The following is a 57,671-nucleotide window of genomic DNA, read 5'->3' as shown; positions in this document are numbered from 1 at the left end:
ACTATCGATGATTGATTTTCTTAGTGAAGAAGTCTCCAACAAACTGAACAAAGAAAATCATTATCAGGATTAATAACGTTGCAACAAATGTCACGTCATGGTCAGAACGATTGTATCCATAAGAAATAGCAACATTCCCAAGACCACCCGAACCAATTGCTCCCGCCATTGCTGTATAACCAATCAAGGAAATCAAAGTTAAGGTTGTCACACGAATTAAATCTGGTAGACCTTCACGCAAATAGACGCAAATAATGTCCCAAATCGTTGCTCCTGAAGCTTGTGCCGCCTCAATAACCCCACGATCCATCTCAGATAAAACAACCTGTACCTGACGGGCATAGAATGGAAATACTGATAAAGAGAGAGGAACCAGAGCGGCTGTCATACCAATTGATTTCCCAACAATAAGTTTAGTAACAGGTGAAATAACCGCTAACAAAATGATAAAAGGAATGGCACGAAAGAGAGAGGCTACCTTGTCCAAAATCCAGAAAACATATTTATTTTCTAATACACCTCTTGGACCTGTTAATACCAGTAATAAACCAGCCAGCAAGCCCAAGAGTCCTCCAAATACAAAGGACCAGAAGGTCATGTAAATGGTAGATTCGATAGCAATTTTCCAACCATAAGAGGTATCCCACCCCATTTTTATAACATTTGCAAATGTTGATTCAATCCACGCGTTCATGCAAGGTCTCCTTTCAAAATGTTTACTTCAACATTGGCTTCCCGTACGGCTGTCAACGCGCGTTGAATATTTGCCTGTTCACCAGATAGAATAACCACCAATTCACCTACTGGAATATGATCCAAAATTTCAATATTCCCATAAAGAATATTTGATGAAACTTGGTAGAATTTATATAGATCATTAACAATCGCTGTGTCAGTACTTGAACCTGAGTATTTCAAATGCACCAGCACACTATTGTCTGGCAATTTTTTCACGATGCCTTGTTGATAAATCTTCACCAAAGCTTCATCAATTCCTGTTGCTGTTTTGATAAAGTCTTTGGTCAATTCTTGTTTTGGATGCGAGAAAATTTCCAATACAGAACCTTCTTCAATCAAACGCCCATCCTGCATCACAGCTACTCGGTTAGCAATATCTTTGACAATCTGCATTTCATGTGTGATGAGAACAATTGTTAAACCTAATTTTTCATTGAGTTCCTGCAAAAGTGCCAAAATTTGCTTGGTCGTTTTTGGATCCAGTGCGGATGTGGACTCGTCAGAAATCAGAATCTTAGGATCATTGGCCAAGGCTCGTGCAATCGCTACCCGTTGTTTTTGCCCACCAGATAGTTGAGCTGGATAGTTTTCAGCACGGTCAGCCAAACCAACAAGATCAAGTAATTTCTTTACTTTTTCAGCCTTTTCTTCTTTGGACAACCCTGAGTGTTTAAGGGCAAAGGCCACATTTTCTGCTGCAGTTGATTGGGCCATTAGGTTAAAGTGCTGAAAAATCATACCGATATCACGGCGTTTCCTGCGTAACTGAGCTGGAGTCAATGTTACCTTACCATTTTCAAATAGGACATCCTTATCAACGGTAATAGTTCCACCAGTCGGCACTTGCAAGAGGTTAATCACACGAACAAGAGTCGACTTTCCTGCTCCTGAGTATCCAACGATACCATAAATATCCCCTTGGTTAATATGAATACTCACATCTTTTACTGCTGTAATCTCCCGCTTTTTCTGACGGAAGGTAACATCAATCTTATCTAGTTTAATGATTTCCTTACTCATAGGTTTCTATCAACTCCTCAATAAATTCTACATGTGCAATATAGTCAGCAATCTTAACATTTTCATCACCTGCGTGATCTCTACTACCTTCATGTCCCAAACCAAAACCAGCAATTGGAACTTCTAGTGCATGAAAAACGGTGTGCATAGGACCAGTGCCAGGGGAGGTTGGTAAAATTGAAACACCATTAGGATAGAATGACTTAGCTAAATCAATGACTTTCAAAATAGCTGGGGCAGACATATCAGAGCGATAAGACTCTTCACCTAGGGTAAAGTTTACCTCAATCTTATCAAACCCTTGATCCGCTAAATATTCCCGAATGCTGTCCAAAACACCTTCTGGACTTAAGCCGGGAACCAGTCGTACTTCCATTTTTGCACTAGCTTGGGCAGGAATTATTGTTTTAACACCCTGACCATGATAGCCTGCATGAATTCCTTCAATCGTAATTGACGGTTCAAAATACAGACGTTTCAGGAGTGCTTTTCTCTCCTCAATCAAGAGTGGCAAGGTCAGGCCATAGATTTCATGTAACCCTTCCGCATGAATCAATGCATATTCCTCAACTAAAGCCAATTCACGCTCATTCGGCTCCTGAACCTTCTCATAAATACCAGGAACCTTTATGGTTCCATCTGGTTCCCGTAAACTATTTAATGCTTGTAGCAGGTACCACGGAGCTGAATCAACAACCCCACCAAATGAGGAATGAATATCCAGTGCTGCACTTGTAACGCTCACATCAAAAGTCACAATCCCCTTATTACCGCCGGAAATTTCTAATTGGTTTTTCTTGTTGCGAATTCCTTGTTCCCAAATGAGTAGCTCTGCATGACTCAATTGTTCCTTGTATTTGGCAAGGTATTTATCCAAATCAACAGACGCTGATTCCTCAGCACCCTCCATGATAAAAATAATATTTACAGGCAATTCTCCATGCTTGGCTAAATACTTCTTTACAGCTGTCAGGCGTGCAATAATATGACCTTTATCATCATCAACCCCACGACCATACATTGTATCTTCTGTGATTGTTAACTCAAACGGCTTGCCATTCAACCAAATCTGATCACTATCTGCTGGAACAGTATCATAGTGATTATAGAAGATGATTGTTCGAGCTTCTGGATGATTTGCCACGAATTTGGCAAGGACAAACGGAGCAGCGTAAGATTTATCCACTAGAACTGATGCTCCTGCCTCTTCAAACAGTACTTGAAGATAGTCAGCTACCTCTTCCAATCCAATTTGTTGAGCGAAAATCGATTTTTTACCAATTAAAGTCTGCAAAAGGTTGATATTTTCTTGTACTATTTCATCTTGCCAAAATTTTGCGATCTGTTCTTGTTCTGTTAAATAGCTCATGAACGTCCCTCCCTAAAAATAGGAATAGAAGCTGAAACATTCGTATCAGCTTCCTCTATTCCTTATCAAAAAATCTTCAATTATTGCGCTGCAACTTCGTCCCAGATTGGGAAGTCAGTTCCACCAGAAGCTCGTGTGATAATTTCTGCTACTTCATCTGTGTTGTATGCTTCAATTAACACTTTAATCGCATCAGCCTTGTCTGAATCTTCCCAGCCTTTTTGTGCTGCAATTACATTATACCATAATTCTGTATTAGGACCTTTTTGCTCGATATAAAGAGCTTTATCTGTGTCTAAACCAGCTTCTTTTGCATAGTTATTGTTGATAACTGCACCATCTACAGATTCAAGTGAACGAGCTGTTTGGCTAGCATCCAATTCTGTAATAGTGATGTTTTTAGGATTACTTTTAACATCTGCAAGTGTTGCCAACTCACCATCCGCAACATCCAAATCAATCAACCCAATTGACTCAAGTAAGAAAAGTGCACGACTTTCATTTGTTGCATCATTTGGAACTGCAATTTCCGCACCTTCTGGAATCTCATCTGTTGAAGTATATTTCTCTTTACCACCTTCAACACCAGAATAGAAACGGATTGGACTATAAATTGTATAACCAGCAACTTGCAAGTCTTCACCATTTTCTTGGTTCCAGTTATTCAAGAAATAAATGTGTTGGAATGCATTGACATCAATATCGCCTTCAGCCAAAGCTTTGTTTGGTTGTGAATAGTCAGTAAACTCAGTCAAGTTAAGTGTTACACCCTTATCTGCAGCCAATTCAGTGATTTTGTCCCACAATTCAGTGGTATAATCATCACGAGTCATGATACCTACATTCAAAGTTTTTGTTTCTGCTGAATCGGATGATGAAGTTGAAGATGAACTACCGCATGCAGTAAGAACACCGATTGATAAAGTTGCTGCTGCTAAACTAAATAATTTTTTTAATTTCATAAAATATATCTCCTTAAAATTAGAACTGTATCTATCTTAACACAGAAATTCAGTTCTGACCAATTGACTTTTTTTATAGATGGCTATAGGTTTTCACTATAGCAAATACAAATGCAATTATAACAATTGATAATAATAAAAGAGGGAACCGCTTCCCTCTTTAAAACACATCTACCAAATAGTGAAATAGCTCTCTGTGCTGTTTACAGTCATTGTACAAAAATTCTGGATGCCACTGTAGACCAAACAGAGCCTGTTTGCCTTTACTTTCATAAGCCTCAATCGTACCATCTCTTGGATCTAGACCAGTCGCGACTAATCCGGGTGCCAAGTCTTTAATACGCTGATGATGAAAGGAATTGATTTGACTTCCTTGAGCAAATAACTTACCGACACGACTTTGTGGTTTGACTTGCAAACGATGGGAGGTGCCCACCAAGTCATTTTGCCAGTGATTAGCAACTTCTTGCTCCAAGCTACCACCAAGTGCAACATTCAGTAACTGCATCCCACGGCAGACTGCAAAAATCGGTTTTCCTTGACGTAAGGCTTCAGCAATCAAAGCCAACTCAAATTCGTCACGTTCTAATAGATAATCATCACTGTCAATTAAACGTTTTTGCCCATATAGACTCGGGTCAACATGCTGACCTCCTGAAAGTATCAACTTATCAATCACGTCAATGTAATCTTTGGCTAAATCAGGAGTTCCCATAGGAATAACTATTGGTACACCACCAGCCTGACGAACACCGTCTGCCAATTCACGCGCAACTGTTACGTAAACTCGACCAGATTTTGTTGGAAATTCTTGTTCATTTCCTGAAATTCCAATAATCACTTTTCCCATAAAAAGCTCCTTTCATTTATTTCGTTCATTGTAGCACGGCTCACTCGCCTTGTCTAATATAGAAGATTTATAGACTGATAAAAATTATTTATCAACAGCCTGTAATACGAAATGGTCCCCGCTGATTTCTTTCCATTCGCCTTCCGTAATGAAATCCTTTAGGAGACCTGTCTGTGACAACTCCTGCAATTGAGCTCTTGCCTGATGGGGATCTAAACTTAAATTGGATTGCAAAAGATAGCGGGTGTAGGGATGTTGGGGATCTTGAAAAATATCCTGCGCAGGTCCAATTTCAACCAAACTACCCTTGTACATGACCGCAATCCTATCAGCAAAATGCTGCACCAAATTTAGGTCATGAGAAATGAAAAGATAGGTTAAACCTAAATCCTCTTGAAGCTGGTTAAGCAAATCCAATATGGTTGCCTGAATCGAAACATCCAGAGCAGAAGTCGGTTCATCACACACGATAAATTGCGGATTGGATACAACTGCCCGAGCGATTCCAATACGCTGGCGTTGGCCCCCACTAAAAGATTTTGGGCGTTTATGTACAGCATCCCCCTGTATACCTACCCTTTCCAACATTGCTAAAGCCCTCTCTTCTGCCTCCTTTTTTGGTAACAAATAAAGCGGTTCTTTGACAAGTTCTAAAGCTGATAGATAGGGATTGAGGGAGGAGTAGGGATCCTGATAGATCACCTGAAGCGCTTGATTATTTAGTTCCTCAGCTGTCAAACCAGGAAAGTCTACCTGTCCCTGACTTGCTTTTTCCAGTCCCAAAACAATTTTAGACAATGTCGATTTACCACTGCCAGATTCACCAACCAGACCGAGTGTCTCACCTTTATAAATGGACAAATCAACACCATTTAAAGCATCGACGCGTTGTTCTTGACCTAACCAATTCTTCTTGGAATAGGTCTTTCTCACATCTGAAACTTGTACCAATACTTCTTTAGCCATTTTTCTCCTCCTTTCTCACCCAATGTTCTGGACCAACTTGAACCAACTGACTATCATCGCGATCAGCCGGTACGGGACCATGACTTGCTTCTAAGCGGGCCGCTTTCAACAAAGATTGCGTATAGGGATGCAAAGACTGTGCAAAAATCGTATCAACAGGTGCATGTTCCACCACCAGGCCATTTCTCATCACATAGACCTGATCACAAATACCAGCAATGACACTAAAATCGTGACTCACAATGACAACTGTCAATCCTAATTGCTCTTGCAATTCTTTCAGCAATGCCAATATTTGAGCTTGAATTGTCACATCTAATGCCGTTGTTGGTTCATCAGCAATTAACATGTCTGGCTTGGTCAATAAAGCCATAGCAATCATGATCCTTTGACGCATGCCACCTGAAAACTCAAAAGGAAATTGTTTGAGACGAAGTTCTGAATTAGAAATTCCTACCTTATCCAACATCTCTAAAATGGCCACTTCCTGCTCTTCCTTGGTCAATTTTGGCTGAAAACGACGAAGAACTTCCCGTAAATGAAAACCAACGGTCCGTAATGGATTCAAAGAGGTCATTGGATCTTGAAAAATCATAGACAAAGGCAAAACCTTTGGATTACGTACTTGCTTTCCATCCATTTCAAATCGATCATAGCTTGCTTCCAAACCTTTTGGTAAAATCCCCATCAAGGATTTCATTGTCAAACTCTTACCCGAACCAGATTCTCCAACAATTCCAACAATTTTTCCTTTGGGAATGGAGAGATTAATCCCTTTGACGAGAATGATTTGTTCTTTACTTTTTTGATTGATAATGGTGAGGTTACTGATTTCTACCAAGTGCTTTGACATTAGTACACCTCTCTTTCAAGGCAATCACGTATGAGATCACCGATATTATTAAATGAATAAATGGTCAATAGGATAAAAAGTCCCGGTAAGATCGCCATATGCGGAGCACTCTGTAAGGTAGACTGGGCATTTTGTAAAAGACTACCCCAGGATGCTAAGGGCTGTTGAATCCCCGTTCCTAAGAAACTAAGAGCTGATTCTGTCATAATGGCTGACGAAATACTAGTTGTTGCCGTTACAATTAAGGTCGGTAAGATGGCTGGCAGGATGTGTCGCCAAACAATCAATGGTTTCTTTAAACCTATAAAGGATGCATAGCCAACATATTCTGCCACCTTTGCTTTTAAGGTTTCAGCCCGTAACATCCTAGCAATACTCATCCATGAAAAACCACCAATCACAATAATGATTGTGGATAAACCAGGCTTTAAAAAGATACTGAGAACAATCACTAAGACTAGCCAAGGAATGGATGACAGCACATCTACTACCCGCATAATGGCATTATCCCATTTTCCTCCCAGATAGCCTGCTGTGATGCCAACCAAGCTTCCAATGGTCACTGATGCAGCCATCGCCAACAAACCAACTAAAAGAGAGATCCGTCCCCCATAAATAACACGAATAAAATAATCACGCCCTACTTGATCGGTTCCAAACCAATGCTCAGCACTAGGCCCTTGGTTCATTTGACTGACATCTGTTACATTTGGATCAATAGGAATCAACGGCGCAATGAGAGATAAAATAATCAAGAAAAGAATAAAAAGAAGAGAGAAAAGATAGAGTGGCGAACTCTTCAAAGTCTCCTTGAATTGTTTAAGAATCATTGTCCCTCTCCTCCTTTCCAAATACGTGGATCGACGACAGCATAGAGAATATCTGATAAGAGATTCCCTAGAATAACTAAGGTCGCAGACAAAAGCATGACAGCCATAATCACTGAATAGTCCAAACTCTTAGTAGCCGCTGTCAAATAAGGACCTACACCAGGCCAAGCAAAAATAGTCTCTGTGATAATAGCACCCGTTACCAACATTGGTAAGGCCATCCCAACTTGAGTCACGACAGGAATTAAAACATTGCGGGCCACATGTTTCCCAAAAATTTCAAACCGTTTAGCTTTGAAAGCTTCTTGAACGGTTACATAGTCTTTTTCAACCTCTACAATCGCTGACGCTCGAATAAACCGAGTCAACTCAGGTAAAAATGCCATGGTCAATGTAAGATAAGGTAAGGCAAAATGTGCTAGAAAATCAAGAACATCTCCTTCCTTTCCCAAAGTGTACATTCCGATAAACGGAAATACTCGCCACTTATAACCAAAGAAATAGATTAAAATCATAGCAAACCAGAAAGTTGGTACCGCAATGCCCACAGATGCAAAGGCATCAATGACTTTATCAGCCCATTTGCCACGTTGGGAAGCAGAAACAAGGCCAAGTGTAATGGCTAAGACAAGAGCCGTCAAATATGCTGGTAACACCAAGGAAATCGTGTTGGGAATTTTCTCGGCCAAATCTGCCCCAATCGAGTGTTGAGTCATGAGGGAAAAACCCAAATTTCCCGATAAAATCCCCTTCAACCATACAAAATATTGAACTAAAAATGGCTGATCCAAACCATATTTCACCTTCAACAAATCAATTTGTTCTTGACTCATATTTGGTGTTGTCATTGAATCAATGACATCAAAGGGGGCTAACTGAATCAATGAAAACACAATGAAAGAAATCAACAGCAAGAGGGGAATTGCCTGTAAAATTCTTTTTAAAATATATCGAAACATACATCCTCCAAAAACGAGAAAAAGAGGGGAGGAATTTTCGGCAATTTGCCACTCCTTCTCCTCTTTGGGAGCAAGGAAAATCCCTCTTCCATCCCATATTATACTTATTCAATTGTTAATTTAGACGGATCTTCAAATGTATAAATTGGAATTAATCCAGCTTCTTCAACATTTTTTACACGATTGTTAACTGCCAAAACTTTTTTGTTATCTACGATAGGGTAGATGACAGCTAGATCAGCCAATGTTGCTTGCAAATTATCATAAATTTGCTCACGTTTTGTTTGATCCAATTCAACAGCACCTTGTTCAAAGAGACTGTCAACCTCGCTTGACGCCAATTTAAAGTAATTTGAAGCACCACCAGTTTTAAACAAACGAGCATACTGATCAGGGTCATTTCCCATGATGTAGCCACCCAAGAAGAGGTCATATGCTGTAGAACCTTCTTTTTTCAACTCTGTAAAGAGCGCTGTAGAGTCTCCACCTGCCAATTCAACAGTAACACCAATTGCTGCTAATTGTTGTTGAATCAAAGTAGCTTGCAAGGTTTGGGCTGCATCTGATGATGAGTATCCAAGATTCACAGTCAGATTGCTGACACCTGCTTCTGCTAAGAGTTGTTTTGCCTTCTCAATATTTTGTTCATATTTCTCAACATCTTCTGTTACATATGGATTGGCAACTGGTAAGAATGAATATGGCGTTTCATAGTATTTCTTATCAAGATAGGCCGCTTGGTTAAGCTCCTCTTTATTCAACGCATAAAGTAAGGCTTTACGAACTATCACATCTTTCAATTCTTCAGTTGAGGTATTGAGACCAAGATAGCCAATACGGTTTTCACTATAAGCATATGTTGTAATGGTATCGGTGCTCAAATCTTTAATATCTGATGGAAGCACAAAGGCCGCATCTACTTCACCAGTTTGGAGTGCTACTTTAGTGGTGTCTGCACTTTCAATGATACGAAGAACGAGATTATCAATTTTAGCTTTACCCTTGTAATAGTACTCATTCGCTGCTAATTTGATGTATTCACCATGTTTGTACTCCACAAACTTGTATGGACCAGTCCCGACAGGTGTCGCTGTCAACTGACTAGCAGAAAAGTCGGCTTCATCCTTGAACACATGTTGAGGAATGATGTAGGTTTCCGTCACAATATTGTCCAAAGCTGGCGCTGAAACAGCTGGAAGAACAAACTTCACAGTGTAATCATCCACCTTCTCGACTGTTACAGGTTGACCATTGATATATAAACCATCTGATCCACCATTTTCTTCTTTAATCTTTTGTTCATAAGTAAAGACAACATCATCAGCTGTAAATTCTTCACCATCAGACCATTTTACATCTTGACGAAGTTTCACTGTGATACTAAGTCCATCTTCGGCTACTTCATAAGAATCTGCCAATTCATTGACATAACTACCATCAGCCTCTACACGAATAAGTGGAGAATAGATAAAATTTGTCAAGGTCAATCCCCAACGATCGCTTGTATTAATTGGGTTGGTTGAACTTGGATCTCCATTAATAGCATATGTAAATGTTTCTGTGTCAGCTGATGAGCTAGAACTTGATGTAGTCGTTGATGAACCACCGCTTGCGCAAGCTGCCAAGGTTACCACCGCAACCGTTGAAAGCAAACCTGCAAGCCATTTCTTTTTCATTACATTTTCCTCCAATTTTCAAAAGTAGTACTAGTCTATCAAGGAATACCCTATTTGACCAATATATAAAATTTATCACGACTTAAAGAAAAACTATGACCTCTGTTTAGTTACTCCATCATTCTACTAGCAAAAACAAGCTATCATTTTTAAGTTATTAATAATATAGAAAAAAATTAAGCTTGGTCTCTTAAAAAAACGGTATAGCTAAAAACTATACCTTCCTCTAATTTTTTACAATTATACAAGTGTTCTTTTTTTTGTTAGGATAGGTTCATAAAAATATTTTGGAGGAACTACCATGACGACTACCATTATCGGCTTCCCACGAATCGGAGAACACCGGGAATTAAAATTTATTACTGAAAAATACTTTAGAAATGAAATTCCACAGGAAGAACTTTTGCTTGCTGCCAAAGAATTGCGCGCTAAACATTGGAATATTGTAAAAGGGGCAGGCATTACTGAAATCCCAAGCAACGACTTCTCACACTATGACAATATTTTGGATGCAGCAGTACTATTCAACATCGTACCTAAAGCAGCACAAAACCTTGATTTGACTGACCTTGAAAAATACTTCGCTTTAGCGCGTGGCTATCAAGGAGAAAAAGGGGACGTTCGTGCTAGACCGATGAAAAAATGGTTCAACACCAACTACCACTATATCGTTCCAGCTATTGAAAAAGACACAGAAATCAAACTAGTTGGTCAAAAGATTTTCGATGAATTCCAAGAAGCAAAAGACTTAGGTATCTCAACTCGACCAGTCTTAATCGGACCATTTACTCTCTTACAATTAACTGATTTTGAAGAAGGTTTAACTGCTACTGATTTCGCTGATAGCTTAGTTGCAGCCTATGGACAAGTTTTTGAAAAATTAGCAGAACTTGGCGCTGAAAAAATCCAGCTGGACGAACCGAGCTTGGTCAAGGATTTGACTGCAGATGAAAAAGCCCTGTTCCTAAATATCTATCAACCTCTCTTGGCAGACAAAAAAGGCTTGCAAGTCCTCATCCAAACCTACTTCGGTGATGTTCGTGATATTTACACAGAATTGACTAACCTACCAGTCGATGCCATCGGTCTTGACTTTGTAGAAGGTAAGGAAACTGCTGCACTTGTTGCAACAGGCTTCCCAGCTGACAAGACCCTTTACGCTGGTATCGTCAACGGTAAAAATATCTGGCGTAACCATTATGAAAAGAGCTTGGCTATTCTGGATGCTATTCCAGCTGAAAATGTCGTCCTAACAACTTCTTGCTCTCTTCTTCACGTGCCTTTCACAACAGCAAATGAAGAGTTTGAACCCGCAATTCTCAACCACTTTGCCTTTGCAGTTGAAAAATTGAACGAATTGCGTGATTTGGATGCCATTCGCAATGGACAAGGTGATACAGCCCTAGCGGCAAACAAGGAACTTTTCTCCCTTGAACGAGTTGGTCGTGACAAAGTGCTCGCAGACCGTCTTGCAGGACTGACAGACGCTGACTATACACGCCTACCAGTCTTTGCAGAACGTGAAGCCATTCAACGTGAGAAATTGAACTTACCACTTCTTCCAACAACAACGATTGGATCTTTCCCTCAAACAAAAGAAATTCGCAGCACACGCTTGGCTTTCCGCAAAGGAAATATCTCAGAAGAAGAATACGATACATTTGTTAAAGCTCAAATAGACAAATGGATTGCATGGCAGGAAGAAGTTGACTTCGATGTCTTGGTTCATGGTGAGTTTGAACGAAACGACATGGTAGAATACTTCGGTGAAAACCTTTCTGGTTATCTCTTCAGTAAGAACGGATGGGTCCAATCATATGGTATGCGTGGGGTAAAACCACCAATCATCTGGGGGGATGTGACGCGCTTGAACCCAATCACTGTTAAATGGTCAAGCTATGCACAAAGCCGTACAAACAAACCAGTTAAAGGTATGTTGACAGGGCCAGTAACCATCCTCAACTGGTCATTCCCTCGTGAAGATATTTCTATTAAAGAATCAACTCTTCAAATCGCCCTTGCTATCAAGGAAGAAGTTCTTGACCTTGAAGCAGCGGGTATCAAGATTATCCAAATTGACGAAGCAGCTTTACGTGAAAAATTACCACTTCGTCGTAGCGACTGGTACAGTGAATATTTGGATTGGGCGATTCCAGCTTTCCGATTAGTTCACTCAACTGTTGCACCAGATACTCAAATTCACACTCACATGTGCTATAGCGAATTTACAGACATTATTCCTGCCATCGACAATATGGATGCGGACGTTATCTCCTTTGAAGCCAGCCGTTCAAATCTCGTTATCTTAGACGAACTCAAGGCTAAGAATTTCCAAACTCAGGTAGGTCCTGGTGTCTATGATATCCACTCCCCACGTGTTCCATCTGTAGAAGAAATTTCTCATACGATAGAAGCCATTCTTGCTAAAGTACCAAAAGAAAAAGTGTGGATTAACCCCGACTGCGGTCTTAAAACTCGTGGTGAAAAAGAAACAAAAGTCAGCCTTATCCACTTGATTCAAGCAGCTAAGGCAGCCAGAAAGGAACTCTAATTTATGATTGGTCAAACCCCAAGTCTCTCATTTGAAATTTTTCCTCCAAAACCAGAAGTAGGCAATGAAAAAATTATCCACGCGCTTAATGAGATGCAGGGTTTGGCCCCTCACTTTATTAGTGTGACTTGTAGCAACAACAATTTGAATGTTGAGGAAACAACTGTTAAGTTGGCAAACCATGTGCACAATGAGTTACATATTCCAACCATTGCACACTTACCTGCGGCTTATCTAACAAAGGAAAAAGTTCGTTCTGTTCTTCATTCTCTCGACGAAATCGGTGTCCATCAGATTTTAGCCCTGCGTGGAGACATTATCAATGGACTTTCTCCAAAGGAGGATTTCAAATATGCAACCGATTTAGTTTCCTTTATCAAGGAAGAAGCTCCTCGATTTGATATCATCGGAGCTTGCTATCCTGAAGGACATCCTGAATCGCCAAACGCAGTATCAGATATCAAGAACCTAAAAAAGAAAGTGGACGCAGGTTGTTCGACATTAGTATCACAACTCTTCTTCGATAATGAAGCCTTCTACAATTTTCAAGAGAAATGTATTCTAGCAGACATCGAAGTGCCTATTATTGCAGGTATCATGCCTATTATCAACAGGAATCAGGCACTTCGACTCTTGAAAACGTGTGAAAACATACGCTTGCCCCGTAAGTTTAAAGCCATTTTAGAAAAATATGAGCACGATCCTGAATCACTTCGGGCTGCAGGTCTTGCCTATGCTGTGGATCAAATTGTTGATTTGGTCACTAATGATGTGGCTGGTGTCCATCTTTATACAATGAATAATGCTGAGACAGCAAGGACTATTCACGAAGCAACTCATGCCTTATTCAAACATTATAGTTAACGCATTCCCCCTTGGACTTTTCGTTTAAGGGGTCTTCTATTTACAAATTTCCTCATATAGCTAATACAAACCATTTTACATTTCTTAAATTTGTCTCAAATTAGTCGTAACCCGCTTCCTACATTCTATATATTTGACAAAAAACCTGGTTTCTTAGAAACCAGGTTGATGTATATAAACCATGTTAGATAATGGCCAAAATGATAAAGTTTAAAATAAACAGTGCTGTAGCACCCCAAAGAATTGGGTGAATTTCTTTAGCCTTGCCTGTTGAAACTTTTACCAAGCAATAGAAGATAAAGGCTGCTGCAATACCGTAAGAGATAGAGAAGCATAGTGCCATAAAGAAGGCTGCAAAGAAGGCTGGAAGCGCATCTTCAAATCGGCTCCAATCCACATCAAGGAATGAGGATACCATCATGACACCTACAATAATCAAGGCTGGAGATGTCGCTGCCGCTGGCACGATTCCAATAAATGGCAAAATAAGAATAGAAAGAAGGAAGAGAACTGCTGTTGTGACAGCTGTCAAACCTGTACGCCCACCTGCTGAGATACCTGCAGCAGACTCAACATAGGTTGTGGTATTTGAAGTACCAAAGATGGCACCAATAGATGTACCAATTGCATCTGCAAAGAGCGCTCTATCCATTTTTGAATTGAAACCTGTGCCATTTTCAAGTGCTTTTTCATCTTCAGCAGAGAAGATACCAGTCTTACGACCTGTACCAATGAACGTACCCAAAGTATCGAATGTATCTGACAAACTGAATGCAAAAATGGTCATCAATACTAATGGTAAACGGCTTGAATCAGCAAATAGTGAGCCGATTCCTCCAAAGGCTGCAAGGAAGGTTGTCCCTAATTCTTCAAATGCTGAACCAATATGATTATCTGCAAAACTAATAGAAGATAAATCAACTACACCTGCTGGGATACCTGCTACAGTTGTCGCGATAATACCAATCAAGATAGCACCACGTACATTTTTAATAACCAAAACAGCTGTAAGAATCAGACCAAATACAGTAAGAAGTACACTTGGATCAGTGAAGGTTGAGATAGAAGGAACTACACCACCGCCAGCTAAGACAGAGAAAACACCATTTGAGAATGTTTCTGCTGTTGCATCCGCCGGGGCAACACCATTGACTGTAATGATATCTGAACCAGATGTTAGGAAAGTAATCAAGTTAGAATTTTTGAAACCAAGGTAGGCTACAAATACCCCAATACCTCCACCAATAGCATGTTGCAAGCTAACAGGAATCGCCTTAATAATACTTTTACGAACTTTTGTAACTGTGATAAAGATATTAAACAAACCACACAAGAATACCATACCAAGTGCTTCTTGCCATGTGAAGCCCAAACCAATAACTACTGTATAGGTGAAGAAGGCATTCAACCCCATACCTGGTGCCAAAGCATAAGGTACATTTGCAAATAGTCCCATTACTAATGTAGAGACCGCACTGGCAATAATGGTCGCCAAGAAAACAGCTTGGGTTGGCATACCCGCAACACTCAAAATGCTTGGGTTAACAAATAAAATATATGACATTGCAAAGAATGTCGTAAGCCCTGCCATAATCTCTGTCGAAACAGTCGTATTATGTTCTTTTAGTTTAAAAAATTTGTCCATTTTTTCATTTTTCTCCTTTATTCACGAACAATAAACTTATTATACTGGAAATAAAATAATATTTCAATAGAAATGAACGCTTTTTCCAGTAATTTTTACAGATTCCTCTTAAATATTTGTTGAAACGTTCGTTTTTTGTGAACTATATTGCATTCTCTACTATTAAATAGCTGAACTATTAATTTTTTGATTATCTTACTTGTTTTTGATATACTGTCACTTATTAGCTATAAAACGGAGTAATATAAACATTAAATGATGAAGAAAAAAATGATAGCAATTGATTTGGATGGAACGCTTTTAAATCAAGAAAGCCAATTATCCGAGTACACAATCTCTACAATTAAAAAAGTAAGAAAACAGGGACACCTAGTTTTAATTGCTACTGGACGCCCCTATCGGATGGCTGAAACATTCTATCAACAACTGGAGTTAGATACACCGATGATTAATTTTAACGGGTCATTGGTACATATTCCAAATCGAAGATGGGAATGGGAAAAGAGTGTTTTAATCGATAAAAGCTATCTATTAGAATTTTTAAAATCTGAAGATACATTTGAAGCCGAGTTTATTGCTGGTGAGTATAAAAATAAATTCTTTATTACACAAAATCATCTGGACCGAGTTGATCCTAGCTTGATGGGAGTTGAACAAATAACACCTGATACACTTATTACACCTGAATTAATCACTTCTGACCCACATTCAATCCTCATGCAGACAAGAGCAACTGATAAATACGCACTTGCGGAAGAAATGAGATCTTATTTCAATAATGAATTAGAAATCAATACCTGGGGTGGACCTCTCAATGTATTGGAAACCTGTGCAAAAGGTGTTACTAAGGCTTCAGCTTTGATTTATTTATTGGATATATTTCAATTAGATGCAAAAGATTTGATTGCATTTGGGGATGAACATAATGATGTAGAAATGCTTGACCTCGCTGGAAAAGCATATGGCATGAAAAACTGTAGTGACACACTTCGCCCCCATGCTGATCAGATGACTGAATTTGCCAATTTTGAAGATGGTGTCGCAAAAGAATTAGAAAAATTATTTTTATAAAAAATTATAGGCTCTGAAAAATTATTTTCAGAGTTTTTGTTTTGTACAAAAGCGATGATATCAGGAGTTCTGCGACCAATAAAACATATGCGAAGCGGTATTATTTTATAGTTTTTCTGAAAGTTTTCCCAAACTTATTTACATAAATACTTGACATTCTTGTGTAAGCGTTTTATAATATACACGTTCCAAGGAATATGATGGCCTTTTCAGACTTTCATAGGATCTAAAAAAATTTAGGAGGATCAATAATGAGTATTGGAATCATTATTGCAAGTCATGGCGAATTTGCTGCTGGTATTCATCAGTCAGGTTCAATGATCTTTGGCGAACAAGAAAAAGTACAAGTCGTTACTTTTATGCCAAGTGAAGGTCCTGATGATTTATATGCCAAGCTGAATGCAGCCGTTGACGCATTCGATGCCGATGATGAAGTTTTGGTTTTGGCTGACCTTTGGAGTGGTTCACCATTTAACCAAGCAAGCCGCGTAGCTGGTGAAAATCCAAACCGCAAGGTAGTAATCATCACAGGTCTAAACTTGCCAATGCTTATCCAAGCATACACAGAACGTATGATTAATGCTTCTGCTGGTGTGGAAGAAGTTGCGGCAAACATTATTAAGGAAGCTAAGGATGGAGTGAAGGTTCTTCCAGAAGAACTTCAACCAGCTGAAGCTACTCCTGTGGCAACTGCCACTCCTGCTGCACCTCAAGGTGCTATCCCTCCAGGAACTGTTATTGGTGACGGCAAGTTGAAAATCAACTTGGCTCGTATCGATTCGCGTCTCTTGCATGGTCAAGTGGCAACTGCTTGGGTTCCTGCTTCTAAAGTAGATCGTATTATCGTTGCATCTGATACGGTTGCAAAAGATGAATTGCGCAAACAACTCATCAAACAGGCTGCACCTGGTAACGTAAAAGCGAACGTTGTACCAATCAAGAAATTGATTGAGGTATCAAAAGACCCTCGCTTTGGTAATACACATGCCTTGATTCTTTTCGAAACGCCTCAAGAAGCTCTTGAAGCGATTGAAGGCGGACTTGAAATCAAAGAATTGAATGTCGGTTCTATGGCTCACTCAACTGGTAAAACAATGGTCAATAACGTATTATCAATGGATAAAGATGACGTTGCAACATTTGAAAAATTGCGTGACCTTGGAGTGAAATTTGACGTTCGTAAAGTACCAAACGATTCGAAAAAAGACTTGTTTGAACTGATCAACAAGGCAAACGTTCAATAAATCGATCTGTTAGTATAGAAAGGATTACAACATGTCAGATATTACATTTATTTCTGCAATTCTCGTTGTCATCGTTGCCTTCTTCGCTGGTCTTGAAGGTATCCTTGACGAATTCCAATTCCATCAACCATTGGTCGCTTGTACACTTATCGGTCTAGTTACTGGTAACTTAGCTGCAGGTGTTATGCTTGGTGGTTCTCTACAAATGATTGCCCTTGGTTGGGCTAACATTGGTGCAGCTGTTGCTCCTGACGCCGCTCTCGCTTCAGTTGCTGCTGCTATCATCATGATTAAAGGTGGAGACTTCTCAACTGAAGGTATTGCCGTTGCTACTACAACTGCTATCCCTCTTGCAGTAGCTGGTCTTTTCCTTACTATGATTGTACGTACAATTTCAGTCGGTCTTGTACACGGTGCTGATAATGCTGCAAAAGAAGCTAACTTTGCTGCAGTAGAACGTTACCACTTATTTGCTCTCCTTCTCCAAGGTTTGCGTATCGCGATTCCTGCTGCTCTTCTTCTAGCAATGCCAGCTGAAGCTGTTCAATCTGTTCTTGAAGCAATGCCAGAATGGCTCAAAGGCGGTATGGCTGTTGGTGGTGGTATGGTTGTTGCTGTAGGTTATGCTATGGTTATCAACATGATGGCAACTCGTGAAGTATGGCCATTCTTCGCACTTGGTTTTGCATTTGCTGCAATTAGCCAATTGACTCTTATCGCACTTGGTGTTATCGGTGTTGCAATTGCTATTATCTACCTTAACTTGTCTAAACAAGGTGGTTCTGGTAACGGTGGTGCTTCATCTAACGACCCAATCGGCGATATTCTTGAAGACTACTAAGAGAAGGGAGATTTAACCATGTCAGAAAAAATTCAACTTTCCGTAAGCGATCGTAAAAAAGTTTGGTGGCGTTCAACCTTCCTTCAAGGTTCTTGGAACTATGAGCGTATGCAAAACTTAGGTTGGGCATATGCAATGATTCCAGCTATCAAAAAACTCTACACTAAAAAAGAAGATCAAGCTGCTGCCCTTGAGCGCCACTTGGAATTCTTCAACACACACCCATATGTTGCTTCTCCAATCCTTGGTGTAACACTTGCCCTAGAAGAAGAACGTGCTAATGGTGCTGAAATCGATGACAAAGCAATCCAAGGTGTGAAAATCGGTATGATGGGACCTCTTGCAGGTATCGGTGACCCAGTTTTCTGGTTTACTGTTCGTCCGATTCTCGGTGCCCTTGGTGCTTCACTTGCAATGACTGGTAACATCGTTGGTCCACTTCTATTCTTTATCGGATGGAATGCTATCCGTATTTCCTTCCTTTGGTATACTCAAGAATTTGGTTACAAAGCTGGTAGTGAAATCACTAAAGACATGTCAGGTGGTATCCTACAAGATATTACAAAAGGTGCTTCTATCCTTGGTATGTTCATCCTTGCTGTACTTGTTCAACGTTGGGTTTCTATTAATTTCTCTGTAAACCTTCCTGCTAAACAATTGTCAGAAGGTGCCTACATTGTCTTCCCAGAAGGTACAGTTACTGGTACTGAGTTGAAAGGTATTCTTGGTCAAGCTCTTAGCGGATTTAGCCTTGAACCAACTCAAGCACAAACTTTACAAGGCCAGTTGGACAGTTTGATTCCAGGTTTGATGGGACTTCTCCTTACTTTCCTCTGCATGTACTTGCTTAAGAAAAAAGTAACACCAATCACAATGATTATCGGTCTCTTCATCGTAGGTATTCTTGCTCGTTTCTTCGGAATTATGTAATCAATTACCCCGCAAATGCGGGGTTTTATGATATAATGAATATCTAAGAAGGGAACACTATGGCACAATCACAAAATACAAGCATTGAGCTACAAACCACAGGAGTTTCTTACATGGGATTTGGTGGTAAGGTTGGCAAATTTTTACTTGGTGACAAGGCTCTAGAATTCTATCCTGATAGCAACGTTGAGCGTTATATCCAGATTCCTTGGTCAGAGATGACTCGCATTGGTGCAAATGTTTCTGGAAAAAAAATCAGTCGACATTTTGAAATTTACACCAAAAAAAGTCGATTCCTGTTTGCTTCCAAAGACTCTGGTAAAATTCTCAAAGTTGCTCGTGAGCATATCGGTAATGAGAAAGTCGTCAAATTACCAACCCTCATTCAAACAATTGAAAGAAAAATTTTTAATCTATTTGCCAAAAAATAGAAAATCTAGTATAATAAGACAAACGGATAAGTAATTAGTTTAGCTTTTCAGAAAGTCTGCGGTTGCTGTGAGCAGATAAGTAAAATTAATGAAATTCTACCGTTGCTACTAAAATTAATTATTAAAAAGTGCACACATGTGAAACTGGATGGAACCGCGGTAAATATCGCTCCAGTAGTTACTCATGTGTGCGTTTTATTTAAAAAAAAAGAAAGGAAAGTTCAATTTCATCGTCACTCAAGATGCTAAAAATTGAACTAGAGCATTAGGCTCTGTCAAAGTAAAAAGCCACCTAAAAAATCTAAACTTTCTAGTAACTTTCTACTTTGACTTGTAGCTACTCTGCTCTGGGTATCCATAGTTATGTTAGATATAAAACGTATTCGTACAGATTTTGACGGAGTAGCTTCTAAATTAGCTACACGTGGTGTAACTGCTGAAAGCTTGGAAAATATCAAAGAATTGGATGCAAAACGCCGTGAAATCTTGGTTACTGTAGAAGAATTAAAAGCTGAACGTAACACAGTTTCTGCAGAAATTGCCCAAGCAAAACGTAACAAAGAAAATGTAGATGATAAGATTGCTGCTATGCAAAAATTGTCTGCAGATGTGAAAAATTTAGATGCAGAACTCTTAGAAATTGATGAAAAACTAAATGCCATCCTTGCAGTTCTTCCAAATACTCCTCATGATTCTGTTCCAGTTGGGGTTGACGAAGAGGAAAACGTGGAAGTTCGCCGTTGGGGAACACCCCGTGAATTTAATTTCGAGCCAAAAGCTCACTGGGATTTGGGTGAAGACCTTGACATTCTGGACTGGGAACGTGGTGCAAAAGTAACTGGTGCTCGTTTCCTTTTCTACAAGAATTTAGGTGCTCGTTTGGAGCGTGCCCTTTATAACTTCATGTTGGATGAGCATATCACAGAAGGCTACCAAGAAATTATCACGCCTTATATGGTTAACCGTGACTCAATGTATGGTACCGGTCAATATCCAAAATTTAAAGAAGATACGTTTGAGTTGACTGATACTAACTATGTCCTCATTCCAACTGCGGAGGTGCCATTGACCAACTACTACCGCAATGAGATTTTGGAAGAAAAAGACTTGCCAATCTACTTCACAGCTATGAGCCCATCTTTCCGTTCTGAAGCAGGTTCTGCTGGTCGTGACACCCGTGGTCTTATCCGCCTTCACCAATTCCACAAGGTTGAAATGGTCAAATTTGCCACACCAGAGCAATCTTATGATGAATTGGAAAAAATGACAGCAAATGCAGAAAATATCCTTCAAAAATTAGGCTTGCCTTACCGCGTCCTTGCCCTCTGTACAGGCGACATGGGCTTCTCAGCAGCCAAAACCTATGACTTAGAAGTCTGGATTCCTGCCCAAAATGCCTACCGTGAAATCTCAAGCTGTTCAAATACCGAGGATTTCCAAGCCCGCCGTGCCCAAATCCGCTACCGCGATGCTGCTGACGGCAAGGTTAAATTGCTCCACACCCTCAATGGGTCTGGTTTAGCAGTTGGTCGTACCGTGGCTGCCATCCTTGAAAACTACCAAAATGAAGACGGCTCTGTTACTATTCCCGAAGTACTCCGTCCATACATGGGTGGGGTAGAAGTAATTAAACCATAGGAGTGAGATATGAAACCAAAGAAATGGTATAAAGATAAAAGTCGTAAAGAAATTGCTGGTGTTATCGCTGGACTATATGACTATTTTGACGTGTATGAAAACTATGGTTGGAAGTTAGAAAACGTTCGATTGGTTGTCATCTTCTTGGCCATTATCACTAATTTACCTTTTTTAACTGCCTATATCGTTCTGGCCATACTTTTACCTGATAAATCAGAATTAAATTAAAATAAAAAACGTTTCCGTTATCCAACTGACTAACAGAAACGTTTTTTTTGGATCCAAAATCCATTTCTCCATGTAGACCATGTCCATAGCTTCTTGTTCAGGTTCGGTTTTGACAAGTTTTTCATAGAAAGCGACTAATCTAGGCTCCTGTAAGACGGTACAGAGCACCCAACGGATAACTTGTCGGATAAAGGCTTTCTAATTCTAGCATAGCCTTGTGACCATAGCCTTTTCCTCTGTAGTCTGGATCAATGCCAGTCATGTCTAACCAGCCCTGGTCTGCATCTTCAGCGACCGTTGTTCGTACTAAACCGACTGTGTGCCCTTCCTTGACAATCTTGTAGTAGGTGCAATTTGGTCGTGCAAATCGTGATTGAAAATAGTCCATAGCTTCAATAGCAGGGTTGTACTGGTCCTGATAGGTTTCATACAAAGCTGCAAATGCTCGGTGCTGAATAGGTAGCAATTCTTCTGCGTTTGATAGATCTGCATTTACTAACATGGAAAACCTCCTGAAATGATTTTATCCCTTGTATCAAATCTAGAAAAAAATACTAGGTCTTCCTAGTACTTTCTAAAGCGTTGATAGCGGTTTTCGAGCAGCTCATCAAGTGGCAAGGTCTGCAGTTGAGCCAACTGGCTGACAAGGTTTTCCTTGATGTCAGCCAAGACTTCCTTGGTAGCTCTGCCATTTTCCAAAACAACCCGATCGACCACTTGCAGTTTCTCCAATTCGTATGACGTGATCTTCATGAGTTCTGCTGCTTCCATGGCCCGACTGCCGTCTTTCCAGAGGATAGAGGCAAAACCTTCAGGGCTGAGGACAGCGTACATAGAGTTTTCCAGCATCCAGACCTGGTCTGCGACTGCTAGAGCAAGAGCCCCACCAGATCCTCCCTCACCGATGATAATGGCGATAATAGGCACCTTGAGGTCGCTCATCTCCATGAGGTTTCGGGCAATGGCCTCGCCCTGTCCACGCTCCTCTGCACCGACGCCTGGATATGCTCCTGCAGTATTAATAAATGTGACAACTGGACGACCAAACTTCTCCGCCTGCTTCATAAGGCGAAGGGCCTTGCGGTAACCTTCAGGATGGGGCTGACCAAAGTTGCGTTTAAGGTTGTCCTGGAGGTTCTTGCCTTTTTGGATTCCAATAACCGTCACAGGCTGACCTGCTAGAAAGCCGATACCACCGACCACAGCACCGTCATCGCGGAAGTTTCGGTCACCATGTAACTCAATAAAATCATCGAAGAGTTGCGTGGCATAGTCTAAGGTCGTCAAGCGTGCCTGATCACGTGCCAAACGGATCATACGTGCAATATCACTGGTCATCTCACACCTCCATGCATTCTCAGCAAGCGACTAATCGTCGTTGGTAAATCTTGGCGTTTGACAATGGCATCAACAAAGCCATGTTCTTGTAAAAATTCAGCCTTCTGGAAATCATCTGGCAAATTTTCCCGTACAGTTGACTCAATCACGCGCCGTCCTGCAAAACCAACCAAGGCCTGTGGCTCAGCCAGGATAATATCGCCTTCCATGGCAAAACTAGCCGTCACACCTCCTGTTGTCGGGTCAGTCAAGACCGTCAAGTAAAAGAGACCCACATTAGAATGACGTTTTACTACAGCTGAAATTTTGGCCATTTGCATCAGACTCATAATGCCCTCCTGCATTCGAGCACCGCCAGATGCGGTAAATAGTACAACTGGGAGTCGCTCTTCCATAGCGAGCTCGAAAAGACGAGTGATTTTCTCACCGACCACCGTTCCCATGGAGGCCATGATAAAGTTTGAGTCCATAATTCCCAAAGCTACTGAATAACCACCAATTTTCGCCCTACCAGTCAAGACTGCCTCATCCAGTCCCGTTTTCTGACGATTTTCAGACAACTTTTCAAGATAATTTGGAAAATCGAGCGGATTTTTCGTGTCAATTCCTGTAAATAATTCCTCAAATGTTCCCTCATCTATCGTCAAATTCAGACGTTCATAGGCTGTAATTCGAAAGTTATATGAACAATGGTGACAGACTTTTTCTGGTCCAAGATCTCGTTTGTACAAAATCTCTTTACAAGCAGGACACTTCGAAAAGAGTTCATCTGGCACTTCCGGCTTTGTTTGAATTGCCTTTTCTGTCCGTGAACGATTGGGACTGATGCGAATATACTTATCCTTTTTACGAAACAAAGCCATACTTCTCTCCTAATTTACTTTTTTAATTCTTCTTGATAGTGCGGTAAAAACTCTTCCATAAGATAGGCTGTATCATAATCACCAGCCACAACACGTTTGTCAGAAATCAAGTGCAACTGGAAGTCCGTATTGGTTACCACTCCTTCAATTTCTAGTTCATAAAGCGCACGTTGCATTTTCATTAGAGCTTCGAAACGATTTTCTCCATGCACAATAACCTTAGCAATCATAGAATCATAGTATGGTGGAATCGTGTAGCCCGGATAAACTGCCGAGTCCACACGCAAACCAACGCCACCACTTGGCAGATAAAGATTGGAGATTTTTCCCGGGCTTGGGGCGAAGTTGAAGGCTGGATTTTCGGCATTGATACGGCATTCAATAGCATGACCTGTAATCTGCACATCTTCTTGACGGACACTGAGTTCCTGACCAGCTGCTATTTTAATCTGCTCCTTGACAATATCCACACCAGTCACAAACTCGGTTACAGGATGTTCTACCTGCACCCGTGTGTTCATTTCCATGAAGTAAAATTCGCCTTTGGCTTCATCCAAGAGGAACTCAATGGTCCCTGCATTTTCATAACCAACTGACTGGGCAGCCCGCACAGCTGCTTGACCGATACGGTCCCGCATGGTCTGGCCTATAGCAATAGACGGAGCTTCTTCTAAAACTTTTTGGTTATTGCGTTGAAGGGAACAATCCCGTTCTCCCAGATGAATGACATGACCATGCTGATCCGCCAAAATCTGTACTTCGATATGGCGAGCTGGATAAACGACCCGCTCCATATACATAGCGCCATTACCAAAGGCTGCCTTGGCTTCGCTGGAAGCCGATTCGAAGGCAGGCACTAAGTCTTCAGCTTTTTCCACCTTACGAATCCCCTTACCGCCACCACCTGCCGATGCCTTGAGCATGACAGGGTAGCCAATCTTTTCAGCGATTTCAAGGGCTTCTTGGATTGTTAAGACTTCACCGTCTGATCCTGGAATAACAGGCACTTGAGCCTTAATCATCTCCGCCCGCGCGTTGATTTTATCCCCCATGGTATCCATAACCGTTCCGGATGGCCCGATAAACTTGATGCCGACCTCTTCACAGAGGGTGGCAAATTTGGAGTTTTCACTCAAAAATCCAAAACCAGGGTGAATAGCCTGAGCACCTGTCACAACAGCCGCCGAGATGACCGCCTGCATATTGAGATAGGAGTCTGTCGAACGTGCTGGTCCAATACAAACTGCCTCATCTGCCAACATGGTATGGAGTGCTTCCTTGTCGGCTTCTGAGTAGACAGCTACTGTCGCTATCCCCAATTCCCTGGCCGCACGAATAATCCGCACCGCTATCTCACCACGATTGGCAATCAAAATTTTCTCAAACATGATGAATCCTATCTCCTTTTTAACATAGAATAATTGTTATAACAATCTCAAGATGAGAATATTAAATAATGGTTATCAATAGCAGTTCTTCATTTTACTTTTAGTGCTTGCTCCAAAGGTTTGGGAAACCTTTGGAGGTTGGAAATGAGACAAATAAAATTCGTATCATTTGTTGTAGACAGTACTTGGGTACGGCAAAACGAGTTAACGACGCAATAAAAGATAAAATGGAGAACTGATTTATTTCCCGATAGCAAAAGTCAACACCCCCGATGCAGCCAATTTCCCGTCCACCTCTGCCTTTGCCTCAACGACCGCAATGGTTCCACGGCGTTTGACAAATTTTGCTGTCATGATTAACTGGTCTCCAGGTACAACTTGCTTCTTAAATTTAACTTTGTCCATTCCGGCATAAAAGACCAGGTTGCCCTTGTTTTCTTCCTTGGACAATTCCAAGACACCTGCGGTTTGTGCCAAAGCCTCCATGATGAGAACACCTGGCATGACAGGATAGTCTGGAAAATGCCCGTTGAAGAAGGGCTCGTTAATGGTCACATTTTTGAGGGCCACAATCTCGTCTTCCGATACTTCAAGGACACGATCGACCAAGAGCATAGGATAGCGATGAGGAAGCGCCTCTTTAATTTTCAAAATATCAATCATTTGATACGTACCAATCCTTGTCCATATTCTACAACGTCTTGGTTGGCCACCAAAATCTCTGTGACAACACCGTCACGGTCAGCTGGCACTTCATTCATGACCTTCATGGCTTCAATAATCATGAGGGTCTGCCCTTTTTTGACCGTATCGCCAACTGCTACGAAGGCTGGCTTGTCAGGCGATGGAGACAAATAAGCTACACCAACTAAAGGACTTTCCACCACTGCACCTTCTGCCACAGGGCTTACACTTACTTCTGCTGGAGCTGGCTCACTGGTTTCAGCTGCTGGCACGGTTGGGCTTGCAGGAGCTACTGGAGCAAGCGGAGCTTCTACCTTTGGACTCGGAGCCGCTATCGCCTGCTGATTTTTACTGAAATGCAAGGTTTCCCCAGCATTGCTATATGAAAATTCTCGCAGACTTGACTGGTCAAACTGACTCATCAAATCCTTTATTTCTGTAATATTCACTTAAGCCTCCCAACGTTTGAAAGCAATCACCGAGTTGTGACCTCCAAAGCCGAATGTATTTGAAATGGCATGACGGATTTCCATATCACGGCCTTGACCAAAGATGACATCCGCCTCGATGTAGTCAGACAACTCTGTCGTACCAGCTGTCTTTGGTGCGTAAGAGTGCCGCATAGCCTCAATGACAGCTGCCGCCTCAACTGCACCCGCCGCCCCCAACAAGTGGCCTGTGAAGGACTTGGTGGAAGAAACTGGCGTATTCTTGCCGAAGACGGATACGATAGCTTGGCTTTCCCCTTTTTCATTAGCCGGTGTCGAAGTGCCATGGGCATTGATGTAGTCAATATCAGCTGGCTCTAAACCTGCTTCTGAAATGGCCAACTTCATGGCCTTAATAGCACCCAGACCTTCTGGATGTGGAGAAGTCATGTGGTAAGCATCGCAGGTATTTCCATAACCAACGATTTCAGCTAAAATCGTCGCCCCACGCGCCTCTGCGTGTTCCAAACTTTCCAATACTAAAACCGCGGAACCCTCTCCCATGACAAAACCATTGCGGTCCTTGTCAAATGGAATAGACGCACGTTCTGGATCCTCAGTAGTCGACATAGCTGTCAAAGCTTGGAAACCACCGATTGCAAACGGAGTAATGGCTGCCTCTGCTCCACCAGCCAACATGACATCTTGGAAACCAAACTTGATTTCACGGAAGGCCTCTCCTAAGGCATCATTTGACGAAGCACAGGCTGTGATGACACACTTGCAGACACCATTTGCACCGACCTGCATGGCAATATTACCAGCCGCCATGTTTGGTAAGGCCTTTGGAAGAGCCATGGGACGAATTCGTTTTGGCCCCTTTTCGTTCATACGAGCCACTTGCTCTTCAATTTCCAAAATACCACCGATACCTGTTGATAAGATAACGCCAAAACGGTCACTGTCAACCGCTTCTGTATCGAGATTGGCATTGGCTACGGCCTCTCGAGCCGCATAAAGAGCATAGAGTGAGTAGTTATCGTAGCGATTTGTATCTTTTTTTACAAAGTATTTATCAAAAGGAAAATCCTTAATTTCGGCCGCATTATGAACAGAGTATTCACTAGTATCAAACTTGGTAATCTTTCCGATACCAATCTTACCATTGACCAAGCTATCCCAGAATTCCTCTGGCGTATTTCCGATTGGAGATGTCAGACCGTAGCCTGTTACTACTACACGATTTAATTTTTTCATTTTCAAACCTCTCTTAAAACAACACACAAAACAATATTAAATTCACAGTGCGTTATTGCAGTCTTTCCGTTTGCTTTTAGTTCTACGAACAAAGTTTATTTCAACAAGTTACAGACAGCTTCAATAGTCTAGTGGACTATTGAAGATTGGAAATCGTACTTACGAAAGTAAGTAACGCTCCATTAGTACGGCAAAGCGAGTTCAAACAATCCAATAAATTGTTTGAAGCTGGAAAACTGGAAACCAAGTTTCCTCGCTCTTCGAAGTAATAAAAGATAAATTGGAAGACTGGTTTACTGCATTGTCAAGCCACCGTCAACAGCAATCACCTGTCCTGTTAGATATTCTTGCTTGGCAAGGAATACAGCAACATCAGCTACTTCTTCTGGTGCCCCAAATCGTTTCATAGGAATTTGTGCAATCATAGCTTCTTTAATCTTGTCAGATAGTACGTCTGTCATATCAGACTGGATAAAACCCGGCGCAATCGCATTGACACGAACATTTCGCCCAGCAACCTCACGGGCAATGGCTTTGGTAAATCCAATCACACCTGCCTTTGATGCAGCATAATTGGCCTGTCCAGCATTTCCAATCAAGCCAGATACACTTGATAGATTGATAATAGCACCCTCTCGAGCCTTTGTCATTGGTTTCAAAACAGCCTGCGTCATATTAAAAGTTCCGGTAAGATTTACCTTCAGAACCCTATCAAAATCCTCTTCTGTCATACGAAGAGCCATTCCATCTTTGGTAATCCCTGCATTGTTGACCAAAATATCGACGCTACCGAGTGTTTCGATGGCTTCTGCCACCATTCGTTTGGCATCTTGCGCGCTTGAAATATCTCCTGAAATAGCTAGGACTTTCACACCATAACCTGCAAAGCTATCCAGCAAGTCCTGGCCTAGCTGACCACGACCGTTCAGCACCACATTAGCACCAAGACTAGCAAACTTATGGGCAATGGCCAAGCCAATTCCTCGACTTGAACCTGTTACAAAAACATTTTTATTTATTAATTCCATGATTCCTCCTCATGATTTATTCAATACTATTTGTAACCCCTCTATATCTTCAATGGCTACAACATGCGCTGTCTTATCGATTTTCTTGACAAATCCTGATAATATTTTACCTGGACCGATTTCAATAAAGTTAGTCACGCCAGCTTCCTGCATGGTTGCGATTGACTCATAGAAACGAACTGGTTCCATCACTTGACGGGTTAGAAGAAATCTTATCTCATCTTTTTTCATCACTGTAGCTTGGGTATTTCCCACCAATGGTACTCGAAAATCTGCGAAATCTACCTGTTCCAAAGCTAAGGCTAACTGATCTGATGCTGGTTTTAAAAGTGCTGTATGAAAGGGGCCAGATACATTGAGCGGAATCATCCGTTTGACACCTGCTTCCTTCAGCAATTCAACTGCCTCATCCACAGCAGCCACCTCGCCACCGATGACGATTTGGGCCGGTGTGTTGTAGTTGGCTGGGGAAACGATACCAGAGGTAACTGTTGAGCAAATTTCTTCAATCAAGTTGACATCTGTGTTGAGAACAGCAACCATTTTACCAGTCCCTGCTGGCGCAGCCGTTTCCATATATTCACCACGCTTAGCAATCAGGGCAATCGCATCTTCAAAGGCCAAAGCTCCCGATGCCACCAGAGCTGAATATTCTCCCAAGGATAGTCCAGCTACCATATCAGGTTGTACTCCCTCTTCTTCCAGTAGTCGAAAAATAGCCACAGAAGTGGTCAAAATAGCAGGTTGGGTATAGCGAGTCTGATGTAATTTATCCTCTTGATTGTCAATTAGGGCACGAATGTCATACCCCAGAATCTGACTAGCCTGGTCAAACGTTTCTCTAACTATCGGGTAATATTCGTAAAGGTCGCGAACCATACCCACTGTCTGAGACCCTTGACCTGCAAAAAGAAAAGCTGTCTTTGTCATCCTATTCTCCAACCGAAGCCCAACGGCTTGCCTCTTCTTTAATCACTTTGGCTGCTCCATAATAGATATCTTTCAAAATATCTTCACAAGATTCTTCTTTAGAAACTAGACCAGCAATTTGACCAGCCATTACTGAGCCATTTGTTACATCACCATCAACAACTGCATTGCGGAGCGCTCCTGCACCAAGTTCTTCAATAGCATCTGCCGAAATTTTACCTGCCAAGAAATCTTTTTCTGCAGCTGCATAGGCAGATGACAACTTATTCTTGATGGCTCTCACAGGATGTCCAACAATAGATGCAGATACTGTTGTATCAATATCCTTAGCTTTTAAAACTTTTTCCTTATAAGACTGATGGGCATTAGACTCTGTAGCTACTACAAAACGAGTTCCAACTTGCACCGCTTCTGCACCCAACATGAATGCTGCTGCTGCACCTGCACCATCTGCAATACCTCCAGCAGCAATAACAGGAATAGATACAGCTTCAACAACCTGACGAACCAAGGTCATAGTGGTCAATTTACCAATATGGCCTCCGGCTTCCATTCCTTCAGCAATAACAGCATCTACCCCTAATTTTTCCATGCGTTTAGCAAGGGCTACACTCGGTACAACAGGAATAACCGTAATCCCTGCAGCATGGAGACGTTCCATATACTTCCCTGGATTTCCAGCTCCTGTAGTGACAACTTTCACACCTTCTTCGATGACCAAGTCAACAATGTCATCCGCAAAAGGAGACAAAAGCATGATATTGACACCGAAAGGCCTGTCCGTGATAGATTTAACCTTGTCTATGTTAGCCTTGACCACCTCTTTGGGAGCATTCCCTCCACCGATGATTCCTAGACCACCTGCATTAGATACGGCACCAGCCAAATCTCCATCAGCCACCCAAGCCATACCACCTTGAAAAATAGGATACTGAATATCGAGCAATTCTGTTATTTTCGTCTTCATAATTTCCTCTTCTTTTTTCTTGCTTACCTAATCATTTGAATATCAAACCATTAGCTAAACAAGCGAGGGCCAAACCCTCACTAAAAATTAGTTTGATACTTCAATGTTTTGAACATCAAACTAATTATTCAAAGAAAAATGCTAAACAGCATTTTCCTTAACAGTCATTATTTTGTTTTTTCTTCAACATAAGCAACCAAATCGCCTACAGTTGTCAAACCTTCTTCAGTATCGATTTGAATATCGAATGCATCTTCGATTTCAGAGATGACTTGGAAAAGATCCAATGAATCTGCATCCAAATCTTCAAAGGTTGTTGTAAGGGTCACTTCTTCAGCATCCTTACCCAATTCTTCAACGATGATTTCCTGTACTTTTTCAAATACTGCCATGATATGTGTCTCCTTTTGGAAAATAAAATATTTTAATCTTGCCTACGGCAAGGAATTAACTAAAGTTGTAAGAGTAGAGTTCCCCATGTGAGGCCTCCACCGAAACCAGCCATGAGAACAGTCTGGCTTCCATCCAATCGCAACATTCCGCTCTCTACACATTCTGATAAGAGAATAGGAAGACTTGCTGCGCTGGTATTGCCATATTTATCCATATTTGCTGGAAATTTTTCACGCGCCACTCCCAATTTACGAGCCATCTTATCTAGGATACGTATATTGGCTTGATGTAGCAAGAAATAATCAACGCAATCCACAGTCATATCAGCTTGTTCTAGCAGCTCTGCCATGGTTGCCGTAACATCCCTCGTAGCAAATTCAAATATAGCTCTGCCCTCCATTTGGATAAAGGGTTGCTGACGGCTTTGTGTAGAGAATGGCGTCTCTTTCTGGTCTATCCCTGCTGTCAGACTAGCACCTCGACCGCCATCTGTTCGCAAGATTTCTGCTAAAAAGCTCGGTTGTTCACACGCTTCCAGCAAAACTCCTCCAGCACCATCTCCAAATAAAACTGCCGTTGATCGATCTGACCAGTCGACAGACCTTGATAGGGTCTCTGCTCCAATGACAAGTCCTCTCTTATAGACTCCTGAAGCAAGCATTTTTTCCGCTGTTGATAGCGCAAAAACAAATCCTGAACAAGCTGCAACGAGATCATAGGCAAAAGCCTTTTTCGCACCAATTGCTGCTTGAACCATAGCTGCCGTTGATGGCATGGATGCATCTGGAGTAATCGTTGCGACGATGATGAAATCAATATCAGAAGCATCTAGTTGAGACTTTTCTAATAATTTCTTTGCTACCTGACTAGCTAATTCACTAGTTGTCTCGTCCGTAGCAACATATCGTTGTCTGATACCTGTACGGCTACGAATCCATTCATCACTGGTATCCATTTGCTGGGCTAAATCATCATTGGTCACAATCTTCTTCGGAAGGTAGTGGGCTACCTGACTGATTTTAGCATAGGTTCTCATTTCAAATCCTCCAAGAAGTGATAGAGTTTCATGAGTCCTTTCTTCATTACTTGGTATTCCGTATCATCCATTCCATCCGTGATTTGTTTCACCATTTCATTATGAAATCTTTGATGCAATCGATAGACTAATCGGCCCTTCTTTGTTAAATAGATATGCACCACACGCCTGTCTTTGGTCGAACGAATCCGTTCCACGTATCCTTTTCGTTCCAAATTATTCAGGCTGGTTGTCACGGTTCCCAAAGTAACCATCAAAGTCCGAGCTACATCACTCGGTGTAGCCCCATCAATATTTCCAATCACATCAATCGTGTGCATTTCTTTTATGGAAATGTCATTAAATCGGCTACTACGCAGACTTGTTTCTTCAATCACTAACACATTATTAAAAATGGACGTTAAATAGTCATTCACTTTTGGATCTTTCAAAACAGGCCTCCTTTACTTTGATAGCCAAAGTATAAACCATAAAATTTTGAATGTCAAACATTTTTTTGAACAATCTGTCATTATTTCCCGATAAATATCGGTCTCCGACGTTCAGTATGTGCCCGAACACCTTCTTTAAAATCCTCTTTATAGGCTAGAGATTCTTGCATGGCTAACTCCAATTGACGATATGACTCCCAGTCCTTAAACTGACTTTCCCAAACCAATTGTTTAATGGCAGCATAGGAGTTAACAGAGCCACGCAAGAGTTTTTTTAACACTTGGGCAACTATCTTCTCTAATTTTTCTGGCTCAGCCAGTTTATAAACAATACCATATTCCAGGGCCTTATCAGCGGATAACCCTTCTCCAGTAATGGCTAATTGACTAGCACGATTGCTACCAATCGCCCGACTAAGCAAGAAGATGCCACCCGCATCTGGGGCTAGCCCAACACCTACAAAGGCTTGAATGAACTTTGTTTTACTTGATGCAATAACAAAGTCTGCCGCTACTGCCATATTGGCAGCTGCTCCAGCAACCGCACCATCTGTTACCATTAAAACAATTTTAGGTATTTTCTTCAGCGCAAACGAAATATCATTGACGAGCTCAGCAATTTTGACGAGCGAACCAATATCATCTTCATCTACGGCACGCTTCATCTCCACCAGATCTCCCCCTACTGAGAAAACGGAGCCCTCTGCTTGAATTTGTAAGATTTTTACAGTTTCATCATTTTCTGCAAGTTGAATGGCATTTAATATTTCCTCACACATGGGAATATTAAACCCATTTGACACATCAGGTCTATCGAGAGTCAAAATAGCAATTGAATCGATTACTTCATAGCGAATAGTTTGGTAGGCCATACCATCCTCCTTCTAAAATAATTTGATATTTAAAAGGTTTGAATATCAAATTTCAAATTCTTATTTTCCATTGTAACATAGTTTTTGACAGACTTACTATTTTCTTTCCACGAAAGTGTGACAGCCGAAAAAAAAAGCTGGCAAAGCCAACTTTTAAAAGATATTTGGTTATGACGGGTAAGGAGGAATTGGTATTAAAGTTGTAGCCATTCCAAGGCCTGTTCAAGGCTATCAACCAACTTATCCGCTTTGGATTGATCCATTCCAAACTGTTGATCACGAATAGCCCATACGGTTAAACCAGCTGCTTTTGCGGCCTCAATCCCTTTGGCGCTATCTTCAAAAACCAAAATGTCCGATTTTGGAACCCCTGTTGCTTTTGCAGCTTGTTCATAAACAGCTGGATCTGGTTTGGGTGCTACACAATCCATTGCTGAATAGATTTGACTGAAATACGAGCGAATTCCCGTTTCTTTCAAGGCTCTCTCAATATCAATTCGATCAGTATTTGATGCCAGAACAAGCGGGACAGGATGTAAACTGAGTCGCTCTAAGACAGACTTGACATCTGGAAATACTCGTTCAGCGTAAGGTGTGGGACGATTCTCCTTATAAATTCGGTACTCCTCCTCCAGCACAGGAACATCCCATTTTTCGTAATCATCTCCTAAAATACGTTGCCATACTTGACCAGCACGCCCTCCAACAAAAAAGGATGGTTTCAGATGACTCACTGACAACCCTTTCGTCAGCAAGAAATCTATACGCCGCTGAAAATAAAATGATTCTGTATCAAAAATTACTCCATCCATGTCAAAAATAATTGCTTTTACCATTCTGGCCTCCTAACTCCTCTATTGTATCATAGTCAATAAGGATTTTCGATTTTCTGAAATTTTTCAACAACAAACCTTGTTCGTATTTTATTAGGCTTCTCACCAAGATTTTTCTGAACATACTGACAATTCCGCCTTATTCTGCTATAATAGAAAAAAATATTCAAGGAGATTAGAATGAAAGTGGTAAAATTTGGTGGAAGTTCCCTTGCTTCTGCCGGTCAATTAGAAAAAGTATTCAACATTGTTCAATCGGATTCTGAACGCCGTTTTGTTGTTGTTTCAGCACCTGGAAAACGCAATGCCGAAGATACAAAGGTTACAGATGCATTAATTAAGTATTACAGAGAATATGTTGATGGGAAAGATGTAACGGCAAGCCAAGAGTGGATTATCAACCGTTACCAGGCAATGGTCGATGAACTTGGTTTTTCAGCTAATAGCATGAAGAAGATTGCTGAAAACATCATTTCTCTTGCCACCTTACCAATTAATGATAACGAATTCCTTTACGATACTTTTTTATCCGCTGGGGAAGATAACAATGCAAAGTTAATCGCTGAATACTTTACTTTTAGAGGGTTACCAGCACGCTATGTTCATCCGAAAAAGGCTGGCATTATTGTAAGTTCTGAACCAGGAAATGCACGAATTCTTCCTTCGAGCTATGATAAAATTGAAGAATTGCAAAATGCAGAGGAAGTCTTGGTCATCCCTGGATTCTTTGGGGTGACTGTTGACAATCAAATTTGTACCTTCTCACGGGGTGGATCTGATATCACAGGATCCATCGTTGCTGCAGGGGTTAAGGCAGATCTGTATGAAAATTTTACAGATGTAGATGGGATCTTTGCTGCTCACCCTGGAATTATCAAACACCCACACTCTATCAAAGAACTAACCTATCGTGAGATGCGTGAATTAGCATATGCAGGTTTCTCCGTTCTTCATGATGAGGCCCTTCTTCCTGCTTATCGCGGTCGTATTCCATTGGTTATTAAAAATACCAATAACCCTAGCCACCCAGGTACTAGAATTGTTCTTGATCATACAGATCAAACTCTCCCTGTCGTTGGGATTGCTGCAGATGATGGTTTTGTCAGCATCAATATTTCTAAATACCTCATGAACCGTGAAGTCGGATTCGGGCGCAAAGTCCTTCAAATTTTAGAGGATTTAAACATTCGTTTTGAACATATGCCAACTGGTATTGATGATTTGTCCATCGTACTTAGAAATAGAGAATTGACACCAATCAAAGAAGCTGAAATTCTACGTCAATTGAAAACAAAAATGGAAGTTGATAAGGCTGAAATCGAACACGGCTTGTCTATTATCATGATTGTCGGTGAAAATATGAAGAGCCATGTCGGTGTAACTGCGACCGCAACTAGTGCCTTATCCAACCAAAATGTTAATTTAGCTATGATTTCACAAGGTGCTAGTGAAGTTTCTGTCATGTTCGTAGTCAAAACAGAAGAAAAAGAAAAAGCTTTACAGGCATTATATGCAGCCTTTTTTAACTAAAAACGTCTTCATACCTTTAGAAGTTTTTCAGTGCCAGGTCATGAATCCTAAAAAATCCAGAGTTATTAAAAGCTCTGGATTTTTCTTATTAAGCTATCATTAGAAAAGTTTATGAGTTAGTTCAAATCAACCTTTTCAGTCCATGGATTTGCTTTTGTTACAAGGACGTCATTTAATTCTTCAACATTTCGGCGACCTTGATCTGCTAACCAAGCCTTAGCAGCTTCTTCACCTTCTTTGGCAAAAATAGCCACTGCACCTTTCCATGTCGCACGACCACAGAGCACACCATTAAAGGTTGACCCTGATTCTTTTGCAAAGACAAGAGTTTCTTGGAAAAGTTTAGCTGAGACACCTGCACTCAAATATATAAATGGCAAATGAGTAGCTTCCGATTGCTCTTTGAAATAGGCTCTTGCTTCATCTGCTGTATAAACAGATTCTTCACTTGTATAGTCTTCGACAAAATTCATATTTACAGGCACTTCTACCTTAAGAACGTCTGCATTATACCGTGGTTTGCTGAATTCACGCATTGCACCATTTTTTACCTTATGAGGTTTTAAGCTTGCATACTCCCGTGAAGTTACATCCATGTCACTTGCATCATAGGTTAGAATTTCTACAAAATAAGGAATATCTTCCGCAATACATTCACTACCAATCCGTTCAACCAAAGCATGTTTAATATCATTAATTTCAGGTTTGTCGTCTACGTCATAGTACATCAAAATTTTAACCGCATCTGCACCTAATTCTTTGATACGTTTTGCTGACCAAATTGGAAGAAGATCTGGTAAACGTCCTGGTGTCGAAGCATCATATTCGGTTTTTTCATAGGCAGCGATAAACCCACAATCTGCATGACGCAGTTCAGACGCAGTCACTCCATACTCTGCATCAAGAAGAATAGAACTGGCATATGGGGTTAGTTCGCTAGAAATAACTTTTTTGAAGTCCACCAAAATATCATTAGCAAATTCTCCACCACCAGCGGCTGATGCCAACAACCGTTTCAAGGCACCTCGTTGGTCAATCGCAAGTGCTGCGATAACCTGATTTCCATTTGACAAGCGAGTCATATGTTCATACTTAGTTTGTTATAGTTGCAATTTGGTCATTAGAATCCTCCTTAAGAATACATAATAGACAATTATTAACCAAGTTTTTTTAGATGATTTTTTCGGTTGATTAGCCGAACCGTTTCACACCATCTAAATAAGTAGCTTTCAGATGACCTGCATCATCTACTACAATAAAATCAGCTGCACGACCTTCAGCAATTAGGCCACAAATATGATCAATATTGACAGAACGCGCTGGTGCTAATGAAGCCATACGTAATGCATCGGGGAGGCTGACCAATCCCCAGCTCACCACATTTTGTACAGCTTCAATCAATTCCAAAATAGAACCTGCTAAACTTCCACTTTCTTTGAGGCGAGCCGTTCCATCTTTAACAATGACTTCAAATTCCCCAAGTCTTGATTCACCCTCGCCCATACCTCCGGCTCTCATACAGTCAGTGATTAGAACTGTCTCTTTTGCTCCACGGGCCTTAACCACAATTTCCGCTGCTGCTGGATGAACATGATGTCCGTCACAAATCATTTCTGCATAAACATCATGTAAACTTAAAGCTGCACCGACCATGCCAGGTTCACGATGATGTAGTCCACTCATACCATTATAGACATGAACAAAAATATTAGCACCTGCTTCAACCGCAGCCTGCGCTTGAGCAAAGGTTGCATCACTGTGTGCTAAAGCGGTATGAATAGCTTTGCTATTTGCAAATTCAATGAATTCTTTAACTCCTTCTCGTTCTGGAGCAATAGCAATCTTATTCACCAAACCATTCGATAGACTATGCCAGCAGTCTAACTTCTCAATAGAAGGATCACTCATATACTTAGGATTTTGAGCGCCCTTGTATTTTTCTGTAAAGAATGGCCCTTCCAAAAAGATACCTTGAATTTTAGCCCCTGTTTCTTCACCTGCATGTTGACCAATCGTTTCACAGACTGCATCTAAATTTTCAGTCGAATCTGTCAGTGTTGTCGGCAACCAAGAAGTAACACCACATGCTAGCAAGCCATCTGAAATAACTTTAATTCCTTCAAAATCATTATCCATCACATCATGTGACGCAAAGCCGTGGATATGCGTATCCACCAAGCCCGGAGCGATATGATAGTCTGAGTAATCTATTATATTTCCATCTGGTTTTTCGGTAATAATGTGACCGAACTGCCCATCATCAGTAATTTCCAAATATGCATCAACTTTCTCACTATCTGCAAGAATAATTGATTTTGCTTTGATGTAGCTAACCATATTGGCCCCCTTATATTTCATATATAATTTCTTAAACTGGTTATAACCATATATGATTGTATTGTAGACCGATTCTCTTTAAATGTCAAGTAATTACTAGCATTCATTAGACCTCAATCATTAACATAAAATACTATAGGTACTTTCTTTGGAATAGACCTCCGTTTGCCCTTTACCGCTTCCAGTCATTAATTCATGTAACATCAGATTATTACACATTTTAGAACCATGAGTGTGACATTTCCCTCAGTCAGGAGATAGAGAACAAAAAAATCTATCATTTTCTGGTAGATTCGCTTACCAGCAGAAAATAATAGATTTTTGATTAAAAGTTGATTTATTTATCTCATTGATGTTTGCGAGGCAAACGATCTGTCAATAAACATACAATCTCATAATTTATCGTGCCAACATAATCAGCCCATTCTTGAACCGTTATTTCCTTGTCTTCTTCACGGCCTATCAAGGTTACTTTTGTTCCAACTTGATATGATTTCGGCAAACGGATCGTCATTTGATCCATGGAAATACGTCCAATAATTTCACAATATTGACCATCGACCAGAACATGGAAACCTTGGAGTCTTCGCACTACACCATCAGCGTATCCAACAGGAATAGTACCTATCCACTCAGTCTCAGAACTCTGATACGTTGACCCATATCCAAGAAAGGTACCAGCCTCGACTTGCTTAACATGTACGAGTTCAGAGTACAATCCCAATGCAGGTTGGAGCTTGAATGGTAGGTCTAAGGTACGTCCACTAGGATTTAGACCATACAGAACATCCCCTAATCGAACCATATTAAACACCGTATCTGCATGCCAGATACTTGTAGCTGAATTACTTGCATGTATCCAACGAGGCAATTCCGGTAACCTATCTAGCCATTTCTTAAAACGTGTCAATTGCTCGTGGAAGTAATGTGCATCTTCTTCATCTGCTGTTGCAAAATGAGTAAAAATACCCTCAAATTCAAGATCCATCTCACTCATAAGATCAAGCACTTTCTCCAACTCAGACCAGTCTCTGAATCCAATTCTCCCCATTCCAGTATCTAGTTTAACATGAACAGCTAAGCCAGCTAGATCCTGACCAGATGCTTTAACCAGCTCTAACCACTCTAAACTTGCAAGAGTGACACTGATATTTAACTTCAATGCTAAATGCAGATCGTCAACAGGTATAACTCCCAAAATCAAGATTGGGTGCTCTATTCCAGCCTGACGTAATTCGAACGCTTCATCCAGGTTTGAAACACAAAAACCTGCTACTTGGCTCGCTAACCGTCGAGCTACTGCAACAGCACCATGTCCATAAGCATTTGCTTTAATAACTGCAAATGCCTGTGTCTTTCTAGGCAAAGGTTCAATCACTTGTTCAAGATTAGCTGTTATAGCATCTAATTGAACCTCAATATAACTGGGTCGATGGTCACTTTCAATCATTATTTTCCTCCAAAATCACGCTCGCTTGCACAAATTCTCCAGAATGACTAATGCTCAGCCAAATTTTTCCACTAAACGGACTCTTCGCAATGTAGGGAGCCCCTTGGCGATTATTTAATACTTCAATATCTTGAAAACCCACTATTCCAATACCGACTCCTAATGCCTTAGAAAATGCTTCTTTGACAGCCCAACGTCCAGCCAAATATTCCAACTGTCGTCGCCCATGCAAATCCTGATAGCGTTCAAATTCTTTTGCAGTCAGTACTTTTTTTGGGAACCCCTGATGTTTTTCGCGAGCACGCTCGATAGCCTTTATATCTTGAAGGTCAATCCCATGTCCAACAATCATAAATCGTGCTCCTTCTTTATACAATATTTTAAATACTTCAAAAGACTGGACAGCCGTCCAGTCCTTCATTCATCCCTAGACCTTGTATTCACCGGTCATACTTCCATCTTATACCTAGTTTCTAAGTCAGTCATCGTTCGTTTTTCAAAATACAGGAGTATTCCAGTCAAAAAACTGCCTTGATGAGCGAAAACTATTTCTTAAATAAAAGCAGATTACTTGTGAATACAAGTTCTTATTTACGGCCGTGACAATTTTTAAATTTCTTACCAGACTGACATGGACATGGATCATTCCGATCAACACCTTCAAATGAAATAGCGTCTTTAGTTTGGACAGGTTGGTTTGGCATAATGTTCTTAACTGCCGTTGTACGTGATTCTTGTATTGAGCGTTCCCGTTCAATATTGTCATGAATCTGCGCTTTCATCATGAGTCGTGTAACTTCAAACTCAATCGCACCAATCATATCATTAAACATATTAAATGATTCTGACTGGTATTCGACGATTGGATTATTCTGAGCATATCCACGTAAGCTCACTGCATTGCGTAACTGATCCATCGCATCAATATGATCTGTCCATTTATTGTCTACAACACGTAGAATGAGTACCTTCTGGAATTCGCGAATTCGATCTTCATCACGAAGCTTCTTCACTTGTGAATCATAGACTTTCAAAGCTAGTTCATACAATTTATCAATGATTTCTTTTTTATTCATTGATTTAAAGGATTCCGCATGCAATGTACCATCTTCAACCAATGTTGAATGAGCAAACTTAATAATCCCATCAATGGCTTCATCTTTTGAACCCAAGAAATGACCTTCCACTTGACGCTCAATGGTCCGCTTCATCATTGCTTTGATTTCAGGTGCCAAATCACGATCCGCTGTAATCACATCTTGACGTTGTTTGTAGATGATTTCACGTTGTTCACGCATAACGTCATCATATTGTAGAACTTGTTTACGTATATCGTAGTTATTTCCTTCTACACGTTTCTGTGCTGATTCAACTTGACGTGTAAGCATTTTCGATTTGATTACAGACTCTTCTTCTGAAAGGTTCATACGTTCCATAAACACCTTGATCCGTTCTGAACCAAAACGTTTCATCAAATCATCTTCGAGTGATAAGTAGAACTGAGATTCCCCTGGATCACCCTGACGACCTGAACGTCCACGAAGCTGATTATCAATACGGCGACTCTCATGACGTTCTGTACCAATCACACATAGTCCACCTAATTCTCGCACACCAGGACCTAACTTAATATCTGTACCACGTCCAGCCATGTTTGTTGCAATCGTAACAGCTCCACGCTGACCAGCATTCATGATGATTTGGGCCTCGCGATAATGGTTTTTAGCATTCAATACCTCATGCGGAACGCCTGCAGCAACTAATTTTTGTGAAATCAAATCAGATGTTTCAACCGAAACTGTACCAACCAGTACTGGTTGACCTTTTTCATAACGGCGCTTCACATCAGCGATAACGGCGTTGAATTTGTACTCTAAGCTTGGATACAGTAAATCTTCATGGTCAACACGAGCAATAGGTCGGTTTGTTGGAATTGGTACAACACGGATATTATAGATTTCACGAAACTCTTCTTCTTCTGTCTTACCTGTACCCGTCATACCTGCCAATTTTTTATACATACGGAAGAGGTTTTGGTAGGTGATCGAAGCACTGGTCTTCGATTCATTTTGAACAGGCACACCTTCTTTAGCTTCGATTGCTTGGTGTAGACCATCAGAATAACGACGACCTTCCATAGTACGTCCTGTAAATGGATCGATAATCATGACTTCTTGATCTTCATTTACCAAATAATCAACATCATAGGTCATGATGTAATTAGCACGAAGGGCATTGTCTAAGAAGTGAGTGATGGCTACATTTTCAATATCATATAGATTATTTAATTTGAAGAATTTTTCAGCCTTATCAATACCTGTATCAGATAAACCAATTGTTTTTGAAGGAACGTCAATAATATAGTCTTCCTTATCCAATGATTTAACAAAGTTATCCGCCAAGAAATATAGTTGATTTGTTTCAGAACCTTGAGGACCAGAAACAATCAGAGGAGTACGAGCTTCGTCAATCAGGATAGAGTCCACTTCATCGACCAAGGCATAGTTTAATGGACGTTGCACCATATCTTCTGCACGAACGACCATATTATCTCTAAGGTAATCAAAACCGATTTCTGAGTTGGTAGAGTATGTAATATCGCAGTTATAGGCTTCACGTTTTTCTAGCGGTGATTTAGCGGCCAGGTTAATTCCGACTGATAGTCCAAGCCAAGAATATAACTCACCCATTTCGGTCGCATCACGGGTTGTCAAATATTCATTTACCGTAACTACGTGAACACCTTTTCCTGAAAGGGCGTTCAAATAAACAGGCATAGTCGCAGTCAACGTTTTTCCTTCACCAGTACGCATTTCTGGTACGTCACCATTGTGAAGAACAATCCCCCCCATAACCTGAACTTTATATGGATAAAGACCTAATACACGTCTAGCTGCTTCTCGAACAACTGCATACGCTTCATACAAAAGGTCATCTAAGGATTCTCCCTTGCTGTAACGTTCTTTAAATTCAGTAGTTTTTGCTTGCAATTGCTCGTCACTGAGCGCAGCCATTTCATCAGCATAAGAAAATACTCTGTCTGCCATTTTTTCAAGTTTTCTTTGCTCTCCCTTGTCATTTTCAATGAGAGAACGAAGCACATTCGTTACCATACTGTTCATCCTATTTTCTCGTTTTAGTTCAATAATATATTATACCTTGAATATGCTGTTTTGGCAAGAATACGGCTAAAAGTCAATCAAATAAAGAGAGTTTATGAAAACCAAAAAAATAATTAAAGAAAAATAAGTTCATAACACAACATTTCAAAGTTTTTTAACTGTACCAACACCTGCCTATCTAAATGTGTAAAATTTTAATATTGAAACACTTGTACTTGGGAAAGTCACTTACATTTTTTGCATGCCTTAAAATGGGGAAACTAACTTTCACATTCTATATAGAATATCCAGTCACTAATACTCAATGAAAATCAGGTCAACAAGTTCTTTTTTAAATTTCGAAGAGTATAAGATTTATCTTTCCAATATAACTTGTTATTCTGAAAAAAAGCAACCCTTTCATTAACAGGGTTGCCATTTCAATTTTTCTCACTTTTATTTTTCAGATACTTTTCTTGCTAAGGCAAAATTACCAAGAGTTGCAGAACCATTTTCAGCAACAGCTGGCGTTACGATATATTCTTTGACATCTGGTGTTGGGAGATAATCGTTCATCAAACCGACAAACTTCTCACGTACACGATTAAGCATGTGCTCTTGAGCCATAACTCCTCCACCAAATACAATTACTTGCGGACGATAAAGCAAGGTTGCCTGTACAGCTGCTTGAGCAATGTAGTAAGCCTGCACATCCCAAACTTCTGAATTCAACTCTATCAATTCACCTCGAATACCTGTCCGTCCTTCAAGTGAAGGACCTGCTGCTAAGCCTTCCAAACACCCATTGTGGAATGGGCACATTCCCTTAAATTCATTTTTAACATCGTAAGGGTGTAAGGCAACGTAAGTATGACCAGCTTCAGTATGACCCAAGCCCCCTATAAACTCACCATTCTGAATAGCACCTGCCCCAATACCTGTACCGATTGTATAGTAAACTAAGCTCTTTACCCCTTTACGAACCAGGGTTTCACCAAAAGCTGATGAATTCACATCTGTCGTGAAATAAAATGGAATGTTAAATTCCTTAGCAATTAAACCTAACAAGTCAATATTTGACCAATGTGGTTTTGGGGTTGAAGTAATGTACCCATAGGTCTGAGAGTTTGGGTCAATATCGATTGGACCAAATGAACCAATAGCAATCCCTGCTAACCGGTCCTCATAGCGTTTGAAGAATTCGACTGTTCGTTCAATCGTTTCATAAGGAGTTGTCGTAGGAAATTGCGTTTTTTCAACAACTTGGAATTGTTCATCTCCTACGGCACAAACAAACTTTGTACCACCAGCTTCCAAGCTACCATATAATTTTGTCATATTATTATCTCCCATTTTTTTATCTGTTTCATTATACCATAGAAAAAAGTAGAAGAAAAAGGCCTAATGCCTTTTTCTCTCAATTTTCTATACTATTTTACTACTTTCATGAAGTTATCACCATGAGCGATTGTTCCTTCAGCAAGTGGTGAAACTTCAGCAAAGTCTGCTGTATTTGTTACGATTATCATCGTAGTATCATCTAGACCTGCTTCAGCAATTTTCGCAACATCGAATTTAGCGATTGGAGTACCAGCTTTTACTTTATCGCCAGCTGCTACTAATTTTTCAAATCCGTTACCGTTCATTGAAACAGTGTCAATACCAATGTGGATAAGAATTTCAGCACCAGAAGCTGTTTTCAATCCGTAAGCATGACCTGTTTCAAAAGCAATTGTTACTTCTGCATCTGCTGGTGCATAAACAACACCCTCAGAAGGTTTAACAGCCAAACCTTTACCCATAGCTCCTGATGAGAAGACTGGGTCATTAACATTTTCAAGAGCAACTACATTACCTGAAAGTGGAGAAACAAGAGTTTCTTCAGAAAGAATAGCTGTTATAGCTTCATTTGCTAGAGCCGCTGTTTCCTTTTCAACAGCAGAAAGTTTACCAGCAACTGGCTCTTCATCTTCATAACCAAAGAGGTATGTCAAAGCGAAACCTGCTGCAAATGATGCTGCTACCATAAGGAAGTATTGTGGTAATTGACCGTCAACATATAGAAGTGTACCTGGAATAATAGTAATACCGAAACCATTACCAGCAAGACCAAGTAGAGATGCTACAGCACCACCGATTGCTCCTGCAATAAGAGACAAGAAGAATGGTTTACGGAAACGTAAGTTCACACCGAAGATAGCAGGCTCAGTAATACCAAGGAAGGCAGAAAGAGCAGCTGGGAAAGCAAGAGCTTTCAATTTTGGATTTTTAGTTTTAACACCGACCGCTACTGTTGCAGCACCTTGTGCTGTCATAGCTGCAGTAATGATAGCGTTGAATGGGTTAGCACCAGTGTTTGCTACCAATTGTGATTCAAGCAAGTTGAAGATATGGTGTACACCTGATACGACGATAATTTGGTGTACCCCACCAATAAGGAGACCGCCCAAACCGAAAGGTAATGAAAGGAGTGCTTCAGTCGCATAAAGAATATATTGTTCAACAACGTGGAAGACTGGACCAATCACAAAGAGACCAAGTACAGACATTACAAGAAGCGTAATGAACGGTGTCAACAATAGATCGAGAACTTCAGGAACAATCTTACGAACCCATTTTTCAAATTGAGCACCAATAATACCGATGATAAAGGCTGGTAGAACAGAACCTTGTAAACCTACAACAGGGATGAAACCAAAGAAAATTTGTGGAGTTACATCACCACCAGAAGCAACAGCCCATGCGTTAGGCAATGATCCTGAAATCAACATCATACCAAGCACAAGACCAATTGTTTGGTTACCACCGAACACACGGAAGGTTGACCATACAACCAAGGCTGGCAAGATGATAAAGGCTGTATCTGTTAAGATTTGAGTATAAGTAATGAAATCAGCATTCCATTCTGTAACTCCAAGTGCAGTCATGATTGCTTCTTGAGTCAAAAGACCACGAAGACCCATGAAAAGACCTGTTGCTACAATTGCAGGAATGATTGGAACAAAAACGTCACCGAAAGTACGGATAGCACGTTGGAAGGCATTCCCTTGTTTAGCAGCTTCTGCTTTTTGTTCACCAGTAGTCGCAGTTGGCAAACCAAGGGCAACAACTTCATCGTAAATTTTATTCACTGTACCAGTACCAAAGATAATTTGGTATTGACCTGAGTTGAAGAAAGCACCCTGCACTTTTTCAATATCTTCGACTGTATCCTTGTCGATTTTATTCTCATCAACGACCATTACACGAAGACGTGTTGCACAGTGGGCAACGCTACGTACGTTTTCGCGTCCGCCAAGAGCGTCAATGACTTTTTTTGCAATTTCTGTATTGTTCATCTTGCAAAAATCTCCTTATAAATATTTTTTGTTTTTGAAAGTGTTTTCAAACTTTCGATGCTTTAATTATATCATTTTCTAGCTATATGTCAAACGTTTATCATATTTTTTTTTGAATTTGTTGAAACCACTGTTAAAACTTGATTTTTTACAAGAAAACGTTTACTATATTAATTGAAAAAATAGAATTTTGGAGAAAATTATGGCATTCACAACTGAGGAACGTTACAGAGCTTATGCTGACTGGACACCCGAATACATTGAAAAAATTAAAAAGAATACTGAAAGTTCACCTTGGAGGACCACCTTCCATATCGAAACACCGCATGGACTCTTGAACGATCCCAATGGGTTCTCTTATTTCAATGGAAAATGGACTTTGTTTTATCAATACTTTCCTTTTGGTGCAGCCCACGGCCTAAAATCATGGGTACATGCTGAATCAACCGATCTGGTTCATTTTGAAGAAACAGGTACTGTTCTTTATCCAGATACTCCTTTAGACAGTCACGGTGCCTACTCTGGCTCTGCCATGGAATTTGGCGACAAGCTCTTCCTCTTCTATACTGGAAATGTCCGCGATAAAAATTGGGTTCGCCATCCATATCAAATCGGTGCCTTGATGGACAAGGACGGTAAAATTGAAAAGATTGATAAAGTCTTGATTGAGCAACCAGAAGATACCACCGACCATTTCCGCGATCCACAAATTTTCAACTATAAAGGGCAATATTACGCTATCGTCGGTGGACAAAATCTGGATAAAAAAGGAATTGTCAAACTTTATAAAGCTGAAAAAAACGACTACCTCAACTGGTCCTATGTTGGTGACCTAGATTTTTCCAATGATATGACGGCTTATATGATGGAATGTCCGAATATTGCTTTTGTTGGTGAGCAACCCATCCTACTTTACTGTCCTCAAGGCTTGGACAAAAAGGTGTTGGACTACGGCAATATCTATCCAAATATGTACAAGATTGGTCAGAGTTTCGATCCTGAAACAGCTACTATTGTAGAACCAGGTGAATTGACCAATTTGGACTATGGTTTTGAGTGCTACGCAACCCAGGTCTTTAATGCACCGGACGGTCGCACACTCTCTGTAAGCTGGTTGGGTCTTCCTGATGTGGAATACCCAACAGATGCTTATGACTACCAAGGTTGTCTGTCATTGGTTAAAGAATTAACCATCAAGGACGGTAAGCTCTACCAATATCCAGTCGATGCTATTACCAGTCTTCGTAAAGAAGCTCAGCCGTTTTCAGCCCAAAAAGAAACCAATAATGTTTACGAATTGGAACTTGATTTTTCAGCGGGCACGAAGCACGAAATCGTATTGTTCGCAAATGAAGAAGAAAAAGGCTTGGTCTTGTCTGTAGACACTGAACAGGGCCAGATTACATTAGACCGTGGCAACTGTGGTCAGCCATTTGCTTTGGACTTTGGGACAACTCGTTCATGTGAAATTGAGCCTGGAGCAATAACTGCAAATATCTTCATTGATAAATCAGTCTTTGAAATTTTTATTAATAAAGGAGAAAAAGTATTTTCTGGTCGCGTCTTCCCAGATGCCGATCAAAACGGAATTGTCATCCGAACAGGGGCACCGACTGGAACCTACTATCACTTAGATTATGGTCGCAAAACTAACTGATGTAGCACGGTTAGCTGGGGTTAGCCCCACCACTGTCTCACGCGTTATCAATAAAAAAGGATACCTATCTGAAAAAACCATTCGCAATGTCGAGGAAGCCATGCGTGAACTAGGTTACAAACCGAACAACCTGGCACGTAGCTTACAAGGTAAATCCGCAAAATTAGTTGGTCTCATCTTTCCAACCATCAACAATATTTTCTATTCTGAGCTAATAGGACATCTGGAAAAAGAACTTTTTGATCGAGGTTATAAAACCATTATTTGTAATAGCCAACATGAATCCGATAAGGAACGTGAATATCTAGAAATGCTAGAAGCAAACCAGGTTGATGGTATTATTTCAGGCAGTCACAATTTGGGAATTCAAGACTACGATCGTGTCGTCGCACCAATTATTGCTTTTGACCGCAACCTCTCTCCGTCCATTCCCATTGTCTCCTCCGATAATTTTGCTGGCGGGATATTAGCTGCCCAAACCTTACAAAAAGCGGGATGTCACAATCCATTAATGATTACGGGAAATGACGACTCTAATTCTCCAACTGGACTACGACAAGTAGGCTTCACTTCTATTTTAGATGAAGCTAAAGTTTTTAAAATCGCAAGCGACTTATCCCCAGTAAGAAAAGAAATGGAGATTCGCTCATTACTTGAAAAATACAAACCAGATGGCATTTTTGTTTCCGGCGATGCGACAGCTATGCTGGTTTGGAATGTGGCTCGTTCTTTAAAATTATCCATACCAGAGGATATCAAATTAATTGGTTATGACGGTACGAGCTTTATTGAGAGTTATTATCCTCAATTAACAACCATCAAACAGCCATTGGTCGAGATCGCACGGTTGTTAGTCGATTTACTGATTGATAAGATTGAGGGGAAAAAACTCCCAAAAACAGACTATATTTTACCAATAACCCTTTTAGCTGGCGCGAGTGTATAAAAAAGACTGTACTTGAGTTGACATCAAGTACAGTCTTTTTCACTTTTCATTCTACAATAAAAGAAGAAACCTTATTTAGCTTCTTCTTTTATAAACTGGCTTAGTACACCGTTGACAAATTTAGCAGATGCTTCATCTGAAAATTCTTTGGCTAGTTCAACTGCTTCATTGACTGCAACACGATCTGGCGTTTCTTCAAAATATAAAATTTCAAATAATCCTAATCGCATGATATTCTTATCAATTAAAGTCAAACGATCCAAGGTCCAGCCTGATTTTAGTCTAGTGGATAATTCTTTATCCAACTCCTCACGATGATCCGCTACACCATTGACAAGATTAAGAAGGAAAAGTGGAATTTCAATTCCTTCTTGCTCATCTTCTTTATCATAAAGGTAAGAAAACTGAGCAGCTTGAACGGGTTCTTGTCCAAATTCAAGCGATACGATTGCCTGCAACGCACATTTCCGCAAGGCATGTCTATTATTCTTCATCAAGGAAATCATCTCCGAATAAATCTTTCAATGCTGGTTTTGGTGTCTTATCAGGAACAATGCCACTGACATGGATATTGACAGCATCAACTTGTACATCTGCATAATTAAGAACTGCTGTTTTAACAGCACGTTGAATATCCATAGATACGGCAGGTACATTGACACCATACTCTAAATAAACATAAATATCTGCAGTTACTCGACCTTCTTCATCCGTCTCAAGGTAAATTCCTTTATTTAGAGATGTTTTCGACCAGCTATCCGCTACTCTTTTGTTCTGGAGGGAATGTACCCCATCCACTTTAGCGGCAGCAATGCCTGTAATTACTTCAAGAACGCGTGGCGCAATAACAATTTCGCCCTGATATTCTACTGTCATAGGCTCTCCTTTCCTAAGAGGAAACGCTTAAGCGCGTGAAACGTAAGTTCCCTCTGCTGTATTAATAACAAGTTTTTGACCTGCTTCAATAAAATCTGGTACGTTAACAACAAGACCAGTCTCCATAGTCGCTGGCTTACCAGAACCTGTCACTGTTGCACCTTTGATAGATGGTTGTGTTTCAGCAACAACCAATTCAACAGTTGTTGGGACAGTGACACCAATCACTTCTGTTCCATAGAATTGAATTTTTACATCTGAGTTTTCTAAAATGTATAGTAATTCTTCTTGGATTGTAGCTACTGGAATTTCATATTGATCATACGTTTCAGTGTTCATGAAATAAGCAGTGTCATCCATTTGGTAAAGATATTGAGCTGGAACAGTCTCGATAATAGCTTGTTCAAATTTTTCATCGGGACGATAAGTTGTATCGAAAGTAGATCCTGTACGCACATCGCGCAATTTCATACGCATGATGGTGTTGCCTTTACCAGGCTTGTGATGACTTGCTTCCAAGACCTTAATCAACTTACCTTCGGCTTCAAAGGTCATACCTGCTCTAAGTTTACTTGCTTCAATCATTTGAATGTTTACCTCTTAAAAATAATTTATTCGTTTTATTTTACCACAAATCAGCAAATTTCTCAAATGACAATCAATTCTTTTGGAGCTAGCGTCAAAACTTCACACCCTGTTTCAGTGATTAATAAGTCATCTTCGATCCGAACACCATATTTGTCATCCAAATAGATTCCAGGCTCATCCGTCAAGACCATACCTGCCTTGATAGTCTCGTCAGATTTTCCAAAATACGGATATTCATGAATATCCAAACCGATACCGTGACCGATGCCATGTGTAAAGTTGGCTCCGTAACCCGCCGCATTGATAATCTCACGAGGAATAGCGTCAAACTCGCGGTAGGTAACGCCTTCTTTGGCCTGATCAATTAAAGCCTTATTGGCCCGCAAGACCACATCGTAAATCTCACGTTCTTGATCTGTCACATGACCGATATGGATGGTCCGTGTCATGTCGCTGACATAATGCTGGTAATAGCAACCAAAATCCAGCGTCAAGGTCTCACCAGTTTGGATAACCTTTTCAGACGCTCTTCCATGAGGCATAGCAGAGCGGTAGCCAGATGCCACGATGAACTCAAATGATGCCCCTTCTGCACCGAGTTGACGCATGCGGTGGTCAAGGAAATGATTGACGTCCATCTCAGTCGTCTGACCTGGTTTGATAAAGTCAAGAACATCAATAAAAGCCTGATCCGAAATTTGACATGCACGGCGAATGGTCGCAATCTCCGTCTCATCCTTAATCATGCGCAAATCCTCGATAAAATTAGACATGGCAACCAATTGGTAATCCGCAAAGAGGGCAGACAATCCTTGGTAAAAACTATAGGTCACCTGACTGTCAAAGCCAATCTTGGTAAGACCATCTTCTTTGATGATTTTAGCAATTTCTTCCAAGGCCTGACGACTTTCAATTATGTCAAAACCTTTTACTGATGCCTTGGCTATCAAGGTATAACGCGAATCAGTCACAAACAAGCGACGCTTGCCACTGATGAAGACAGTCGCCTCTGTCCCCCAAAAACCAGTTAAATAATAAATATTATTTTGCCCTGTCACTAAGATTCCGTCAACCTCTGATTGAGCTAATTTTGCTTCAAATTTCCCAAGTCTTTTTTGCATTCTACACCTCCGAAGATTTTGTAACTATTATAGCAGAAATGAAGATAAATACCAATAAATTCTTAGGAGGACAAGCAAAAAGCCGCTAGAGCGACTTTATAAACTTGCTTATTTCAACTTCATTTTCAGGTATTGGCCTGTAAAGCTGGCTGGATTTTGAGCAACTTCTTCTGGTGTTCCTGTCGCAACAACAGTACCGCCACCGACACCACCTTCTGGCCCCATGTCGATAATGTGGTCTGCTGTTTTGATCACATCCAGATTGTGCTCAATGACCAGAACAGTATTACCGTCATCAACAAAACGAGCTAAAACCTTTAACAATTGAGCAATATCCTCGGTATGTAGGCCAGTCGTTGGCTCATCCAGAATATAGAGAGATTTACCAGTTGATCGCTTGTGAAGCTCAGATGCCAATTTCATCCGTTGGGCTTCACCACCTGACAGGGTTGTCGCAGGTTGTCCAAGAGTAACATAACCCAATCCCACATCTTGAATGGTGCGGAGCTTCCGTTCAATTTTTGGAATATGTTTAAAGAATTCCACCGCATCATTGACCGTCATATCAAGGACCTGAGCAATATTTTTCTCCTTGTAGTGTACTTCCAAGGTTTCAGAATTATAGCGTTGACCATGGCAGACCTCACATGGGACAAATACGTCTGGAAGGAAGTGCATTTCGATCTTGATGATTCCGTCGCCCGAGCAGGCTTCGCAACGCCCCCCTTTGACGTTAAAGGAGAAACGTCCCTTCTTGTAGCCACGGATTTTGGCTTCATTGGTCTGGGCAAAGAGATCACGAATATCGTCAAAAACACCTGTGTAGGTAGCAGGGTTGGAACGCGGTGTTCGTCCAATCGGGCTTTGGTCAATGTCAATCAGGCGATCCAAATGTTCAATTCCAGAAATGGACTTGAACTTGCCCGGCTTGTCCGAATTGCGATTGAGTTTCTGTGCAATAGCTTTTTTCAAAATGGAATTGACCAGAGTTGACTTACCAGAGCCAGACACTCCTGTCACCGCCACAAATTTTCCAAGTGGGAAACGGACCGTTACATCTTGCAAGTTGTTTTCCTTGGCACCTATCACCTCTAAGAAACGACCATTTCCAACACGGCGCTCTAAAGGAACTGGAATTTGGCGCTTCCCAGAAAGGTACTGGCCTGTAATAGACTTTTTATTTTTAGCAACTTGATCCGGAGTCCCGGAAGCAACAACCTCTCCACCAAACACACCAGCACCAGGTCCAATATCGATTAACCAATCTGCCTCACGCATAGTGTCCTCATCATGCTCCACCACAATCAATGTATTGCCCAAATCACGCATTTTCTTAAGACTAGCAATCAGACGGTCATTGTCCCGCTGGTGCAGACCAATTGACGGCTCATCCAAGATGTAAAGGACACCAGACAGGTTTGAGCCAATCTGAGTCGCCAAACGAATCCGCTGACTCTCACCACCTGATAGGGTTCCAGCTGCTCGGGACAGCGTCAGGTAGTTAAGACCAACGTTGTTGAGGAAGGTCAGGCGATCCTTGATTTCCTTGACAATAGGAGTAGCAATCGTCGCTTCATTTTCAGACAAAGTCAGATTTTCAATGACTTGCAAATGATCCGCTACAGACAAGTCAGACAACTGCCCGATATGAAGTCCCTGCTCGCCACCGACTTTAACAGAAAGAGCTTGGTCATTGAGGCGATAGCCGTGGCAGGTCCCACAGGTCAATTCATTCATGTAAGTCTTCATGACTGTCCGTGTATAATCACTATTGGTTTCACGGTAGCGGCGGTTTATATTAGTAATCAAGCCTTCAAATGGAATATCAATATCCCGCACACCACCAAATTCATTTTCATAGTGGAAATGGAACTCCTTCCCATCAGAGCCGTTGAAAATCAGATTTTTTTCAACCTCAGTTAGCTGCTCGAATGGCGTATCCATATCTATCCCAAAGTGATTCATGGCCTGCTCCAACATTTGAGGATAATAATTCGATGAAATTGGATTCCAAGGGGCTAAAGCACCTTCACGCAAGGTCTTGCTGGCATCTGGGACTATCAAATCTGTATCCACTTCGAGCTTTATGCCAAGTCCATCACAATCACTACAAGACCCAAAAGGCGCATTGAAGGAGAAAAGACGTGGTTCTAACTCTGGCACCGTAAAACCACAAACTGGACAGGCATAGTATTCGGAGAATAGCATTTCCTTGCCGTCCATGGTATCGATGATAACATAGCCGTCCGCAATTCGAAGCGCTGCCTCAACCGAATCAAACAAGCGAGAACGAATGCCCTCTTTGATGACAATCCGATCGACTACAACCTCAATATTATGTGCCTTACTCTTTGACAACTCAGGAACTTCCGACACATCATAGACATCTCCATTGACACGGACCCGAACATAGCCATCCTTCTGAATTTTTTCAAAAATTGTCTTATGTTGCCCTTTTTTCTTACGTACAATCGGCGCCAAGATTTGTAACCGCTGGCGTTCAGGCAATTCCAAAACCTCATCAACAATTTGTTCCACTGAAGATGCCGCAATTGCACCATGACCATTGATACAGTAAGGCACCCCAACACGCGCATAAAGCAAACGGAGATAATCATTGATTTCCGTAGCCGTCCCCACTGTCGAGCGTGGGTTACGCGAGGTTGTTTTTTGGTCTATGGAAATAGCAGGGCTAAGACCTTCAATAGAATCGACATCTGGCTTATCCATATTGCCCAAGAACTGACGAGCATAGGCAGACAAGGACTCAACATAACGACGTTGACCTTCAGCATACAAAGTATCAAAAGCCAAACTTGACTTACCAGAGCCAGATAAACCAGTTACCACCACCAATTTCTCACGCGGAATGGTCACATCAATGTTTTTTAAATTATGGGCACGCGCCCCATGAATCACAATATTTTCTTGCATAATTTAAGATACAGAGCCCGTAAAACGCACGGTGAAAATAGGCGGTAAGTCCGAAATCTGTGATTTCGAAGACGCACCCCCGTCAAGACAACTAGTGCTTTCACAGGTCGAAAACCGAAGAAAGCACAGATGTCTATGACGCAGAAGCCAGTTCCACACGCTTAAACATGAAGAAACCAGCAATTTTTCACACAGCGTTTAGGGCGTGTTCAATTCCTTTCTAGATATAAGTGCGTTCACAAGATAACTGGTGACGGTCGATTAACTCCGCGTCACCAGACGAAACTGCCTATGGGCAATTTCTATATCTTGTATTAGCTCGATTTTCAAAAAATATCGTTTTGAAAATCTCACGTTAAGAAAACCGTACAAAAATAGAAAATCTGCAAAGTGTGCCAAACATACGAGAATATTTGCACTTTACAGTATCCACAGCTGTAATCAACTAAAGTTGAAACATCTGTGTATCTTTTTCTCGACGCTTTTAGCACGCATTCAAATTCTTTCTAAGATACAAAGGGCGTTGTAACAGTCTGGGAGACTGTTGAAATCGGGAAATAGGGAAAACGGAGTTTTCCTCATTACACCAACATTATTAGCCCATGTTCATTTCCTTTCTAAAGATACAAAGCCCGTAAAACGCAAGGTGAAAATAAACGGTAAGTCCGAAATCTGTGATTTCGAAGACGCACCCCCGTCAAGACAACTAGTGCTTTCACAGGTCGAAAACCGAAGAAAGCACAGATGTCTACGACGCAAAAGCCAGTTTCCATGCTGAAACAGGAGGCAACTAGCACTTTTTCACACAGTGTTTAGGGCGTGTTCATTTCCTTTCTTCAAGAACTTTCATTTGTTGAAAGAGAAAAAGGTTTGGACTAAATTTTTCAATCATTCAACCCCTTAAAAATCCGTACAACTTACTTATTAAACGTCTTCATATTATATCACATTTATTCAGAAAACCTTTCCGTTATGGTACTTTTTTGGTATAATAGAGGTTGCGTTAACGAATCAAATCAAAAGGAGGGCAAAGATATGAAACAGATTTTTCTATCAACAATGACTGATTTAGAAGAAATCCAAACCTTTGAACCAGGGGCTTGGATTAATTTGGTTAACCCCTCCCAGAGCGAATCTATGGAAGTAGCTGAGCACTACAAGATTGACATCGCCGATTTACGGGCTCCACTCGATGCGGAAGAATCTTCTCGTATTACAGTTGAAGATGATTATACATTAATTATCGTAGACGTTCCCATTTTGGAAGAACGGAATAATAAAACCTACTATATCACTATTCCTCTCGGAATCATCTTAACAGATGAAGCGATTATCACCACTTGTTTAGAAGAACTATCATTATTTGAACAATTTATTCATCGTCGCATACGAAATTTCTTTACCTTTATGAAATCTCGTTTTGTTTTCCAAATTCTTTATCGCAATGCCCAGCTATATCTTTCTGCCCTACGTACAATTGACAGAAAGAGCGAAGAAATCGAAAAACAACTGCATGAAGCTACGCGAAATGAAGAACTAATCGTACTGATGGAATTGGAAAAAACAATCGTCTACTTCAAAGCTTCCCTAAAAACCAATGAACGATTGGTTAAAAAACTGGCAAGTTCTACACGCTTACTTCGGAAATATGAAGAAGATGAAGATTTGTTGGAAGATACACTAGTCGAAACGCAACAGGCTATTGAGATGGCAGATATCTATGGTTCCATCTTGAATTCGATGACACATGCCTTTGCTTCCGTTATTTCCAATAACCAGAATACAATCATGAAGACATTGGCTCTCATGACCATTGTTATGTCTATTCCAACCATGGTATTTTCTGCCTACGGTATGAACTTCAAGGATAATATTATCCCATTTAATGATATTCCATATGCATTTTGGTGGATTATCCTATTTGCCTTTGCTATTAGCTTATCACTTACCTTCTACTTCATTCGTAAGAGATGGTTTTAACTTAAGGAGATGAATATGTCATTTACAGAAATCAACGGATTGACGAAGAAAAATCAAGAATTTATACATATTGCTACTAACCAACTGATTAAAGATGGAAAATCGGATAGCGAGATTAAAGAGATATTAGAAGAGATTCTACCGACTATCATCGAGAATCAAAAAAATGGTATTACTGCACGTAACTTGTATGGAGCACCTAGTGAATGGGCAGCTAGTAAATCTACTTCTGCTAAAGAGAAGAACGACCAAGTAAAATACAATGAAAATCCATGGCTCATGTGGGTCGACTCTAGTTTGCTTATGTTAGCAATTATCGCTGGCGTCAATGGATTGATGAACCTCTTCGGTCAAGGTGCTCAATACGGTCTAGTTACTTTATTAGTTATTGGTTTTGGAGTCGGCGCTGGTATGTACTTTATGTACCACTTCGTTTATAGAGAGCAAATCAAAACTGGTCAACGCCCTAAATTATTGAAGGCCATCGCTTTCCTTGGACTCGCTACCTTGGCTTGGTCAGTCGTCTTCCTTCTAGCTGCATTGATTCCATCATCACTCAATCCTGTTTTACACCCTATTGTTACTATCCTTATCGGAGCAGCAGCATTCGGTATTCGTTATCTTTTGAAAAAGAAATACAATATTCGAAGTGCTATGACACCTGTTCAATAAAAAACAAAGCGATTGGATTTACCAGTCGCTTTTGTTTATCTATACAGTCCAGCTATCAAATAATCTGATACTCAATGAAAATCAACCACTGTGCTGAGATGTTGACACAAACTTTGAGAATCGGTGCTGTGCTTGAGCCCAGTCTCAATTTGCTTTCTCATTTTCATGCTCATGAAAAAACAGTCCATTCAAGGACTTGATACGCACTCGTATTTTCAAGCTCAAAAAAAATGACCTACTTTCGCCGTTGCACCTTTCCAGTTTCTTGGGCGCAAGCTAAAAAGACCCGTCAGGGTCTTAATTCGCCTTCTAATTTCCGAGCTCATGAAAAAACAGTCCATTCAAGGACTGTTTTTTTTTAGGCTCTATAATTTCTGTAGTGGGTAAATCCACTGTAGAGATTATGGAGCCTTTTTTAGTGTAGAAAAAAAGTCCCATATGACCTATAATGAAAAGCGACTAAACTCATATTAGAAAGGGTTCATATGGAACAACTAAATCTTATCACAAATTTTCTCAGAATTAAAGACAAAAATATCACTATCACTGATGAATATAATATGGGGACTCACTTAGAACTCCACGGTCACTTGGACTACACAGCCCCTAAATGCCCAAAATGCAAGGGACAAATGGCTAAGTACGACTACCAGAAAACTTCTAAAATCCCCTACCTAGAAACTGCTGGCTATCCCTTACTTATCCGCCTTAAAAAGCGTCGGTTCAAGTGTAAAGAATGTGGGAAAATGGCGGTCGCTGAAACTCCTCTTGTCAAGAAGAACCACCAAATCTCTGTCGCTGTTAACCAGAAAATCGCACAATTACTCATCGAAAATCAAGCAATGCAACATATTGCACACAGGCTATCTATCTCAACATCGTCAGTTATGAGAAAGCTCAATGAGTTCAAGTTTGAAACGGATTGGAATACCCTACCTGAGGTGATGAGTTGGGACGAGTATGCCTTCAAGAAGGGGAAAATGAGCTTCATCGCTCAAGATTTCGACTCCCTAAATGTCATCGCCAT

52 protein-coding genes and 2 pseudogenes are annotated in these 57,671 nt (G+C 40.7%); 15 read left to right on the top strand and 39 right to left on the bottom strand.

Annotated elements, in window-relative coordinates:
* Position 1: 1 nt before the first annotated feature.
* The 10 genes from ACPC58_RS04495 to ACPC58_RS04450 all read right to left on the bottom strand — a co-directional run bounded on the left by ACPC58_RS04495 (position 2) and on the right by ACPC58_RS04450 (position 10,223).
* Positions 2-694 (bottom strand): methionine ABC transporter permease, encoded by a 693-nt coding sequence (locus tag ACPC58_RS04495; RefSeq protein ID WP_434065382.1) that lies wholly within the window; start codon positions 692-694, stop codon positions 2-4.
* Positions 691-1,758, bottom strand: a complete 1,068-nt coding sequence (locus ACPC58_RS04490; protein ID WP_434065381.1) for a methionine ABC transporter ATP-binding protein — start codon at positions 1,756-1,758, stop codon at positions 691-693. The genes ACPC58_RS04495 and ACPC58_RS04490 overlap by 4 nt, the downstream gene beginning before the upstream one ends.
* Positions 1,751-3,127 carry a M20/M25/M40 family metallo-hydrolase gene (locus ACPC58_RS04485; protein WP_434065380.1) on the bottom strand — a complete coding sequence of 459 codons (1,377 nt, stop codon included), beginning with the start codon at positions 3,125-3,127 and terminating at the stop codon, positions 1,751-1,753. The genes ACPC58_RS04490 and ACPC58_RS04485 overlap by 8 nt, the downstream gene beginning before the upstream one ends.
* 80 nt (positions 3,128-3,207) lie before the next feature.
* Positions 3,208-4,089, bottom strand: coding sequence for a MetQ/NlpA family ABC transporter substrate-binding protein (locus ACPC58_RS04480; RefSeq protein WP_434065379.1), 882 nt, complete (start codon positions 4,087-4,089; stop codon positions 3,208-3,210).
* A 160-nt stretch (positions 4,090-4,249) separates the two neighbouring features.
* On the bottom strand, positions 4,250-4,939 hold the full coding sequence (locus tag ACPC58_RS04475; protein WP_434065378.1) for a gamma-glutamyl-gamma-aminobutyrate hydrolase family protein: 690 nt from the start codon (positions 4,937-4,939) through the stop codon (positions 4,250-4,252).
* 84 nt (positions 4,940-5,023) lie between these two features.
* Positions 5,024-5,905 (bottom strand): ATP-binding cassette domain-containing protein, encoded by an 882-nt coding sequence (locus ACPC58_RS04470; protein WP_418127053.1) that lies wholly within the window; start codon positions 5,903-5,905, stop codon positions 5,024-5,026.
* Positions 5,898-6,758, bottom strand: coding sequence for an ABC transporter ATP-binding protein (locus ACPC58_RS04465; protein WP_434065377.1), 861 nt, complete (start codon positions 6,756-6,758; stop codon positions 5,898-5,900). Before ACPC58_RS04465 ends, ACPC58_RS04470 begins: the two co-directional genes overlap by 8 nt.
* On the bottom strand, positions 6,758-7,588 hold the full coding sequence (locus tag ACPC58_RS04460) for an ABC transporter permease (protein ID WP_434065376.1): 831 nt from the start codon (positions 7,586-7,588) through the stop codon (positions 6,758-6,760). The genes ACPC58_RS04465 and ACPC58_RS04460 overlap by 1 nt, the downstream gene beginning before the upstream one ends.
* Positions 7,585-8,547 carry an ABC transporter permease gene (locus tag ACPC58_RS04455; protein ID WP_434065375.1) on the bottom strand — a complete coding sequence of 321 codons (963 nt, stop codon included), beginning with the start codon at positions 8,545-8,547 and terminating at the stop codon, positions 7,585-7,587. Before ACPC58_RS04455 ends, ACPC58_RS04460 begins: the two co-directional genes overlap by 4 nt.
* A gap of 104 nt (positions 8,548-8,651) precedes the next feature.
* Positions 8,652-10,223, bottom strand: coding sequence for an ABC transporter substrate-binding protein (locus ACPC58_RS04450; protein WP_434065374.1), 1,572 nt, complete (start codon positions 10,221-10,223; stop codon positions 8,652-8,654).
* Between the two features lie 301 nt (positions 10,224-10,524).
* On the opposite strand from ACPC58_RS04450, the gene metE reads away from it, so the two are divergent.
* Together metE and metF are read left to right on the top strand one after the other, a co-directional pair.
* Positions 10,525-12,774, top strand: a complete 2,250-nt coding sequence (gene metE, locus ACPC58_RS04445; RefSeq protein WP_434065373.1) for a 5-methyltetrahydropteroyltriglutamate--homocysteine S-methyltransferase — start codon at positions 10,525-10,527, stop codon at positions 12,772-12,774.
* Between the two features lie 3 nt (positions 12,775-12,777).
* Positions 12,778-13,638, top strand: coding sequence for a methylenetetrahydrofolate reductase [NAD(P)H] (metF, locus tag ACPC58_RS04440; protein ID WP_434065372.1), 861 nt, complete (start codon positions 12,778-12,780; stop codon positions 13,636-13,638).
* A 184-nt stretch (positions 13,639-13,822) separates the two neighbouring features.
* On the opposite strand, the gene ACPC58_RS04435 is transcribed toward metF, so the two are convergent.
* Entirely contained in the window at positions 13,823-15,283 is a 1,461-nt protein-coding gene (locus ACPC58_RS04435) for an NCS2 family permease (RefSeq protein WP_434065371.1), read from the bottom strand.
* 258 nt (positions 15,284-15,541) lie between these two features.
* Here ACPC58_RS04435 and ACPC58_RS04430 point away from each other — a divergent pair, with 258 nt between their 5' ends.
* From ACPC58_RS04430 to ACPC58_RS04400, 7 genes are all read left to right on the top strand, one after another.
* Positions 15,542-16,354 carry a Cof-type HAD-IIB family hydrolase gene (locus ACPC58_RS04430; RefSeq protein WP_434065391.1) on the top strand — a complete coding sequence of 271 codons (813 nt, stop codon included), beginning with the start codon at positions 15,542-15,544 and terminating at the stop codon, positions 16,352-16,354.
* Between the two features lie 251 nt (positions 16,355-16,605).
* Positions 16,606-17,598 carry a PTS sugar transporter subunit IIB gene (locus tag ACPC58_RS04425; protein ID WP_434065370.1) on the top strand — a complete coding sequence of 331 codons (993 nt, stop codon included), beginning with the start codon at positions 16,606-16,608 and terminating at the stop codon, positions 17,596-17,598.
* Between the two features lie 31 nt (positions 17,599-17,629).
* Positions 17,630-18,439 (top strand): PTS mannose/fructose/sorbose transporter subunit IIC, encoded by an 810-nt coding sequence (locus ACPC58_RS04420; protein WP_434065369.1) that lies wholly within the window; start codon positions 17,630-17,632, stop codon positions 18,437-18,439.
* Positions 18,440-18,457: 18 nt separating this feature from the next.
* A complete protein-coding gene (locus ACPC58_RS04415; protein ID WP_434065368.1) occupies positions 18,458-19,369 on the top strand; it encodes a PTS system mannose/fructose/sorbose family transporter subunit IID in 912 nt (303 codons plus the stop codon).
* Between the two features lie 59 nt (positions 19,370-19,428).
* Entirely contained in the window at positions 19,429-19,800 is a 372-nt protein-coding gene (locus ACPC58_RS04410) for a DUF956 family protein (protein WP_434065367.1), read from the top strand.
* A gap of 363 nt (positions 19,801-20,163) precedes the next feature.
* Positions 20,164-21,438, top strand: a complete 1,275-nt coding sequence (gene serS / locus ACPC58_RS04405; RefSeq protein WP_434065366.1) for a serine--tRNA ligase — start codon at positions 20,164-20,166, stop codon at positions 21,436-21,438.
* A gap of 9 nt (positions 21,439-21,447) precedes the next feature.
* Positions 21,448-21,666 carry a PspC domain-containing protein gene (locus tag ACPC58_RS04400; RefSeq protein WP_130555228.1) on the top strand — a complete coding sequence of 73 codons (219 nt, stop codon included), beginning with the start codon at positions 21,448-21,450 and terminating at the stop codon, positions 21,664-21,666.
* A gap of 139 nt (positions 21,667-21,805) precedes the next feature.
* Here ACPC58_RS04400 and ACPC58_RS04395 read toward each other — a convergent pair whose 3' ends face one another.
* From ACPC58_RS04395 to ACPC58_RS04325, 15 genes are all read right to left on the bottom strand, one after another.
* On the bottom strand, positions 21,806-22,168 hold the full coding sequence (locus tag ACPC58_RS04395) for a GNAT family N-acetyltransferase (protein WP_434065365.1): 363 nt from the start codon (positions 22,166-22,168) through the stop codon (positions 21,806-21,808).
* A gap of 62 nt (positions 22,169-22,230) precedes the next feature.
* Positions 22,231-23,004 (bottom strand): acetyl-CoA carboxylase carboxyl transferase subunit alpha, encoded by a 774-nt coding sequence (locus ACPC58_RS04390; RefSeq protein WP_130555229.1) that lies wholly within the window; start codon positions 23,002-23,004, stop codon positions 22,231-22,233.
* On the bottom strand, positions 23,001-23,867 hold the full coding sequence (gene accD / locus ACPC58_RS04385; RefSeq protein ID WP_130555230.1) for an acetyl-CoA carboxylase, carboxyltransferase subunit beta: 867 nt from the start codon (positions 23,865-23,867) through the stop codon (positions 23,001-23,003). The genes ACPC58_RS04390 and accD overlap by 4 nt, the downstream gene beginning before the upstream one ends.
* A 14-nt stretch (positions 23,868-23,881) precedes the next feature.
* Entirely contained in the window at positions 23,882-25,255 is a 1,374-nt protein-coding gene (locus ACPC58_RS04380) for an acetyl-CoA carboxylase biotin carboxylase subunit (protein ID WP_217374687.1), read from the bottom strand.
* A 240-nt stretch (positions 25,256-25,495) separates the two neighbouring features.
* On the bottom strand, positions 25,496-25,918 hold the full coding sequence (gene fabZ / locus ACPC58_RS04375) for a 3-hydroxyacyl-ACP dehydratase FabZ (protein ID WP_130555232.1): 423 nt from the start codon (positions 25,916-25,918) through the stop codon (positions 25,496-25,498).
* Entirely contained in the window at positions 25,915-26,388 is a 474-nt protein-coding gene (accB, locus tag ACPC58_RS04370; RefSeq protein ID WP_434065364.1) for an acetyl-CoA carboxylase biotin carboxyl carrier protein, read from the bottom strand. The genes fabZ and accB overlap by 4 nt, the downstream gene beginning before the upstream one ends.
* Entirely contained in the window at positions 26,389-27,624 is a 1,236-nt protein-coding gene (gene fabF, locus ACPC58_RS04365) for a beta-ketoacyl-ACP synthase II (RefSeq protein ID WP_217374685.1), read from the bottom strand.
* Between the two features lie 293 nt (positions 27,625-27,917).
* Entirely contained in the window at positions 27,918-28,652 is a 735-nt protein-coding gene (fabG, locus tag ACPC58_RS04360) for a 3-oxoacyl-[acyl-carrier-protein] reductase (RefSeq protein ID WP_434065363.1), read from the bottom strand.
* A 9-nt stretch (positions 28,653-28,661) separates the two neighbouring features.
* On the bottom strand, positions 28,662-29,582 hold the full coding sequence (fabD, locus tag ACPC58_RS04355; protein WP_277836853.1) for an ACP S-malonyltransferase: 921 nt from the start codon (positions 29,580-29,582) through the stop codon (positions 28,662-28,664).
* A 1-nt stretch (position 29,583) separates the two neighbouring features.
* Positions 29,584-30,549 (bottom strand): enoyl-[acyl-carrier-protein] reductase FabK, encoded by a 966-nt coding sequence (fabK, locus tag ACPC58_RS04350; protein WP_434065362.1) that lies wholly within the window; start codon positions 30,547-30,549, stop codon positions 29,584-29,586.
* 167 nt (positions 30,550-30,716) lie between these two features.
* Positions 30,717-30,941 carry an acyl carrier protein gene (locus tag ACPC58_RS04345; RefSeq protein ID WP_002938891.1) on the bottom strand — a complete coding sequence of 75 codons (225 nt, stop codon included), beginning with the start codon at positions 30,939-30,941 and terminating at the stop codon, positions 30,717-30,719.
* A 59-nt stretch (positions 30,942-31,000) separates the two neighbouring features.
* Complete coding sequence (locus ACPC58_RS04340) at positions 31,001-31,978, bottom strand: beta-ketoacyl-ACP synthase III (protein ID WP_434065361.1); 978 nt, start codon at positions 31,976-31,978, stop codon at positions 31,001-31,003.
* A complete protein-coding gene (gene fabT / locus ACPC58_RS04335; RefSeq protein WP_434065360.1) occupies positions 31,975-32,409 on the bottom strand; it encodes a fatty acid biosynthesis transcriptional regulator FabT in 435 nt (144 codons plus the stop codon). The genes ACPC58_RS04340 and fabT overlap by 4 nt, the downstream gene beginning before the upstream one ends.
* A gap of 80 nt (positions 32,410-32,489) precedes the next feature.
* Entirely contained in the window at positions 32,490-33,281 is a 792-nt protein-coding gene (locus tag ACPC58_RS04330; RefSeq protein ID WP_274504576.1) for an enoyl-CoA hydratase, read from the bottom strand.
* A 194-nt stretch (positions 33,282-33,475) separates the two neighbouring features.
* Positions 33,476-34,117 carry an HAD family hydrolase gene (locus ACPC58_RS04325; RefSeq protein WP_434065359.1) on the bottom strand — a complete coding sequence of 214 codons (642 nt, stop codon included), beginning with the start codon at positions 34,115-34,117 and terminating at the stop codon, positions 33,476-33,478.
* A gap of 177 nt (positions 34,118-34,294) precedes the next feature.
* Here ACPC58_RS04325 and ACPC58_RS04320 point away from each other — a divergent pair, with 177 nt between their 5' ends.
* The gene (locus ACPC58_RS04320) at positions 34,295-35,644 is read left to right on the top strand and encodes an aspartate kinase (RefSeq protein ID WP_274504574.1); all 1,350 of its coding nucleotides are present in this window, start codon (positions 34,295-34,297) and stop codon (positions 35,642-35,644) included.
* A gap of 116 nt (positions 35,645-35,760) precedes the next feature.
* On the opposite strand, the pseudogene lacD reads toward ACPC58_RS04320, so the two are convergent.
* The 8 genes and pseudogenes from lacD to ACPC58_RS04280 all read right to left on the bottom strand — a co-directional run bounded on the left by lacD (position 35,761) and on the right by ACPC58_RS04280 (position 45,870).
* Positions 35,761-36,765 (bottom strand): annotated as a pseudogene (lacD, locus tag ACPC58_RS04315) (tagatose-bisphosphate aldolase).
* A gap of 70 nt (positions 36,766-36,835) precedes the next feature.
* Entirely contained in the window at positions 36,836-37,981 is a 1,146-nt protein-coding gene (gene nagA / locus ACPC58_RS04310) for an N-acetylglucosamine-6-phosphate deacetylase (RefSeq protein WP_289649224.1), read from the bottom strand.
* Positions 37,982-38,327: 346 nt separating this feature from the next.
* The gene (gene alr, locus ACPC58_RS04305) at positions 38,328-39,431 is read right to left on the bottom strand and encodes an alanine racemase (RefSeq protein ID WP_434065358.1); all 1,104 of its coding nucleotides are present in this window, start codon (positions 39,429-39,431) and stop codon (positions 38,328-38,330) included.
* Complete coding sequence (acpS, locus tag ACPC58_RS04300; RefSeq protein WP_130554654.1) at positions 39,424-39,783, bottom strand: holo-ACP synthase; 360 nt, start codon at positions 39,781-39,783, stop codon at positions 39,424-39,426. The genes alr and acpS overlap by 8 nt, the downstream gene beginning before the upstream one ends.
* A gap of 235 nt (positions 39,784-40,018) precedes the next feature.
* A complete protein-coding gene (locus ACPC58_RS04295) occupies positions 40,019-40,135 on the bottom strand; it encodes an SEC-C metal-binding domain-containing protein (protein ID WP_418127511.1) in 117 nt (38 codons plus the stop codon).
* Positions 40,136-40,240: 105 nt separating this feature from the next.
* Positions 40,241-42,478 (bottom strand): annotated as a pseudogene (secA, locus tag ACPC58_RS04290) (preprotein translocase subunit SecA); the annotation flags it as partial.
* Positions 42,479-42,988: 510 nt separating this feature from the next.
* A complete protein-coding gene (scrK, locus tag ACPC58_RS04285) occupies positions 42,989-43,870 on the bottom strand; it encodes a fructokinase ScrK (protein WP_274504570.1) in 882 nt (293 codons plus the stop codon).
* A gap of 92 nt (positions 43,871-43,962) precedes the next feature.
* On the bottom strand, positions 43,963-45,870 hold the full coding sequence (locus ACPC58_RS04280; RefSeq protein WP_434065357.1) for a sucrose-specific PTS transporter subunit IIBC: 1,908 nt from the start codon (positions 45,868-45,870) through the stop codon (positions 43,963-43,965).
* A 202-nt stretch (positions 45,871-46,072) separates the two neighbouring features.
* On the opposite strand from ACPC58_RS04280, the gene ACPC58_RS04275 reads away from it, so the two are divergent.
* Positions 46,073-47,527, top strand: a complete 1,455-nt coding sequence (locus ACPC58_RS04275) for a sucrose-6-phosphate hydrolase (RefSeq protein ID WP_434065356.1) — start codon at positions 46,073-46,075, stop codon at positions 47,525-47,527.
* Positions 47,508-48,473 carry a LacI family DNA-binding transcriptional regulator gene (locus ACPC58_RS04270; RefSeq protein WP_434065355.1) on the top strand — a complete coding sequence of 322 codons (966 nt, stop codon included), beginning with the start codon at positions 47,508-47,510 and terminating at the stop codon, positions 48,471-48,473. Before ACPC58_RS04275 ends, ACPC58_RS04270 begins: the two co-directional genes overlap by 20 nt.
* A 71-nt stretch (positions 48,474-48,544) precedes the next feature.
* On the opposite strand, the gene nusB is transcribed toward ACPC58_RS04270, so the two are convergent.
* From nusB to uvrA, 5 genes are all read right to left on the bottom strand, one after another.
* Positions 48,545-48,979 (bottom strand): transcription antitermination factor NusB, encoded by a 435-nt coding sequence (gene nusB / locus ACPC58_RS04265; RefSeq protein ID WP_434065354.1) that lies wholly within the window; start codon positions 48,977-48,979, stop codon positions 48,545-48,547.
* Positions 48,957-49,349 carry an Asp23/Gls24 family envelope stress response protein gene (locus ACPC58_RS04260; RefSeq protein WP_434065353.1) on the bottom strand — a complete coding sequence of 131 codons (393 nt, stop codon included), beginning with the start codon at positions 49,347-49,349 and terminating at the stop codon, positions 48,957-48,959. The genes nusB and ACPC58_RS04260 overlap by 23 nt, the downstream gene beginning before the upstream one ends.
* A gap of 27 nt (positions 49,350-49,376) precedes the next feature.
* Positions 49,377-49,934, bottom strand: coding sequence for an elongation factor P (efp, locus tag ACPC58_RS04255; protein ID WP_024391541.1), 558 nt, complete (start codon positions 49,932-49,934; stop codon positions 49,377-49,379).
* Positions 49,935-49,996: 62 nt separating this feature from the next.
* Positions 49,997-51,058, bottom strand: a complete 1,062-nt coding sequence (locus ACPC58_RS04250; RefSeq protein ID WP_434065352.1) for a M24 family metallopeptidase — start codon at positions 51,056-51,058, stop codon at positions 49,997-49,999.
* A 108-nt stretch (positions 51,059-51,166) separates the two neighbouring features.
* Positions 51,167-53,992 (bottom strand): excinuclease ABC subunit UvrA, encoded by a 2,826-nt coding sequence (gene uvrA / locus ACPC58_RS04245; RefSeq protein WP_277837986.1) that lies wholly within the window; start codon positions 53,990-53,992, stop codon positions 51,167-51,169.
* 1,035 nt (positions 53,993-55,027) lie between these two features.
* Between uvrA and ACPC58_RS04240 the strand changes: the two genes are divergently transcribed.
* The 3 genes from ACPC58_RS04240 to ACPC58_RS04230 form a co-directional block, all read left to right on the top strand.
* Positions 55,028-55,972 carry a magnesium transporter CorA family protein gene (locus ACPC58_RS04240; protein WP_277940862.1) on the top strand — a complete coding sequence of 315 codons (945 nt, stop codon included), beginning with the start codon at positions 55,028-55,030 and terminating at the stop codon, positions 55,970-55,972.
* Positions 55,973-55,987: 15 nt separating this feature from the next.
* A complete protein-coding gene (locus tag ACPC58_RS04235; RefSeq protein ID WP_434065351.1) occupies positions 55,988-56,644 on the top strand; it encodes a DUF1129 domain-containing protein in 657 nt (218 codons plus the stop codon).
* A 485-nt stretch (positions 56,645-57,129) separates the two neighbouring features.
* Positions 57,130-57,671 (top strand): transposase family protein (locus ACPC58_RS04230; RefSeq protein ID WP_434065350.1); only part of this gene is annotated, 542 nt, incomplete at its 3' end.

The organism is Streptococcus sp. VTCC 12905, assembly GCF_049893385.1.
GTDB lineage: Bacteria > Bacillota > Bacilli > Lactobacillales > Streptococcaceae > Streptococcus > Streptococcus suis_AA.
Note: the sequence above shows the minus strand (reverse complement) of the source record. Positions and strands in the feature narration are given on the sequence as shown.

Coding starts and splice junctions, on each gene's coding strand:
- ACPC58_RS04495 (WP_434065382.1), bottom strand. CDS start 694: ATGAACGCGTGGATTGAATCAACATTTGCAAATGTTATAAAAATGGGG.
- ACPC58_RS04490 (WP_434065381.1), bottom strand. CDS start 1,758: ATGAGTAAGGAAATCATTAAACTAGATAAGATTGATGTTACCTTCCGT.
- ACPC58_RS04485 (WP_434065380.1), bottom strand. CDS start 3,127: ATGAGCTATTTAACAGAACAAGAACAGATCGCAAAATTTTGGCAAGAT.
- ACPC58_RS04480 (WP_434065379.1), bottom strand. CDS start 4,089: ATGAAATTAAAAAAATTATTTAGTTTAGCAGCAGCAACTTTATCAATC.
- ACPC58_RS04475 (WP_434065378.1), bottom strand. CDS start 4,939: ATGGGAAAAGTGATTATTGGAATTTCAGGAAATGAACAAGAATTTCCA.
- ACPC58_RS04470 (WP_418127053.1), bottom strand. CDS start 5,905: ATGGCTAAAGAAGTATTGGTACAAGTTTCAGATGTGAGAAAGACCTAT.
- ACPC58_RS04465 (WP_434065377.1), bottom strand. CDS start 6,758: ATGTCAAAGCACTTGGTAGAAATCAGTAACCTCACCATTATCAATCAA.
- ACPC58_RS04460 (WP_434065376.1), bottom strand. CDS start 7,588: ATGATTCTTAAACAATTCAAGGAGACTTTGAAGAGTTCGCCACTCTAT.
- ACPC58_RS04455 (WP_434065375.1), bottom strand. CDS start 8,547: ATGTTTCGATATATTTTAAAAAGAATTTTACAGGCAATTCCCCTCTTG.
- ACPC58_RS04450 (WP_434065374.1), bottom strand. CDS start 10,223: ATGAAAAAGAAATGGCTTGCAGGTTTGCTTTCAACGGTTGCGGTGGTA.
- metE (WP_434065373.1), top strand. CDS start 10,525: ATGACGACTACCATTATCGGCTTCCCACGAATCGGAGAACACCGGGAA.
- metF (WP_434065372.1), top strand. CDS start 12,778: ATGATTGGTCAAACCCCAAGTCTCTCATTTGAAATTTTTCCTCCAAAA.
- ACPC58_RS04435 (WP_434065371.1), bottom strand. CDS start 15,283: ATGGACAAATTTTTTAAACTAAAAGAACATAATACGACTGTTTCGACA.
- ACPC58_RS04430 (WP_434065391.1), top strand. CDS start 15,542: ATGAAGAAAAAAATGATAGCAATTGATTTGGATGGAACGCTTTTAAAT.
- ACPC58_RS04425 (WP_434065370.1), top strand. CDS start 16,606: ATGAGTATTGGAATCATTATTGCAAGTCATGGCGAATTTGCTGCTGGT.
- ACPC58_RS04420 (WP_434065369.1), top strand. CDS start 17,630: ATGTCAGATATTACATTTATTTCTGCAATTCTCGTTGTCATCGTTGCC.
- ACPC58_RS04415 (WP_434065368.1), top strand. CDS start 18,458: ATGTCAGAAAAAATTCAACTTTCCGTAAGCGATCGTAAAAAAGTTTGG.
- ACPC58_RS04410 (WP_434065367.1), top strand. CDS start 19,429: ATGGCACAATCACAAAATACAAGCATTGAGCTACAAACCACAGGAGTT.
- serS (WP_434065366.1), top strand. CDS start 20,164: ATGTTAGATATAAAACGTATTCGTACAGATTTTGACGGAGTAGCTTCT.
- ACPC58_RS04400 (WP_130555228.1), top strand. CDS start 21,448: ATGAAACCAAAGAAATGGTATAAAGATAAAAGTCGTAAAGAAATTGCT.
- ACPC58_RS04395 (WP_434065365.1), bottom strand. CDS start 22,168: ATGTTAGTAAATGCAGATCTATCAAACGCAGAAGAATTGCTACCTATT.
- ACPC58_RS04390 (WP_130555229.1), bottom strand. CDS start 23,004: ATGACCAGTGATATTGCACGTATGATCCGTTTGGCACGTGATCAGGCA.
- accD (WP_130555230.1), bottom strand. CDS start 23,867: ATGGCTTTGTTTCGTAAAAAGGATAAGTATATTCGCATCAGTCCCAAT.
- ACPC58_RS04380 (WP_217374687.1), bottom strand. CDS start 25,255: ATGTTTGAGAAAATTTTGATTGCCAATCGTGGTGAGATAGCGGTGCGG.
- fabZ (WP_130555232.1), bottom strand. CDS start 25,918: ATGATTGATATTTTGAAAATTAAAGAGGCGCTTCCTCATCGCTATCCT.
- fabF (WP_217374685.1), bottom strand. CDS start 27,624: ATGAAAAAATTAAATCGTGTAGTAGTAACAGGCTACGGTCTGACATCT.
- fabG (WP_434065363.1), bottom strand. CDS start 28,652: ATGGAATTAATAAATAAAAATGTTTTTGTAACAGGTTCAAGTCGAGGA.
- fabD (WP_277836853.1), bottom strand. CDS start 29,582: ATGACAAAGACAGCTTTTCTTTTTGCAGGTCAAGGGTCTCAGACAGTG.
- fabK (WP_434065362.1), bottom strand. CDS start 30,549: ATGAAGACGAAAATAACAGAATTGCTCGATATTCAGTATCCTATTTTT.
- ACPC58_RS04345 (WP_002938891.1), bottom strand. CDS start 30,941: ATGGCAGTATTTGAAAAAGTACAGGAAATCATCGTTGAAGAATTGGGT.
- ACPC58_RS04340 (WP_434065361.1), bottom strand. CDS start 31,978: ATGAGAACCTATGCTAAAATCAGTCAGGTAGCCCACTACCTTCCGAAG.
- ACPC58_RS04330 (WP_274504576.1), bottom strand. CDS start 33,281: ATGGCCTACCAAACTATTCGCTATGAAGTAATCGATTCAATTGCTATT.
- ACPC58_RS04325 (WP_434065359.1), bottom strand. CDS start 34,117: ATGGTAAAAGCAATTATTTTTGACATGGATGGAGTAATTTTTGATACA.
- ACPC58_RS04320 (WP_274504574.1), top strand. CDS start 34,295: ATGAAAGTGGTAAAATTTGGTGGAAGTTCCCTTGCTTCTGCCGGTCAA.
- nagA (WP_289649224.1), bottom strand. CDS start 37,981: ATGGTTAGCTACATCAAAGCAAAATCAATTATTCTTGCAGATAGTGAG.
- alr (WP_434065358.1), bottom strand. CDS start 39,431: ATGATTGAAAGTGACCATCGACCCAGTTATATTGAGGTTCAATTAGAT.
- acpS (WP_130554654.1), bottom strand. CDS start 39,783: ATGATTGTTGGACATGGGATTGACCTTCAAGATATAAAGGCTATCGAG.
- ACPC58_RS04295 (WP_418127511.1), bottom strand. CDS start 40,135: ATGCCAAACCAACCTGTCCAAACTAAAGACGCTATTTCATTTGAAGGT.
- scrK (WP_274504570.1), bottom strand. CDS start 43,870: ATGACAAAATTATATGGTAGCTTGGAAGCTGGTGGTACAAAGTTTGTT.
- ACPC58_RS04280 (WP_434065357.1), bottom strand. CDS start 45,870: ATGAACAATACAGAAATTGCAAAAAAAGTCATTGACGCTCTTGGCGGA.
- ACPC58_RS04275 (WP_434065356.1), top strand. CDS start 46,073: ATGGCATTCACAACTGAGGAACGTTACAGAGCTTATGCTGACTGGACA.
- ACPC58_RS04270 (WP_434065355.1), top strand. CDS start 47,508: ATGGTCGCAAAACTAACTGATGTAGCACGGTTAGCTGGGGTTAGCCCC.
- nusB (WP_434065354.1), bottom strand. CDS start 48,979: ATGATTTCCTTGATGAAGAATAATAGACATGCCTTGCGGAAATGTGCG.
- ACPC58_RS04260 (WP_434065353.1), bottom strand. CDS start 49,349: ATGACAGTAGAATATCAGGGCGAAATTGTTATTGCGCCACGCGTTCTT.
- efp (WP_024391541.1), bottom strand. CDS start 49,934: ATGATTGAAGCAAGTAAACTTAGAGCAGGTATGACCTTTGAAGCCGAA.
- ACPC58_RS04250 (WP_434065352.1), bottom strand. CDS start 51,058: ATGCAAAAAAGACTTGGGAAATTTGAAGCAAAATTAGCTCAATCAGAG.
- uvrA (WP_277837986.1), bottom strand. CDS start 53,992: ATGCAAGAAAATATTGTGATTCATGGGGCGCGTGCCCATAATTTAAAA.
- ACPC58_RS04240 (WP_277940862.1), top strand. CDS start 55,028: ATGAAACAGATTTTTCTATCAACAATGACTGATTTAGAAGAAATCCAA.
- ACPC58_RS04235 (WP_434065351.1), top strand. CDS start 55,988: ATGTCATTTACAGAAATCAACGGATTGACGAAGAAAAATCAAGAATTT.